53 protein-coding genes, 2 tRNA genes, 2 pseudogenes, 2 riboswitches and 1 other annotated feature (1 of these 60 running past the window's edge) are annotated in these 57,671 nt (G+C 39.2%); of the genes and pseudogenes, 42 read left to right on the plus strand and 15 right to left on the minus strand.

Going from position 1 to position 57,671, the window contains the following annotated elements:
- Position 1 precedes the first annotated feature (1 nt).
- From EUBHAL_RS04655 to EUBHAL_RS04665, 3 genes are all read right to left on the minus strand, one after another.
- The gene (locus EUBHAL_RS04655; protein ID WP_044922025.1) at positions 2-1,333 is read right to left on the minus strand and encodes an MATE family efflux transporter; all 1,332 of its coding nucleotides are present in this window, start codon (positions 1,331-1,333) and stop codon (positions 2-4) included.
- Positions 1,334-1,389: 56 nt separating this feature from the next.
- The gene (locus EUBHAL_RS04660; RefSeq protein ID WP_005345482.1) at positions 1,390-1,845 is read right to left on the minus strand and encodes a MarR family winged helix-turn-helix transcriptional regulator; all 456 of its coding nucleotides are present in this window, start codon (positions 1,843-1,845) and stop codon (positions 1,390-1,392) included.
- Positions 1,846-2,510: 665 nt separating this feature from the next.
- Positions 2,511-2,870 (minus strand): desulfoferrodoxin family protein, encoded by a 360-nt coding sequence (locus tag EUBHAL_RS04665; protein WP_005345487.1) that lies wholly within the window; start codon positions 2,868-2,870, stop codon positions 2,511-2,513.
- A gap of 269 nt (positions 2,871-3,139) precedes the next feature.
- Between EUBHAL_RS04665 and EUBHAL_RS04670 the strand changes: the two genes are divergently transcribed.
- The 5 genes from EUBHAL_RS04670 to EUBHAL_RS15230 all read left to right on the plus strand — a co-directional run bounded on the left by EUBHAL_RS04670 (position 3,140) and on the right by EUBHAL_RS15230 (position 8,577).
- Complete coding sequence (locus tag EUBHAL_RS04670) at positions 3,140-4,312, plus strand: PP-loop family protein (RefSeq protein ID WP_005345488.1); 1,173 nt, start codon at positions 3,140-3,142, stop codon at positions 4,310-4,312.
- 163 nt (positions 4,313-4,475) lie between these two features.
- Complete coding sequence (locus EUBHAL_RS04675) at positions 4,476-5,960, plus strand: AAA family ATPase (RefSeq protein ID WP_005345489.1); 1,485 nt, start codon at positions 4,476-4,478, stop codon at positions 5,958-5,960.
- A 123-nt stretch (positions 5,961-6,083) separates the two neighbouring features.
- On the plus strand, positions 6,084-7,034 hold the full coding sequence (locus EUBHAL_RS04680) for a TAXI family TRAP transporter solute-binding subunit (RefSeq protein ID WP_242648740.1): 951 nt from the start codon (positions 6,084-6,086) through the stop codon (positions 7,032-7,034).
- A 19-nt stretch (positions 7,035-7,053) separates the two neighbouring features.
- Positions 7,054-8,241 carry a sodium/glutamate symporter gene (gene gltS / locus EUBHAL_RS04685; protein WP_005345526.1) on the plus strand — a complete coding sequence of 396 codons (1,188 nt, stop codon included), beginning with the start codon at positions 7,054-7,056 and terminating at the stop codon, positions 8,239-8,241.
- 141 nt (positions 8,242-8,382) lie between these two features.
- Positions 8,383-8,577, plus strand: coding sequence for a hypothetical protein (locus tag EUBHAL_RS15230; protein WP_044922040.1), 195 nt, complete (start codon positions 8,383-8,385; stop codon positions 8,575-8,577).
- A 46-nt stretch (positions 8,578-8,623) separates the two neighbouring features.
- Here EUBHAL_RS15230 and EUBHAL_RS16725 read toward each other — a convergent pair.
- Positions 8,624-8,800: pseudogene (locus EUBHAL_RS16725) on the minus strand (DUF6783 domain-containing protein).
- Between EUBHAL_RS16725 and EUBHAL_RS16730 the strand changes: the two are divergent.
- Positions 8,768-8,851, plus strand: a pseudogene (locus tag EUBHAL_RS16730) (DUF6783 domain-containing protein); the annotation flags it as partial. The pseudogenes EUBHAL_RS16725 and EUBHAL_RS16730 overlap by 33 nt on opposite strands.
- Here EUBHAL_RS16730 and EUBHAL_RS04700 read toward each other — a convergent pair.
- Positions 8,848-9,771 (minus strand): cation diffusion facilitator family transporter, encoded by a 924-nt coding sequence (locus EUBHAL_RS04700; RefSeq protein WP_005345538.1) that lies wholly within the window; start codon positions 9,769-9,771, stop codon positions 8,848-8,850. The pseudogene EUBHAL_RS16730 and the gene EUBHAL_RS04700 overlap by 4 nt on opposite strands.
- 127 nt (positions 9,772-9,898) lie before the next feature.
- Between EUBHAL_RS04700 and EUBHAL_RS04705 the strand changes: the two genes are divergently transcribed.
- Complete coding sequence (locus tag EUBHAL_RS04705) at positions 9,899-11,263, plus strand: MATE family efflux transporter (protein ID WP_005345540.1); 1,365 nt, start codon at positions 9,899-9,901, stop codon at positions 11,261-11,263.
- A gap of 608 nt (positions 11,264-11,871) precedes the next feature.
- Here the strand turns inward: EUBHAL_RS04705 and EUBHAL_RS04710 are convergent.
- Positions 11,872-12,891 carry a bile acid:sodium symporter family protein gene (locus EUBHAL_RS04710; protein WP_005345557.1) on the minus strand — a complete coding sequence of 340 codons (1,020 nt, stop codon included), beginning with the start codon at positions 12,889-12,891 and terminating at the stop codon, positions 11,872-11,874.
- Positions 12,892-12,981: 90 nt separating this feature from the next.
- Positions 12,982-13,238: a binding site (T-box leader), on the minus strand.
- A gap of 418 nt (positions 13,239-13,656) precedes the next feature.
- Between EUBHAL_RS04710 and EUBHAL_RS04715 the strand changes: the two genes are divergently transcribed.
- Together EUBHAL_RS04715 and EUBHAL_RS17185 are read left to right on the plus strand one after the other, a co-directional pair.
- Entirely contained in the window at positions 13,657-13,869 is a 213-nt protein-coding gene (locus tag EUBHAL_RS04715; RefSeq protein ID WP_242648741.1) for a hypothetical protein, read from the plus strand.
- Between the two features lie 321 nt (positions 13,870-14,190).
- A complete protein-coding gene (locus EUBHAL_RS17185) occupies positions 14,191-14,283 on the plus strand; it encodes a DUF6783 domain-containing protein (RefSeq protein WP_353963095.1) in 93 nt (30 codons plus the stop codon).
- A gap of 289 nt (positions 14,284-14,572) precedes the next feature.
- On the opposite strand, the gene EUBHAL_RS04720 is transcribed toward EUBHAL_RS17185, so the two are convergent.
- Positions 14,573-15,583, minus strand: coding sequence for a LacI family DNA-binding transcriptional regulator (locus tag EUBHAL_RS04720; protein ID WP_005345567.1), 1,011 nt, complete (start codon positions 15,581-15,583; stop codon positions 14,573-14,575).
- A 346-nt stretch (positions 15,584-15,929) separates the two neighbouring features.
- Here EUBHAL_RS04720 and EUBHAL_RS04725 point away from each other — a divergent pair, with 346 nt between their 5' ends.
- Positions 15,930-17,204 (plus strand): galactokinase, encoded by a 1,275-nt coding sequence (locus EUBHAL_RS04725; RefSeq protein ID WP_005345569.1) that lies wholly within the window; start codon positions 15,930-15,932, stop codon positions 17,202-17,204.
- 23 nt (positions 17,205-17,227) lie between these two features.
- Positions 17,228-18,724 (plus strand): UDP-glucose--hexose-1-phosphate uridylyltransferase, encoded by a 1,497-nt coding sequence (gene galT / locus EUBHAL_RS04730; RefSeq protein ID WP_005345575.1) that lies wholly within the window; start codon positions 17,228-17,230, stop codon positions 18,722-18,724.
- Positions 18,725-18,978: 254 nt separating this feature from the next.
- Here galT and pduB read toward each other — a convergent pair whose 3' ends face one another.
- Both pduB and EUBHAL_RS04740 read right to left on the minus strand, forming a co-directional pair.
- Complete coding sequence (gene pduB, locus EUBHAL_RS04735) at positions 18,979-19,698, minus strand: propanediol utilization microcompartment protein PduB (protein ID WP_167534388.1); 720 nt, start codon at positions 19,696-19,698, stop codon at positions 18,979-18,981.
- 217 nt (positions 19,699-19,915) lie between these two features.
- Positions 19,916-20,587 carry a GTP pyrophosphokinase gene (locus EUBHAL_RS04740; RefSeq protein ID WP_005345579.1) on the minus strand — a complete coding sequence of 224 codons (672 nt, stop codon included), beginning with the start codon at positions 20,585-20,587 and terminating at the stop codon, positions 19,916-19,918.
- A gap of 813 nt (positions 20,588-21,400) precedes the next feature.
- Between EUBHAL_RS04740 and EUBHAL_RS04745 the strand changes: the two genes are divergently transcribed.
- The 12 genes from EUBHAL_RS04745 (at position 21,401) to EUBHAL_RS04800 (ending at position 34,723) form a co-directional block, all read left to right on the plus strand.
- Entirely contained in the window at positions 21,401-22,282 is an 882-nt protein-coding gene (locus EUBHAL_RS04745) for a substrate-binding domain-containing protein (RefSeq protein ID WP_005345582.1), read from the plus strand.
- Positions 22,283-22,296: 14 nt separating this feature from the next.
- Positions 22,297-23,151, plus strand: a complete 855-nt coding sequence (pstC, locus tag EUBHAL_RS04750; RefSeq protein ID WP_005345586.1) for a phosphate ABC transporter permease subunit PstC — start codon at positions 22,297-22,299, stop codon at positions 23,149-23,151.
- Between the two features lie 74 nt (positions 23,152-23,225).
- Positions 23,226-24,083, plus strand: a complete 858-nt coding sequence (gene pstA / locus EUBHAL_RS04755; protein WP_044922043.1) for a phosphate ABC transporter permease PstA — start codon at positions 23,226-23,228, stop codon at positions 24,081-24,083.
- A gap of 72 nt (positions 24,084-24,155) precedes the next feature.
- Complete coding sequence (gene pstB, locus EUBHAL_RS04760) at positions 24,156-24,896, plus strand: phosphate ABC transporter ATP-binding protein PstB (RefSeq protein WP_005345590.1); 741 nt, start codon at positions 24,156-24,158, stop codon at positions 24,894-24,896.
- 1 nt (position 24,897) lies between these two features.
- Entirely contained in the window at positions 24,898-25,542 is a 645-nt protein-coding gene (gene phoU / locus EUBHAL_RS04765) for a phosphate signaling complex protein PhoU (protein ID WP_005345595.1), read from the plus strand.
- 399 nt (positions 25,543-25,941) lie between these two features.
- Positions 25,942-27,741, plus strand: coding sequence for a Na/Pi cotransporter family protein (locus EUBHAL_RS04770; RefSeq protein WP_005345598.1), 1,800 nt, complete (start codon positions 25,942-25,944; stop codon positions 27,739-27,741).
- Positions 27,742-27,743: 2 nt separating this feature from the next.
- Positions 27,744-28,415, plus strand: coding sequence for a response regulator transcription factor (locus EUBHAL_RS04775; RefSeq protein ID WP_005345601.1), 672 nt, complete (start codon positions 27,744-27,746; stop codon positions 28,413-28,415).
- An 11-nt stretch (positions 28,416-28,426) separates the two neighbouring features.
- The gene (locus EUBHAL_RS04780) at positions 28,427-29,740 is read left to right on the plus strand and encodes a sensor histidine kinase (protein ID WP_005345602.1); all 1,314 of its coding nucleotides are present in this window, start codon (positions 28,427-28,429) and stop codon (positions 29,738-29,740) included.
- Between the two features lie 467 nt (positions 29,741-30,207).
- Positions 30,208-31,092: a pyridoxal 5'-phosphate synthase lyase subunit PdxS gene (pdxS, locus tag EUBHAL_RS04785; RefSeq protein WP_005345616.1), complete on the plus strand. Its 885-nt coding sequence runs from the start codon at positions 30,208-30,210 to the stop codon at positions 31,090-31,092.
- 1 nt (position 31,093) lies between these two features.
- Positions 31,094-31,669, plus strand: coding sequence for a pyridoxal 5'-phosphate synthase glutaminase subunit PdxT (pdxT, locus tag EUBHAL_RS04790; protein ID WP_005345617.1), 576 nt, complete (start codon positions 31,094-31,096; stop codon positions 31,667-31,669).
- 57 nt (positions 31,670-31,726) lie between these two features.
- Positions 31,727-31,902, plus strand: a riboswitch (cobalamin riboswitch).
- 386 nt (positions 31,903-32,288) lie between these two features.
- A complete protein-coding gene (locus EUBHAL_RS04795; RefSeq protein WP_005345620.1) occupies positions 32,289-33,377 on the plus strand; it encodes a M14 family metallopeptidase in 1,089 nt (362 codons plus the stop codon).
- On the plus strand, positions 33,374-34,723 hold the full coding sequence (locus EUBHAL_RS04800) for an MATE family efflux transporter (protein ID WP_005345622.1): 1,350 nt from the start codon (positions 33,374-33,376) through the stop codon (positions 34,721-34,723). Before EUBHAL_RS04795 ends, EUBHAL_RS04800 begins: the two co-directional genes overlap by 4 nt.
- 208 nt (positions 34,724-34,931) lie before the next feature.
- Here EUBHAL_RS04800 and EUBHAL_RS04805 read toward each other — a convergent pair whose 3' ends face one another.
- The 3 genes from EUBHAL_RS04805 to EUBHAL_RS04815 form a co-directional block, all read right to left on the minus strand.
- Entirely contained in the window at positions 34,932-36,263 is a 1,332-nt protein-coding gene (locus EUBHAL_RS04805; protein WP_044922035.1) for a threonine/serine exporter family protein, read from the minus strand.
- Between the two features lie 80 nt (positions 36,264-36,343).
- On the minus strand, positions 36,344-37,147 hold the full coding sequence (locus EUBHAL_RS04810) for a DUF4866 domain-containing protein (RefSeq protein ID WP_005345627.1): 804 nt from the start codon (positions 37,145-37,147) through the stop codon (positions 36,344-36,346).
- Between the two features lie 137 nt (positions 37,148-37,284).
- Positions 37,285-38,364, minus strand: coding sequence for an oxidoreductase (locus EUBHAL_RS04815; RefSeq protein ID WP_005345630.1), 1,080 nt, complete (start codon positions 38,362-38,364; stop codon positions 37,285-37,287).
- 261 nt (positions 38,365-38,625) lie between these two features.
- Positions 38,626-38,847: riboswitch (FMN riboswitch) on the plus strand.
- A 469-nt stretch (positions 38,848-39,316) separates the two neighbouring features.
- Here EUBHAL_RS04815 and EUBHAL_RS04820 point away from each other — a divergent pair.
- The 9 genes from EUBHAL_RS04820 to EUBHAL_RS04860 all read left to right on the plus strand — a co-directional run bounded on the left by EUBHAL_RS04820 (position 39,317) and on the right by EUBHAL_RS04860 (position 48,177).
- On the plus strand, positions 39,317-40,855 hold the full coding sequence (locus EUBHAL_RS04820) for an FGGY-family carbohydrate kinase (RefSeq protein ID WP_242648742.1): 1,539 nt from the start codon (positions 39,317-39,319) through the stop codon (positions 40,853-40,855).
- Between the two features lie 223 nt (positions 40,856-41,078).
- Positions 41,079-41,168: transfer RNA gene (locus EUBHAL_RS04825), tRNA-Ser, on the plus strand.
- 76 nt (positions 41,169-41,244) lie between these two features.
- Entirely contained in the window at positions 41,245-43,959 is a 2,715-nt protein-coding gene (locus EUBHAL_RS04830; protein ID WP_005345641.1) for a translation factor GTPase family protein, read from the plus strand.
- Between the two features lie 144 nt (positions 43,960-44,103).
- Positions 44,104-44,817 (plus strand): ABC transporter ATP-binding protein, encoded by a 714-nt coding sequence (locus EUBHAL_RS04835; RefSeq protein ID WP_005345643.1) that lies wholly within the window; start codon positions 44,104-44,106, stop codon positions 44,815-44,817.
- 12 nt (positions 44,818-44,829) lie between these two features.
- Positions 44,830-45,747, plus strand: a complete 918-nt coding sequence (locus EUBHAL_RS04840; protein ID WP_005345646.1) for a SufB/SufD family protein — start codon at positions 44,830-44,832, stop codon at positions 45,745-45,747.
- A 145-nt stretch (positions 45,748-45,892) separates the two neighbouring features.
- Positions 45,893-46,165, plus strand: a complete 273-nt coding sequence (locus EUBHAL_RS04845) for a metal-sensing transcriptional repressor (RefSeq protein WP_022170526.1) — start codon at positions 45,893-45,895, stop codon at positions 46,163-46,165.
- A gap of 245 nt (positions 46,166-46,410) precedes the next feature.
- Positions 46,411-46,617, plus strand: a complete 207-nt coding sequence (locus EUBHAL_RS04850; protein WP_005345651.1) for a hypothetical protein — start codon at positions 46,411-46,413, stop codon at positions 46,615-46,617.
- Positions 46,618-46,651: 34 nt separating this feature from the next.
- Positions 46,652-47,218 (plus strand): TetR/AcrR family transcriptional regulator C-terminal domain-containing protein, encoded by a 567-nt coding sequence (locus tag EUBHAL_RS14700; RefSeq protein WP_022170527.1) that lies wholly within the window; start codon positions 46,652-46,654, stop codon positions 47,216-47,218.
- Positions 47,219-47,451: 233 nt separating this feature from the next.
- Positions 47,452-48,177: an MIP/aquaporin family protein gene (locus EUBHAL_RS04860; RefSeq protein WP_005345656.1), complete on the plus strand. Its 726-nt coding sequence runs from the start codon at positions 47,452-47,454 to the stop codon at positions 48,175-48,177.
- Positions 48,178-48,411: 234 nt separating this feature from the next.
- Here the strand turns inward: EUBHAL_RS04860 and EUBHAL_RS04865 are convergent, their stop codons facing one another.
- Entirely contained in the window at positions 48,412-48,765 is a 354-nt protein-coding gene (locus tag EUBHAL_RS04865; RefSeq protein WP_005345657.1) for a hypothetical protein, read from the minus strand.
- Between the two features lie 167 nt (positions 48,766-48,932).
- Between EUBHAL_RS04865 and EUBHAL_RS04870 the strand changes: the two genes are divergently transcribed.
- From EUBHAL_RS04870 to EUBHAL_RS04890, 6 genes are all read left to right on the plus strand, one after another.
- The gene (locus tag EUBHAL_RS04870) at positions 48,933-49,124 is read left to right on the plus strand and encodes a hypothetical protein (RefSeq protein WP_005345659.1); all 192 of its coding nucleotides are present in this window, start codon (positions 48,933-48,935) and stop codon (positions 49,122-49,124) included.
- Between the two features lie 65 nt (positions 49,125-49,189).
- Entirely contained in the window at positions 49,190-49,630 is a 441-nt protein-coding gene (locus EUBHAL_RS04875) for an RrF2 family transcriptional regulator (protein ID WP_022170528.1), read from the plus strand.
- Positions 49,631-49,715: 85 nt separating this feature from the next.
- Positions 49,716-50,648 (plus strand): putative ABC transporter permease, encoded by a 933-nt coding sequence (locus EUBHAL_RS04880; protein WP_005345664.1) that lies wholly within the window; start codon positions 49,716-49,718, stop codon positions 50,646-50,648.
- A gap of 132 nt (positions 50,649-50,780) precedes the next feature.
- The gene (locus EUBHAL_RS17190; protein WP_353963097.1) at positions 50,781-50,906 is read left to right on the plus strand and encodes a DUF6783 domain-containing protein; all 126 of its coding nucleotides are present in this window, start codon (positions 50,781-50,783) and stop codon (positions 50,904-50,906) included.
- A 16-nt stretch (positions 50,907-50,922) separates the two neighbouring features.
- Positions 50,923-51,606 carry a phosphatase PAP2 family protein gene (locus EUBHAL_RS04885; protein ID WP_022170529.1) on the plus strand — a complete coding sequence of 228 codons (684 nt, stop codon included), beginning with the start codon at positions 50,923-50,925 and terminating at the stop codon, positions 51,604-51,606.
- A gap of 70 nt (positions 51,607-51,676) precedes the next feature.
- Positions 51,677-52,207, plus strand: coding sequence for a EutP/PduV family microcompartment system protein (locus tag EUBHAL_RS04890; protein WP_005345669.1), 531 nt, complete (start codon positions 51,677-51,679; stop codon positions 52,205-52,207).
- Positions 52,208-52,430: 223 nt separating this feature from the next.
- Here the strand turns inward: EUBHAL_RS04890 and EUBHAL_RS04895 are convergent, their stop codons facing one another.
- Positions 52,431-52,973, minus strand: coding sequence for an NADH peroxidase (locus EUBHAL_RS04895; RefSeq protein ID WP_005345674.1), 543 nt, complete (start codon positions 52,971-52,973; stop codon positions 52,431-52,433).
- 295 nt (positions 52,974-53,268) lie between these two features.
- Between EUBHAL_RS04895 and EUBHAL_RS04900 the strand changes: the two genes are divergently transcribed.
- Positions 53,269-53,341: transfer RNA gene (locus EUBHAL_RS04900), tRNA-Thr, on the plus strand.
- A gap of 65 nt (positions 53,342-53,406) precedes the next feature.
- On the opposite strand, the gene EUBHAL_RS04905 is transcribed toward EUBHAL_RS04900, so the two are convergent.
- Positions 53,407-53,889, minus strand: coding sequence for a Fur family transcriptional regulator (locus EUBHAL_RS04905; protein ID WP_005345676.1), 483 nt, complete (start codon positions 53,887-53,889; stop codon positions 53,407-53,409).
- A 273-nt stretch (positions 53,890-54,162) separates the two neighbouring features.
- Here EUBHAL_RS04905 and acpP point away from each other — a divergent pair, with 273 nt between their 5' ends.
- From acpP to recD2, 3 genes are all read left to right on the plus strand, one after another.
- Positions 54,163-54,396: an acyl carrier protein gene (gene acpP, locus EUBHAL_RS04910; protein WP_005345680.1), complete on the plus strand. Its 234-nt coding sequence runs from the start codon at positions 54,163-54,165 to the stop codon at positions 54,394-54,396.
- A 297-nt stretch (positions 54,397-54,693) separates the two neighbouring features.
- Positions 54,694-55,677, plus strand: coding sequence for a rod shape-determining protein (gene mreB / locus EUBHAL_RS04915; protein ID WP_005345683.1), 984 nt, complete (start codon positions 54,694-54,696; stop codon positions 55,675-55,677).
- A 10-nt stretch (positions 55,678-55,687) separates the two neighbouring features.
- Positions 55,688-57,671, plus strand: partial view of an SF1B family DNA helicase RecD2 gene (gene recD2, locus EUBHAL_RS04920; protein ID WP_005345684.1) — the 5' portion only. It continues 227 nt past the right edge of the window; only the first 1,984 of its 2,211 coding nucleotides appear in the window; its start codon is at positions 55,688-55,690; the stop codon falls past the right edge of the window.

The following is a 57,671-nucleotide window of genomic DNA, read 5'->3' on the forward strand; positions in this document are numbered from 1 at the left end:
ACTAAACATAGTGATATTTTTTTCTTTGCTTGATGAAGAAGGTGATAGTTACGCATAATGTCATTAATTCTGCAATTCCGACAGCGCTCCAGATTCCATTGATTCCCAATAATGTTGGAAGTAAAAGGATCATAATAATCTGGAAGACCAGGGTACGCAGGAAGGAAATTGCGGCGGATATAACACCGTTGTTCAGTGCGGTAAAGAAGGAGGAACCGAATATATTGAAGCCATTAACCAGGTAAGCAAGACAATAAATGCGGAAACCGTGTTCTGTCATGGCAAAAAGTTCTGCATCGTATCCAACAAAAAGTTTGGAGAGAGGAGCGGCGAGTAGCTGTGAGAGTAGTGCAAGCATGATTCCCCATGTACCTATTAAGCAAAGGCTTTTCCTAAATAGATTTTTAAGTTCGTCCTGATTCCCAGCACCATAATGATAACTGATAACCGGCGCACTTCCAATGGAATAACCGAAAAATATTGCAAGGAAAATGAAGTTAATGTACATCATTGTCCCATAAGCTGCGACTCCATTTTCGCCGGCAAATTTCATAAGCTGTATGTTATAAAGTGAGTTCATAATGGAACTGGAAAGATTCGTCATAAGCTCAGAAGAACCGTTAATACAGGTCTGTAAAAGCACATGACCGTTCCAGTGGGTTTTACCAAGACGGAGCAAGCTGGAATTTTTCCTTGTAAAATAAAAAATAGGAAAGAGTCCGCCAATAAATTCGCCGCATACTGTCGCAAGCGCAGCTCCGGCAAGTCCAAATCCTAAAATGCCGACAAATAGAAAATCAAGTACCATATTTGTCACACCAGCTGCAATGACAACGTAAAGACCAAGATGCGGTTTTTCTGCTGTAACAAAAAAGCTCTGGAATACATTTTGCAGCATAAAGGCAGGCATGGAAATAAAAGAAAGTCTGGCGTATAAAATGCAGTTAGAAAGAAGCTGGCCTTTTGCCCCGAGAAAGGAAGCAATTGCCGGGATGAAAATTGTTCCAAGAATGGATAAAAGGATACCGCCGATTGCCGTCACATAGATGAGCATGGAAAAATATTCATTTGCCTTTTCTCTCTTTTTTTCTCCAAGCATCCTGGCAACAATTGCGCTGCCTCCTGTACCAATCATAAATCCAAGAGCGGATAATCCCATTATAATTGGGAGTGTCAGATTAATAGCAGCAAGAGCTGTCTTACCAACGAAATTAGATACAAAAAGTCCATCTACCACACTATAAATCGAAGTGAAGATCATCATGATAATAGAGGGTAGAACAAAACGCAATAATTTTTTATAAGTAAAATGTTCGGATAATTGAATTTTCATAAAAACTCCTTGATACATTGTTATTTAAGGTAAAATGTTTATCTAATTTCTTAAGTTTAAAGTTTTGAAAACTTTTCCCGCAATGCAGTAGTATATTTACTATGTAACTTTAGCAATAAATTACATTCTTCGAAACTTAATTCAGTAAAAGCTTCATTTTCTGCTTCTACGATAGGAAAAATAGTCTCTTTTAATAAAGTATGTCCACTTTCCGTCAAAAGAATGTGCTTGCTGTGGCCTTTTCCATTAGAAAGAGTGAGATAACCTTCTTGTTCTAATTTACGAATAGCGGAGTTAACAGTCTGCTTTGGAATAAAAGTAGCATCGCAGACATCTTTTTGCAGGCAGCCCTCCCCGACTTCGCAGATGGTATATAAAATGTCAAATACGCTGTTGGAAAGCCCGAATTTTGAAGCAGCATCTCGGTAAATATCATTCACTTCTTTATAAATACGATTATATTCCCGTAAATTTGAACTCATATATGGAGTAGTGGAAAAATTATCTTTCATAAAAAATTCCTTTCATAAAAAAAGTATGATTTCGTACTTACGGTATTATAGTACGAAATCATACTTAAGTCAAGAGCGAAAATATAGTACAATAGGAATTTGTCAGTGAAATAATAATTACCGCAGGCAAGAAGACACACTCAAAGAGAGCAGGTATCCTATATTTTGACTCTATCACTTGCGGGTTAAATGTTCGCCTCCGCGCTCACATTCAATCCTCGTTCTAAGGCCACAAATATAGGATACCTGCTCTCTTTGGGTGCTGTGTTTTGGCCGGAGATGGAATTACTATTTCATGTTGGAGTGATTGGGGAATCGCCAGAAGATTATGGCCTTTTAAAAAGTTGAGTCATAAGAGTTCGATACTTATATTATTGTTTTAATGTGTAAAAATAATAATTTTTCTTATGGATTTCTGTGTCAATTCTTTGAAATTTAGTTTCCCAGATAGCTTTATTCTCCTGTCTTCTTCCCCAAATCTTTTAATAAATTTGCCGGATTGAAACAACCAGAACCCCCAGAGAAAATATACCCTATATCTGTGGCCTCGGAGCAAGGTTTGGATACGAGCACTTAAGCGAATATTCAAACCGCCGCGACTAAAGTCACAGATATAGGGTATATTTTCTCTGGGGGTTCGTCTGTTTACTCACCCCGGCAAATTCCTATTTATCCTTCCATAATCCGTGGAGATTGCAGTATTCGTAAGCTGCTACAAATTCATCTCCATCAGCTAATGTAAATGTAGCCTTCGGAGTATCTCCTGGCTGGAATTTATGGAGCTGTCCACCGTTCTTTGTTTCGATATATACGCCCATAATATAATGTTCTGGAAGCATTGGATGTTCTACGGAGGAAACAGCAACGGTAATCTTATTACCTTCCTGTGTTACTACAGGAACGTGTTTCTCTACAGCGGCATCTGTTGTGTTCGCTTTTAAATTCTTAAGGTTCTCTACAGAGGAACCTGCCCCAAATAATTCTAATAATACTGTTCTGTCTTCTGTACGATAAAATTTAGCCATGTGTTCTTCTCCTTTTCTAAAATTTTAATATGGTTATAATACCTCTTGTAAATAAAAATAGTAACTATTACTGTGATTAGATTATAACCCATGAGAAATGAAATGTCAATATAAAAATACCTGTATTATTCTATGATTTTTGATGGAAAATCTTAAAAAAACGTGATAATATCTCTCTGTGAGTTTTTCAGAATGTATTTCAATCTGTTTAATGGTAAAAATAGAAGTTTGAGAATGATAAAAAGTTATAAAAATGAAAGGGTAAATAGATGGATATTACAATAAATGAGTTAGGACAATTAACGCCAGACAGCTATATATTACTTGATATGCGTGGAGATGTAGAAGTAGGACACGGAATCATTCCCGGAGCAATTCATATGAGCAAGGAAGAAATTTTAGAAAAATATTCGGGTGGACTTGTAAAAGCAGATGAGGCAGAGGCGGCAGAAAGAGAAGATTCTGCGGAAAAGAAGCTGATTATTTACTGTGCGCGAGGACGTATTAGTCAGGAACTTGCAGAAGAATTACGCGATAGAGGATATGATGCATATAGTTTAAAAGGCGGATATACTTCCTGGTTGTTAAATGAAATGAAGAATCAGCAGGCAGACGAGGTATGTGCACAGGTAGAGAAGAGTATCCGAAAAAAGTTTCGTAAGAATATCTGGTGTAAGTTTACAAAGGCGATTAATCAGTATGAACTTGTAAAAGAAGGAGATTGTATTGCGGTATGCATTTCTGGCGGAAAGGATTCTATGCTGATGGCGAAGCTTTTTCAGGAGTTAAAACTGCATAATAAGTTTCCATTCGAGGTGAAGTTTGTAGTTATGGATCCAGGATATAGTCCGGAAAACAGAAAGGTTATTGAAGAGAATGCAAGAAAATTAAAGATTCCTATTCATATTTTTGAATCTGATATTTTTGAATCTGTATATCATATTGAAAAGTCTCCATGTTACCTCTGTGCCAGAATGAGAAGAGGGTATCTCTATAATTTTGCAAAGGAATTGGGCTGTAATAAAATAGCTCTGGGACATCATTATGATGATGTTATTGAGACGATTCTTATGGGAATGCTTTACGGCGCGCAGATCCAGACGATGATGCCGAAACTTCATAGTACGAATTTTGAGGGGATGGAATTGATTCGTCCATTATATCTTATCCGTGAGGATGATATTAAGGCATGGAGAGATTATAACGATCTTCGGTTTATTCAGTGTGCATGTAAATTTACAGATACTTGTACAACATGTAATAACGAGGAAAATCAGTCTAAGAGAGTAGAGATAAAGCAGCTTATTGCAGAAATCAAAAAGAAAAATCCATATGTTGAAGCACATATCTTTAAGAGTGTGGAAAATGTAAATATTGAAACTGTTATCGCCTATAAAAAAGATGGAGTGAAACATCATTTTTTAGATAATTATGATTTGTAAGGGAATATGTTACATAGGAATTGCTTATTATTTTAAACAAAAACGGGTTTAAATTGTGTTTGTGTAAAACATAATTTTTCTTTCCTTTCTTTGATATCCTTGCATTTTTATGATAAAATTATCTTCAAATTATACATTTACTATATATAAAAGGAGAACAATCATGCCAGTATTTGATTTTAGTAATATGCAGGCTAAAAAAGAGCCTGTACGCTGCACATACGCGATGGTTTACTCAGATAATGACCATGCTTCACCGGAAAATCCAATTCTTGTGATCGATAATCAAAAAAGAGAATGGAAACATCATTCCTTTGGTATTTTCGCAAATCCAAATAAACAGACAACTTTTGAATTTGAAGAAGAAGATGGCACAATCAGCGCAGATATCTTAAAGGTTGATGCCCGTTTTGTCAGTCTTTTAAAATGGCTTGGCGAACATCATATTCACGTTCAGCTTTCTGGTAAAAATGTTGAAGAGGGATATGCTGTTTACAAAATTCAGGAAATTTCTTTTGGTGGAAGAACAAAGTTATCTGCAGAAGATGGATTTTTACAGTTTATGATTGAACGTTTATTTGCCAGTCCTGCTCCAGCAGAAGAAGTAACAGAAGAAGTGGAGGAGGAAGACAGCGATGAGATGAAACTTACCAGTCTCCAGAGTATCACTGACTTCATGACCTGTGCCGGAAGAACACTTCCTGACAATATCCGTCTGTGGGCCAGAAGAAACCTGGCTGTTGCCCGTTCCCGCGAAGTTTCACCAGAAGAAAGACGTCATGCCCAGCGTGCTTTGTCCATCATGATGAATATTCAGTGGAAAAGTGATTATTTTAAATCAATTGATCCGGAAGAGGCCAGAAAAATTCTCGATGAAGAATTGTATGGAATGGAGCGCGTAAAACAGAGGATCATCGAAACCATTATCCAGATTAACCGTACACATACGCTTCCGGCTTACGGTCTTTTACTTGTAGGCCCTGCCGGTACCGGAAAGTCTCAGATTGCATATGCTGTTGCCCGTATTTTAAAACTTCCATGGACGACTTTAGATATGAGTTCTATCAATGATCCAGAACAGTTAACCGGAAGTTCCCGTATTTATGCCAATGCAAAACCGGGAATCATCATGGATGCCTTTTCTATGGCCGGAGAATCGAATCTTGTATTTATCATTAACGAATTAGATAAAGCCAATTCTGGTAAGGGAACCGGTAATCCAGCAGATGTTCTTCTTACTTTATTAGATAATCTTGGATTTACTGATAATTACATGGAATGTATGATTCCTACCGTTGGTGTTTATCCTATCGCAACAGCAAATGATAAGAGCCAGATCAGCAGTCCGCTGATGTCCCGTTTTGCTGTTATTGATATTCCAGATTACACGCCAGAAGAAAAGAAAGCGATCTTCTCCAAATTTGCGCTTCCAAAAGTTTTGAAACGAATTGGACTTCGTGAGGGAGAATGTATTATGACGGACGATGCGTTAGATGCTGTTATCGACATTTTCTCTGATACAACAGGTATCCGTGATTTAGAGCAGGCCGCAGAGCATATTGTGGCAAATGCGCTGTATCAGATTGAAGTTGATCATTTAGAACAGGTGACATTTACTGGAGAAATGGTAAGAGAGTTATTACTTTAAATTCTGGTTTGCCGCAGGCAAAGGAGGCTTATACAAAGGCAACAAAGGTGATAGTAAAATAATTTGAGATAAAGAGGTGTTTTGGTGAAAAAAAGATGGTTTGCTCTGTGTATGTGTATTGTTATGCTCGCAGGAATACTAACGAGTTGTGGTACAAATACAGGGAAAATTAAATTTGGTGCAGCAGGTCTTGGTGGAACGTATCGTGTATTTGGTGATACGTTTGCAAATCTGGTGACATCAAAAAATAAGAAGTACAAGATGGAAGTGAAGACAACGGCTGGTTCTGCAGCGAATCTTCGTCTGCTTTCGGATGGTTATATCCAAATGGCGGTTGCACAGACAGACTTAACAAATGATGCCTACGAGAGAACGGGTATTTTTGAGAATGAAAAGCAGCATGGAGGTTATAGTGCAGTTGCTGCATTGTATACAGAAGCGTGTCAGATTGTTGTAAAGGCAGATTCCTCTATTAATACGGTAGAAGATCTGCAGGATAAGAGAGTCAGTGTTGGTGAGGAAGAGTCTGGTACAGAGCAGAATGCGAAGCAGATTCTTGCAGCGTATGGTCTTAATGACAGTCTGGTTGATGAGGTGAATCTTGACTATTCCAATGCAGCGGAAGAACTTAGAGAAGGTAAGATTGATGCCTTTTTCTGTACCGCCGGAGCACAGACAACAGTTATTGGAGAACTTGCAAAGAAATGTGATATTCGTCTTCTGAGTATTGATGAGAAGAGTGCGGAAAAGTTAAAGGGAACATATAAGTTTTATACGGACTGTACGATTCCAAAAGAGACGTATAATGGACAGACAGAGGATGTTAAGACGGTTGGTGTGAAGGCTGTGCTTCTTGCAAGTGATAAGCTTTCTGCTGATACAGTAAAAGATATTACAAAGATTTTATTTGAGAATAAGCAGGAATTACAGTATGCTCTTCCAGTAGATATTTCGCTTGATGAGAAGTCTGCGGTGGAGGGAATCACGATTCCGTTTCATAAGGGAGCTGTGGCATATTATGAGGAATGTGGTATGGATGCAGCAGAACTAACAACAGAGAAAGAGAGCAATTAGTGGCCGAAGGTAATAGTTTATGAAGATTCAATTAGATATGTACCAGACAATTGCCGTAGCGGTAGTTGTTCTGATGTTAGGAAAGTTTTTAAAAGAAAGGGTGGAACTTTTAGAGAGGTTCTGTATCCCTGCGCCGGTTATCGGTGGTGTTATATTTGCGATTTTTACCTGTCTTTGCTATGTAACAGGTATCGCAGAATTTTCTTTTGATGATATTTTAAAAGAAGTTTGTATGGTATTTTTCTTTACATCAGTAGGATTCCAGGCAAATTTAAAGGTATTAAAGAGTGGAGGAAGGGCATTGATCGTATTCCTTGGACTCGTAATCACACTTATTTTATGCCAGAATTTCCTTGCAATCGGACTTGCAAAGCTTTTACATATCAGTCCGCTTGTAGGACTTTGTACAGGCTCTATCCCAATGATAGGGGGACATGGAACAGCAGGTGCCTTTGGTCCGGTTCTTGAAGACTTCGGGGTAAAGGGAGCAAGTACGTTATGTACAGCAGCAGCAACATTTGGCCTGATTGCCGGAAGTGTAATGGGCGGACCAGTTGGAAAGCGTCTTATTGAGAAGAAAAATCTTTTAGATACCGTTGTTGTGGAAGATGATAGTCTTTTAATTGAAGATGAGAGAAAGCATGAACGTCATGCAAGTATGTATCCAGCAGCAGTATTTCAGCTTATCATTGCCATTGGTATTGGAACGATCATTTCTAAGCTGTTATCACTTACAGGAATGACTTTTCCGATTTATATCGGAGCCATGATTGCAGCAGCCTGTATGAGAAATATTGGAGAGTATTCAGGAAAGTTCACGATTTACATGGGTGAGATCAATGACATCGGAGGTATCAGTCTTTCCCTTTTCTTAGGAATAGCGATGATTACCTTAAAGTTGTGGCAGCTTGCTGATTTGGCACTTCCACTGATTACGTTGCTTGCTGGACAGACGATTCTTATGTTCCTTTACACATATTTTGTTGTATTTAATGTTATGGGAAGAGATTACGATGCGGCAGTACTCTCATCGGGAGTTTGTGGATTCGGTATGGGAGCCACTCCAAATGCGATGGCAAATATGCAGGCAGTATGTGAGAAATACGCACCATCTGTCAAGGCATTTTTATTAGTTCCACTGGTTGGAAGTTTATTTGCAGACTTTCTTAACAGTTTGGCGATTACGTTTTTTATAAACTTTTTATAATTATTAAGAGCTGTCAAATGAGTAATGAATATGTGGATTGTTCAGAAAATTAAGCGGGAATCTTTGGTGATTCAATTGCCAGATTCTTCACTTACAGAGCTTAATAATTATAATTTTTACAGTATGAAAGAGGGATTTTTTATGTTTGGTAAAAAGAAAAAAGTAAAACACGCAGAGCGTCATGTAGATTATAAAGTATCTAGTGAGAATCTGGCTATGCCAGAACTTCATATTGGAGAAGATAAGGGTGAAGAACAGCCTGAAAAGAAAGACGATGGATTTATTACCTATGAGAATGTAGCAATTCCAGAGGTACATATTAAAAAAAGAAAGTAAGCAGGGCAATATATAAGAGGGAAGAATATTGCAGAATTAATAGATTTCAGAGCGTGGAAAACTTTTTCTGTTTTATGAAATTATCACAATTTTCTTCCGGAGCATTTCTTAAACACGCTCTAGAGCGTGTTTGAAAAATCATTCCTGCAATCTGCACGTCCCAATTTGCGGTATATTTTGTCTTCATTCAGTTGACGTAGCCCGCTACGCCGCCCTCATTCAGGCGAAATCTCCCACAAATTGTAACGCACATCTTACAGAAAGCATTTCTTAAACACGCTCTAGTCCGGTAAACTCAATATCTGGCAGAAGTTCAAAGTAAAAGTCAGGATATTTCTTTGCAAGCGCAAGAATACATTCATCTTGAAGAAATTTGAACTTGGATAGGGAAACAATGTCTTTATCAAAGGTGATATAGACACTGACCCAGAGTTTTCGTCCGGTTCTTACAATATCATAATAAAGATTTTTGTGACCGTAGATACCAATAATAGGTTCTACGGTTGCTTTAATATCCTCAATAGTTTCCTCTTCCGGTGGAATTAGCATCAGATCACGGAATCCGGTAATGATTGTGTGGATTGGTGCAGGAATCATAATAAGGGACAAAACAACTGTAATAATCTGGTCGAGATAAGGGACAAACTTCTGAAACCATGCAAAAGGAATAAACATTGGAAGCAAAAAGGCACAGGCCATACCAAAAGAAACAACACTGTCCATGCGCCAGCCCTGCATTTCCATATTAATAAGAGGGGATTGCATTGTTTTATTTTTTATGTAAAGATAAACTGTAACGATAATTCCAAGAACACAGGCAAAAAGTTCAAAATATGCGACAGTGTTAAATGAAATTATATGCCCGCCATGAATCATAAGGTTAATATTATTAAAAATTAATCCAAAAGTAACGGCTGTCATCGTTATACCCTTTATTACAATAAATAAGGTCTCTATCTGCGTGTATCCAAATGGATGCTGTTCATTTGCCGGCCGATAAAGAAATGGAATCAGAAAAAGTGATGGCAGAAGCATCACAAACTCTACCCCGTCATAGACAGCATCAAGCAAAACAGCCTGGGAACTGGTTACAATTGCCATGATAAGTTCGATTACGACAAAAAGTAAGTTGCCATAAAGTGAGACAGACATCGCTGACTTTTCTCTTTTTTGTGTTTTTCGTCCTACATGCATGATAATCCTCCCAAAGTGTGGTATAGTAGTAACTCTGAATAATTATAAAAGAAATTAAAAGAAAAGGCAAATTAAAAGAAATTTTGAAAGTATTTTTTTAATATGTCCTGAAAAAGGAGAGTAAAAGATGTCAAAAACGACAATTAACGATATGACCATCGGAAGTCCGGCAAAGCTAATCATCAAGTTTATGATACCGATGTGTCTGGGAAACTTATTCCAGCAGTTTTATAATGTAGTAGATTCCATCGTAGCAGGACAGTTTTTAGGAGTACAGGCACTGGCCGCAATTGGAAGTACCGGTTCTTTGATGTTCTTTGTCATTGGCTGGCTTAATGGCCTGACCAGTGGATTTGCGATTATGGTCGCTCAGTCTTTTGGTGCAAAACAATATGATAGAATGAGACATTATGTTGCAATGTCTATTTATTTATCCGTTGCATTTGCCCTTGTAATGACGATAGGTTTTTCTGTCGCAAATGAACAGATTCTTCGCCTGATGAATTATTCGGATGAAATCATGCCCTCTGTAAAAGGCTATATGGGAATTATTTATATGGGATTGCTTGTTACGGTAGCCTATGATGACCTGTCCGCTTTCTTAAGAGCCTTGGGAGATTCCCGTTCTCCATTATACTTTCTTATGATTTCTGCGGGTATCAATGTTGTACTTGATATTGTACTCATCGTAGTGATGGGAATGGGTGTAGAGGGCTGTGCTTATGCAACTGTAATTGCACAGGCAATTTCCGCACTCCTCTGTTTTATTTATATATGCAAAAAGTTCCCAATTCTTCGATTAAAGAAAACAGATTTCCAGATTGCATTAAAATCATTAGGCAAGTTATTAGGCCTTGGTATCCCTATGGCATTACAATTTTCCATTACTGCAATTGGAACAATCATCGTGCAGGGAGCCATCAATATTTATGGAGAAAACTGCATGGCAGGATTCTCTGCTGCCGGAAAATTACAAAATATTTTCATGACTGTCTTTGTAGCCTTTGGTGCAACAATTGCTACCTATGTCGGTCAGAACCGTGGAGCTGGTAAAATGGATCGTGTAAAACAGGGAGTGCGCTGCACACAGTATATGATCTGGGGATGGAGTGTTGTAAACATGATTGCAATGTTCTTCTTTGGAAAATACATGACTTATCTATTTATCAGTCCGTCAGAAACAGAAGTAATTAAAGTAGCGGTTACCTATTTCCATACTGTATTCTGGTTTTATCCGTTCCTAGGAAGTATTTTCCTTTACAGAAATACCTTACAGGGAATGGGCTACGGATTAATTCCTATGATTGGCGGAATCTTTGAACTTGTAGCTAGAACGGCAATAGTAACCTTAGTAGCGGGAAAAACCAGCTTTGCGGGTGTTTGTATGGCAGATCCAGCGGCATGGCTGGCAGCATTGGTACCGTTACTTCCATATTATTTCTACATAATGAGAAAATGGAAAAATTCTGATTTGTTGAATTGGCAAAACTGACGAAACATCGAAATCCCATCGTCCATATTTGTGATTTTAGTCGCGGCGCGTTGAATGTTCGCTTATGCGCTCGCATCCAACACTTGCTCCGAGACCACAAATATGGACGATGGGATTTCGATGTTTCTGACAGTGGTTTCTGAAGTAAAATCAGAAATCATGTTGAAGAGATTTGGGGATTCCCCGAAAGACTGTGATTTTATGAGAAAATATAGTGAATCCATAACAGTATATTAAAAAAAATAGTATTTAAATTCGATTTTTTAAAGTTTTTATAGCGGATGTTTACTCATACAGCAACAAATCGGTGAAAAAATTTGAGAAAGTGAATCAGAGTAATATTTTTTTATACTATGTTACAGAGAAGCTAATTTTTTTGCAAATTCATAATATTCTGGAGAATTCCCAAATCTCTAACGTGAATTCTGATTTTGTGCCAGCATCCACAGTCAGCCCGCAAAGAGAGCCTATCCCCTATATTTGTGGCCTCGGAGCAAGGTTTGGATACGAGCGTGTGTAAGCGAGTATTCAAACCGCCGCGACTAAAGTCACAAATATAGGGGATAGGCTCTCTTTGCGGGCGTCTGTTTCGCTCTACAAATCAGAATTTATTTCGCTGTGGCAGTCTTCTTATGTGTAGCTTTCATTTTATCATACTGGGCAAATAATCCTGCCAGTAATGTTCCTGAAATAGAATGCCATACACAGGAAACAGCACAGATGATAGCAGACTCTGGTGTAGAAGCAAACTGTGCAGTTGTTGTTGCAAGGTTTGTTGCAAGACCGGCATTCTGCATACCAACTTCAATAGAAATGGTTCTTTTCTTTGCTGTATTCATACCTGTAAGGCGGCCTGCACAGTATCCAAGGAAGTATCCAAGACCGTTATGAAGAAGAACAGCAATGAAGATTACGGCGCCGGACTGGAAGAATTTTGAACCCTGAGAGGAGATAACCCCACCAACAACACAGGCAAGTCCGAGAACGGCAACACCCGGCATAACTTTCTGAAGTTCTTTAAATGTCTTATTCTTTCCTAATGCATAATTTAATACAAAACCGATAGCTACTGGTACGATAACGGTTTCAATGATAGAAACAAACATTGGAAGACCGTGGATAGTGATTTTAGCTCCGCTCGCCAGAAGAGAAACCATAAGTGGTGTCATAACTGGGGAGAGGATAGTAGATACTGTAGTCATTCCAACGGAAAATGCAACATCACCACCGCAGAGGTAGGACATGATGTTAGAGGACACACCACCTGGGCAGCAGCCTACAAGAATCAGTCCAAGAGCGATACCTGTTGGAAGATGAAGCAGTTTTGTAATGAAAAATGCTAAAAATGGCATGATTAAATACTGAGCAATAGCACCGATGCAGATATCAAATGGTCTTTGTGCAAGGATCTTGAAATCCTCTGTTGTAAGAGTAAGTCCCATGCTGAACATGATGACACCGATAATGATAGACTGGCTAGTGAATTTATTTGCCACTGGGTCAGTGAATAACTGGAAATTTACCCATCCCATCAGTGATGGAAGGAAAAATGTGATTACTGCGATAGCGATTACAACGATTGATGTGTAATCAGATAAAAATTTGCTGAACTTTTGTAATTGTTTCATACTTGTGTTACCTCCTGATGATCCTCACCGCTTTTCTTTTATTCGTTGTACTTTTTAAGAAAACAAAAAGTCCCTTCTCAGAAAAAACTGAAAAGGGACGAAAAAATCCGCGTTACCACCCAAATTCTGTAATAAAATTACAGCTCTTAACGTACTGTCATACGCTTTCCTTTTAACGGAGGATTCCGGCGAGACCTACTGATTAGAAAAAATAAAAAATGTCAGATAATGTTCAGTCTGCATCTTAGAGAGGATATCTGTTATTGAAAATGCACCTGCTCACACCAACCGCAGGCTCTCTGAACCATTCTGTTCAAAAACAGCGTTGTTCTCTTCAACGAATTTCGGTGAAGTTATGTATTTGACGAACTTCATTATAGTCCGATTTCTAAAAAAGTCAAGAAGAAAATTGTCCTAATTTTCGTACATTGTCAAAATGTTGATTCAAGACATATTTTGAAGGAGGGATAGAGTGTGCTTGAAAAAACTTGCCATAACATTTTATAAATGGTATAATAAAGCAGAAAATTTGCAGGTTTTGATAACTGGGCCTGCAAAAAATAAGAATGGACATTTATGAAAAAATTTACGGAAATTCACGGTAATTCAATGATGAGATTTTGAAGATATCGAAGGCATGAAGAGTATTCTGGATATCGAATTCATGGTAATTCAATCGTGGGAGTCTTTACGAAAAAAGATAGGAAAGAAGGAATTTTAATGTTTAATTTTTTAAATTCAGAAAGCCTCTGGATAGGAACAGATATGAAAAAATTTAATGAAATCCGCACACAATTAGAGAAGGAAGGAATCCCGTATAAATATAAAACAAAAGACCATTTATCACAGACGATGTACCCGGCAGAAGGAACATTAAGAAGCCGAACAGGAAGTTTTGGAAATAAACCAGACCAGATGATAGAATATGAAATCCTCGTACATAAAAAAGACTACGAAAAGGTGAGAGGAAAATTCTGATTTGCGCAGCAAAGGAGACGCTTCCCAAGAAAGCCAATACCCTATATTTGTGACTTTAGTCGCTGCAGATTGAATGTTCGCTTAACCGCTCGCATCCAACCTTTGCTCCGAGGCCACAAATATAGGGTATCGGCTTTCTTTGGAAGCTGTTTGTTGGCTGCCCATGCAAACTCAGAATTTATTTTGAGAAAGATTTGAGGGAGGCTTCAGACAGTTGTGGCCTTTTGAAAAATTGAAATACTGGAGGACTGACACTTATCTTATCATTTTAAATTATTTGATATTATAACTATCTTTGGAAGATTTCCGGGTTTTATTCATTTGCCTTATAACTTTTTTGCTTTTTTTAGCATTTTTACCGCAAATTGGAGCGTGCGGATTGTAGGAATGGTTTTTCAAACACGCTCTAGTTAATAGAAAAAAGTAGTAACCATAAATAACTATACGATTATGGCACTGCTTCAAGTGTCAATCCTATAAAATTTTATTTCCCGGAACTTCTACATCTCCTGTCCTCTTCCCCAAATCCCTCCAACTGGTTTTCTGGGCTGTCAACGCACAGAACTCCTGAAGCGAAATAAAGCATATTTGTGGCCTCGGAGCAAGGTTTGGATGAGAGCGCTTTAAGCGAACATTCAAACCGCCGCGACTAAAGTCACAAATATGCTTTATTTCGCTTCAGGAGTTCGTCTGCTTTGCAGTCTCACAAATCAGAACTTGCTCCGCAAGTATCCCGGATTGTAATTTCACAGGGAAGAGTCATCCTCACCGGCATATTGTAGGAAAGCTTCGTATTACTTTCTGCCAGAAGCTGAATATAATGCGCCGCAAACTGTCCCATAAAATCAGCCGGAGCATGTACCGTTGTCAGTGGCGGATTAGAAAACTTTGCCACGTTAATATCGTCAAATCCCATAACAGAAATATCCTCCGGAATGCGGTAGCCTTTCTGGTAAAGGGCGCGCATCGCCCCAATAGCGATAGGGTCGCTGGCTGCAAAAACGGCACTTGGAAGTGTTCCTGCTTCGATAAGTTCCATCATCATCTGATAACCGGCATCTGCAGAAAACTCTGTTTCTTTTAAGTAAGGTTCATAAGAAATCTGGTGTTCCTTACAATAGCGGATAAAGGTATCTTTCCTCTGTTCAAAATAAACCGTATCATCATTTAAATATTCTTTTCCACCAAGATAAGCAATGGAGGTATGTCCAAGACTGGTAAGGTAGTTGAGGGCATCTACAACTGCCTGTTCAAAATCAAGCGAAATCGTGTTACAGTTGATTTTTGAAGTCTGCATATCAACGAAAATGACGTTAGGAGTGATAGATTCAAATAGTTGAATCTGTTTATCGTTAAACTTGCCAATACAGATTAGTCCCTGCACGCCCCGAAGGGTGTTCATGTAATCAGGGTCACTCTGAAAGGCGCGGCGGATTTCGAGATTCTCTGTCATACAATACCGCTCGATTCCACTTCGAATCGCCTGATAATAAGGGTCTTCTAATTCCTGAAATAAAGTAACCCACTGAAAAATCCCGATAACCGTTTTGGAAGAGGGGGAAGATTTTTTTTTATAATTTAATTCGCGGGCGATTTCCTGTACCCGTTCTCTCGTTTGTGGAGTGACACTTAATGTCTCATCCTGATTAAGAATACGAGATACTGTGGCAGAAGATACACCAGCTCTTTTTGCAATATCTTTAAGTGTTGCCATAATAAGACTGACTCCTTTATTACTTTTGTAATTTTACAATATATTTGTAATATTTTTGATTGCAATTCATCGCATGTAAAGTATTTTAACACATTCTGGAATACTTTTTCTTCTGAATAATCATAGTATACCAAATTTTACAGAATAGTTGAAGAAAAAATTACTAAAAATAAAGTAAAATGTTTAGTAAAAATTTACCCTTGCATAATTTACTAAAATAATTTACTATATAAGCAACACGAAAACAACCACTAAAATATCAGATGGTAAGCGTGATAGCAAAGTATAGTGATAGTAAGAAACAGGAATGAAAACAGGACGGCTTTAAGAAAAGGAGTAGGAAAAGATGAAGACAACAGAATTAAAAAAAGGGTTTCAGGACGGGAAGTACGAGGAGTTATTAAGAGATATTTACATTGATGAATCTGTTTTAGACTACCAGAAAGAACGTTATATCAAAGCAATCGAGAGCTTTGAGGAATTATTTGGGGAAAAAGAAGTAGAGATTTACAGTGCACCGGGAAGAAGTGAGATTGGTGGTAACCATACGGATCATCAGTTAGGAAGAGTTCTTGCTGCATCGATTAACTTAGATGCAATTGCCATTGTAGCGAAAAAAGAGAATGGTGTTGTTTTAAAATCAGAAGGCTATCCAATGATCAATGTTTCTTTAGCAGACCTTCTTCCAAAGAAAGAAGAAGAGGGAACTTCCGAAGGACTCATTCGTGGTGTTGCTGCAAAGTTAAAAGAAGAAGGTTATGAAATCGGCGGTTTTGAAGCATACGTTACAAGCGATGTATTAAACGGAGCGGGAATGTCATCTTCTGCAGCATTTGAAGTGTTAACAGGGAACATTTTATCAGGACTTTATAATGAGGGAAAGGTTTCTCCAGTGCTTATCGCACAGGCAGGACAGTATGCGGAGAACGTATTCTTTGGAAAACCTTGTGGGCTGATGGACCAGATGGCATCTTCTGTCGGTAACCTTATTTTTATTGATTTTGCAGACGTGAAGAATCCTGTAATCAAAAAAGTAAATGTGAATTTTGAGGACTTCGACCACAGTTTATGTATCATTGATACAAAGGGCTCTCATGCGGATTTGACAGATGAGTATGCAGCAATTCCAGAAGAGATGAAAAAGGTAGCTGCTTATTTTGGTAAAGAAGTATTACATCAGATTGATAAAAATGAATTTTATATTCATATCCCAGAAATCAGAAAAGTAGCAGGTGATAGAGCAGTCCTTCGTGCAATGCATTGGTTTGAAGAGACAGACCGTGTTATTGACCAGGTAAATGCATTGGAAAAAGAAGATTTTGAAGGATTTAAGAGCCTGATTAAAGCATCTGGCGATTCTTCTTTCAAATATCTTCAGAATGTATATTCTGTAAAGAATCTTTCCAGACAGGAGATGGCAGTAGGCCTCGCATTTAGTGATGTAATCCTGAAAGGAAGAGGAGTGAGCCGTGTGCATGGGGGTGGATTTGCTGGAACAATTCAGGCATTTGTCCCAAATGACATTGTAGACATTTACAAGAAAAACATGGAAGATATTTTTGGACAGGATGCCTGCCACGTATTAAAAATTAGAAAATATGGTGGAATGAAGGTATTATAGGATAATATTAGGAGGACAGAAAAATGGGACTGACAAAGAATATCAAGAAGCTTGTCCATTATGGTATCGGAGCGAAGCTGATTCAGCCAGAAGACGAGATTTTCATGATTAACCAGTATCTTGATTTATTCGGTTTGGATGAATATGATAATCCGGATATTTTCGGAGAAAAAATGGTGCTTGCGGATATTTTAAATGAATTGACAGATATTGCATTTGAAAAGGGAATCATTCAGAGTGATGATATTGTCACAAGGGATTTGTTTGATACAAAGCTGATGGGAATTATGACTCCAAGACCAGGTACAGTAAAAAAGATTTTTGATGCCTATTATGAAAAAAATCCGAAATATGCAACAGATTATTTTTATGAACTTAGCCAGAACAGCAATTACATAAGAAAAGATCGTATCCAGAAAGATATGAAATGGACAGTGGACAGTCCCTATGGCGTTATTGATATCACGATTAATTTGTCAAAACCAGAGAAAGACCCGAAGGCAATCGCAGCAGCCAAGAATGCAAAGCAGAGTGCATATCCAAAGTGCCAGCTTTGCATAGAAAATGAAGGTTATGCGGGAAGAATGAATCATCCGGCAAGACAGAATCACCGTATTATCCCGATAACCATTCACGGAAGCCGTTGGGGATTTCAGTACTCTCCATATGTTTATTATAATGAGCATTGTATTGTCTTAAATGGACAGCATACTCCGATGAAAATAGACAGGGATACCTTTGCCAAATTATTTGACTTTATCCGTCAGTTCCCACATTATTTTGTCGGTTCCAATGCGGATTTACCAATCGTAGGAGGTTCTATCCTCACACATGACCATTTTCAGGGGGGACATTATACCTTTGCAATGGAACGGGCCGAAATGGAAAAAGAATTTAAAGTGCCCGGCTATGAAGATGTAACCGCAGGAATCGTACACTGGCCATTATCTGTTATACGAATCCGTCATAAAGACCCGGAACGCCTGATAGACCTTGCTGACCATATTCTTAAAAAATGGCGCAACTACACTGATCCAGATGCATTTATCTTTGAGCAGACAAACGGAGAACCACATAATACAATCACACCAATCGCAAGAAGAAGAGGGGAAGAATACGAACTCGACCTCACATTAAGAAATAACATCACCACAGAAGAAAGACCACTCGGAGTCTATCATCCAAGACCAGAATATCATCACATCAAGAAGGAAAATATCGGTCTTATCGAGGTTATGGGACTTGCCGTACTTCCTTCACGCCTTAAAAAAGAGATGGAAAGCCTCGCTGACTGCCTTGTAAGTGGAAAAGACGTTTCCTCTGTCGGAGGACTGGAAAAACATGCTGACTGGGTAAAAGACTTCCTTCCAAAATACGCGGAAATCACACAGGAAAATGTGTGGGATATCCTCAAAGAAGAAATTGGGGAAGTGTTTGTAAAAGTACTCGAAGATGCGGGAGTGTACAAATGTACTGAAGAAGGAAGAAAAGCCTTTGAACGCTTCATCAATACTTTATAAATTGTGATTTGCCGCAGGCAAAGAGACGTTCTCAGAGAATAAAATAACCTATATTTGTGACTTTAGTCGCAGCGGTTTGAATACTCGCTTATACACGCTCGTATCCAAACCTTGCTCCAAGGCCACAAATATAGGTTATTTTATTCTCTGAGAGCTGTCTTTGGCTGCCCATGCAAATTCAGAATTTATTTTGAGAAAGATTTGAGGGAGGCTTCAGACAATTGTGACCTTACGGGGAGTTGGTCTGTTTCGCTCTACAAATCAGGATTTTGTGTAAAATGCAGAATAGAAGCCGGTTTTTGCCCAAATATCTCAATAAGTGCGCTGGCCTTTTCATAAGCAATATCAACAGCCTTTTTCACAGCACCATAATCTCCGCTCACTCCAATGATTACTTCGTTAGTATGAGACAGATTAATGGAAGGTGTTCCGTACCACACGATATCGACTGGCGAAGACTTTACAGCAGTGTCTGCAGCAACGATAGCAATTCCGGCGGGACCGGCACAGATGAAACCGAAAGCTTTGCCAAGTGGTGCATCAAAAATCTGGTGAAGTACTGGGCCGGCATTGGCAGTTACATGCATTTCCATGTGACCAACTTCATTGATGTAAATTCGTTCCGCTTTTTCATCAATTAGTGTAAGAGCAACTTCTACGGCACGTCGGGCATCGCTCACATAATAAGCTCCAAGTACGATTAAGTTCCCGTGACCAGAGTAGCCTTCCGTATCTCTTGGCAATTCAAAGATAAGAAGTTCTACATTACAGGCTTTTGCAGCTTCATCTACAGAAAATGCCTGTGCGGCAGCCCCGGTTCTTGAAGTAAGAATTCCCAGGGAAGAATATTGCTCTGGAATCTTTAAAAGAGTCCGCACTTCTGGGTCAATATTAGGGATAACCATGCCAATGGTGTGCCCTGCGGCCGTTCCGATAAATTCATTTGTTGTGGGGGTAAATTCTGCGTGACTCATAAAATAAGTGCCTTTCTCCATAGTAATAAAATGATAACGTTCTGTAATAAGTGAGGTTCAAAAAAACCCACATTCTGTAAATATTGTATCGCAGAATATGGGAGAGATAAATGGAAACCTTTGCACTGAAAGGATATCTTTTTATAATGATTTTTTATAGCACTGCAGATATCTTTTCTCTTTTACTCTCTTACAGAAAGTATTTTTCAAGCACGCTTTAAATTTTTTCAATCTCTTTTCGCAACTTCAGCATTTTTTTATCAATCTTTGCAATGTCAATTGCACATTCCTTTAATTCTTTTCGAATTCGTTCAGCACCTTTTTTCTCATTTTTATAGCAAAGCTGATATTCAAGAATCGCCCAGTAGTTCATGGCGGCAGAACGAACCTGAATCTCAATATAGTTAATGTCATATGCGGTATTTGCTGGTCTTAAAATAAGATGAATACTGCGGTAACCGCTGGCTTTTGGTTTGTTAATATAATTTTTTTCTTTTACAAGCTCATAACCGGGAAGATTTTTAATTGCTCCAGCCACACGGTATACATCATCCTGAAAAGAGCAGATTACACGAATACCGGCAAGATCACGCAGAGTCGCTACAGCTTTATCAAGAGAAACCTCTCTGTTCTTGCGGTGTAATTTTTCCACAATACTTTCCGGGCTTTTAATCCGGCTTGTCGTATATTCAATAATATTTCGATGATAAGTGCCGGAAAGCGAGCGTCCAAGCCTTTTAATCTGCGGCATCATCTCATCAATAAGCAGTTGGCATTGTTCCTCTATATGATGCTGCTTCATAGCCTCTTCCATAGCAGCTACTTCTTTTTGCAACTTCGTCCCCGTAGACCCCATCTGTTTTACTGGTTTAACCTTCTTCTTTTTCACTTACGTTCATTCCCTCTTTCTTCTTAAAAAAATATGGCAGATATTCCAAAATAATTTGCAGAAATGTTTCTTAGCTCTTTTTATGTATATAGTATTTTTATAATGTAAATGCAAATTATGTAGAATTCATACTAAATGTGCTATTCACACATACAGTTTTAGTATACGCCACCTGCCGACATTTCTCTAGCAGATATTTGAGAAAACGGTGTAAAATAGGAGTAAAAAAACAAGAGAGTACATAACAGATGCACAAAATGCATTAAAACGAATTAATGAGATTCGATATGAGGCCTGTGAAGAAGGCGTGTGGAAAATGGACAGCTATGGCAATCCTACTACGGAAAAATTAACTGTATCTGATTATAACCTCATTAAATTTAATTTCCCTTTATAACTTCCATTTAAATACAAAATATCTATTCACAATAATTTCAGAGCAAGCAGAAAACTTCTGCCCTCTCCCCCAAATCCCCACAACCACTATTTAATTCAAACAAAATCCAGCCAAAGACAGCCCGAGAAGAGAGAAGATATCCTATATTTGTGGCCTCGGAGCAAGGTTTAGATGCGAGCGCTTTAAGCGAGCATTTAAACCGCCGCGACTAAAGCCACAAATATAGGGTATCTTCTCTCTTCTTGGGCGTCTGTCTAATGAATTAAATAGTAATCACACTTTTTACTTTCATTTTACAAAACTTTGGTTTTGAACTTTACATTTGCCCAGTATTCTTTAGAGGAAGCTTGAGGAAAGCAAGCTTAAGAAAGAAGAAAAAGAAAAGAAAAAGAAAGTAAGAAAGAAGGATTACAATCATGAAGAAATTTATCAGCTTCGCATTAATTGCAGCTATGGCAGTAACAACTCTTGTAGGCTGTGGAAACAAAGGAGCAAAAGCAGATGGCGGAAGTTCCGATGCAGCAATCACTGTAATGTCAAGAGAAGACGGTTCCGGAACAAGAGGAGCTTTCATCGAACTGTTTGGTATCGAAGAAGAAGAAAACGGAGAAAAAGTAGATAAGACAACAGACGAGGCAAGTATCACAAACAGTACTTCCGTAATGATGTCTTCCGTAGCAAATGATGCCAATGCAATCGGTTACATTTCCCTCGGTTCTTTAAATGATACAGTAAAAGCTGTAAAGATTGATGGTGCAGAAGCTTCTGTAGATAATGTAAAGAATGGCAGCTACAAAGTAGTAAGACCTTTTAACATTGTATTAGGAAAGAAAACAAGTGATGCAGCAAATGACTTCGTAAATTACATCATGAGTGCAGACGGACAGAAGATTATTGAAGATAACGGATATATTCCAGTTGACGAAGGTGCAGCAGCTTACCAGGCAAGCAATGCAAAAGGTAAAGTAGTTGTTGGTGGTTCTTCCTCCGTATCTCCTGTAATGGAAAAATTAGTAGAAGCTTATAGTAAGGCAAATACAAATATACAGGTAGACGTTCAGACAACAGATAGTACAACAGGTGTTTCTTCTACAGTAGAAGGTTCTTATGACATTGGTATGGCATCCAGAGACTTAAAAGATGATGAGACAGCTCAGGGTGTAGAGGGTAAGACAATTGCCAAAGATGGTATCGCAGTTATCGTAAATAATGAAAGCTCTGTAGATGAATTATCCACAGATCAGGTAAAATCAATCTTCACTGGTGAAACAACATCATGGAGTGATATCACAAAATAAAGGAGTGGGCAGACATGGCAAAATCTAAAGAAAAAATCATGGAAATCGTTTTCCTCCTCGCTGCCTGTGTCTCCATTCTCGCTGTAGCATTAATATGTGTATTCCTTTTCGCAAACGGAATACCGGCGATGAAGAAAATCGGCTTTGCCGATTTTCTTCTTGGTACTACATGGAAACCGGGAAATGATATTTATGGTATTTTCCCGATGATTCTTGGAAGTATCTATGTTACAGTAGGAGCCATTATCATTGGTGTTCCGATTGGATTACTTACCGCTGTTTTTCTGGCATGGTATTGCCCGGAAAAAATATATAAGGTTGTAAAACCGGCAGTAGAGCTTTTAGCAGGTATTCCATCTGTAGTATATGGTTTCTTTGGTATGGTAATGATCGTGCCAGCAATCCGTTACAACTTTGGTGGAACAGGAAGCAGTATTTTAGCAGCTTCGATTCTTTTAGGGATTATGATTCTCCCAACAATTATCGGTGTATCTGAGAGTGCGATTCGTGCCGTACCAGGAAGTTATTATGAAGGTTCTCTGGCACTTGGCGCAACACATGAGAGAAGTGTTTTCAGAGCTGTTTTACCAGCAGCAAAGTCTGGTATCTTTGCAGGAATTATTCTTGGTGTAGGCCGTGCGATCGGTGAAACAATGGCGGTTATCATGGTAGCTGGTAATCAGGCGAGAGTACCAAAAGGTATTTTAAAAGGGGTTCGTACACTGACGGCAAATATCGTAATGGAGATGGGATATGCAGAAGGTCTTCACAGAGAAGCGTTAATTGCAACCGGTGTTGTGTTATTCGTGTTTATCCTTATTATCAACCTTGCATTTTCTATTATAAAAATGCGTTCAGAAAAAGAGTAGATAGGAGATGAGTAAATAAAATGGAAAATATTCAGCAGGCAGCAAAACCAAGCGCTATGATGAACGAAGCTCCTATGAACCATCTGACATTAAGTGACAGATTAAAGTCATATAAAAGGACACCAGGTTCTTTTCTTGTTATGTTGCTCGTCGTTTTATCCGCAGTCGCAACAATCGCAGCACTTGTATTTTTAATTTTGTATATTTTAGTAAATGGTATCCCGTATATTAATGCAGATTTATTTTCCTGGACATATACTTCAGAAAACTGTTCGGTAATCCCGGCAGCGATCAATACCGTAATTATGGCAGGAATATCCCTGTTACTGGCTGTTCCTGTTGGAATCGGCTCCGCGATCTATCTTGTAGAGTATGCAAAAAAAGGTAACAAATTAGTAAAGGTTATCCGTGTAACAGCAGAAACGTTAACAGGTATTCCCTCTATCGTATATGGATTATTCGGTATGTTATTTTTCGTAACTGCATTAAAATGGAAGTTCTCCATTCTTGCAGGTGCATTTACTTTAGCAATTATGATTCTTCCAGTTATTTTAAGAACAACAGAAGAAGCATTATTATCCGTACCGGATTCTTACCGTGAAGGTAGTTTTGGACTTGGTGCAGGGAAACTTAGAACTATCTTTAAAATCGTTCTTCCGGCAGCCGTACCAGGAATCCTTTCTGGTGTTATTCTTGCAACAGGAAGAATCGTGGGAGAGACAGCAGCATTAATTTACACAGCAGGTACCGTAGCAAAGATTCCAAACAGTGCATTTTCATCAGGAAGAACATTAGCAGTACACATGTACTTACTTGCAAATGAGGGACTTCATGTAAATCAGGCTTACGCAACGGCAGTAATCTTACTGATACTTGTTATCGGAATCAATGCATTATCTTCCTTTATTGCAAAGAAAATTTCTAAAGCATAATAAAAAAGGCAAAACACAAAACGATATTTATGATATTTTTCAGAAAGGCAGGACAATATCTTGGCAAATAAAATGATGATTGATGACCTGAATCTGTATTACGGGCAGTTTCATGCATTAAAAGATATCTCTTTAAATATACAGGAAAAAGAGATTACCGCATTCATCGGACCATCTGGCTGTGGTAAATCTACTTTATTAAAATCTTTAAACCGTATGAATGACTTAGTAGAGGGATGTAAGATTACCGGTCAGGTAACATTGGACGGAACAGACATTTACAGAGATTTAGATGTCAATCTTTTAAGAAAAAGAGTTGGTATGGTATTCCAGAAACCGAATCCATTCCCAATGAGCATTTATGATAACGTAGCTTACGGGCCAAGAACACACGGAATCCGAAGCAAAGCAAAACTTGACCAGATTGTAGAAGAAGCATTAAGGGGAGCTGCTATCTGGGATGAGTTAAAAGACCGTTTGAAAAAGAGTGCGTTAGGTTTATCTGGCGGACAGCAGCAGAGACTTTGTATCGCAAGAGCATTAGCCGTAAAACCAGAAGTATTATTGATGGATGAACCAACATCCGCACTTGATCCGATATCCACCATTAAAATCGAAGAGCTGGCACAGGAATTAAAGAAAGATTACACAATTGTAATGGTAACTCATAACATGCAGCAGGCAACACGAATTTCCGACAAAACTGTTTTCTTCCTGTTAGGGGAAATTATTGAGGCAGGAAAGACAGACGAATTATTTTCTATGCCAAAGGACAAACGTACAGAGGATTACATCACAGGGAGGTTTGGTTGATATGCGTATTCGTTTTGATGAACAGCTGAAACAGCTTAACAAAGAAATGATCAACATGGGAACAATGATCGAGAAATCCATTGGAGATGCTGTAAAAGCATTAATGAAACAGGATGTAGAACTTGCCCAAAAGGTAATGGCAGGTGATGAAGAAATCGATCGTACAGAAAGAAAAATTGAAGATTTATGCTTACGTCTTTTATTACAGCAGCAGCCAGTAGCAAGAGATCTTCGAAATATTTCTGCAGCACTTAAGATGGTAACAGACATGGAGAGAATCGGAGATCATGCAACAGATATTTCCGAACTGGCGATTGTTCTTTCAGAGAAAACATACGTTAAAAAGTTAGACCACATCGAAGAGATGGCAAGGGAGACAATGGTCATGCTTATCCAGAGCCTGGAGGCTTATGTAGAAAAAGATTTGGATAAGGCACAGAAAGTCATTGCACACGATGATGTGATTGATGATCTTTTCGAGGAAGTAAAACAGGAATTGATTGAACTTATCAGAAATCATGCTGATGAAGGGGAACAGGCAGTAGACCTTCTGATGGTTACAAAATATTTTGAAAGAATCGGGGACCATGCGACAAATATCGCAGAATGGGTTATCTTTTCCATTACAGGACAGATTGCGGGCTAAGGAAAAGATTAGCATAAATAAATATGAAAAAGCAACGATACGAAAACAGATTTCGTGACATGGAGTCATCGTTGCTCTTTTTTTTGTATATTTAGAAATATTTGATAGTGCATGTCGAAAAAAGAAATAATTTTACATAAACTTTACATAGTACTCTCTTCGGATTTTACATAGGTATGTTAACGTAAAAACTAGATATTAGAAAGGTAAATTTTATTTTGCTAACGTAAAAATGAGGTGTGAAAAAAGTAAAATCTCTTTCTAGTATGAAACTGACCCGCGAATCCGATAGGTGGTTCGTGGTTATACTATAGCAATTCTGTAAAATAATACAAAAGAATTGTGCGGCAAAAATGAGAATTGCTCTACATATGTAAAATATAAAATGGAGGAGAGAGTATGGATATTTTTGGTATTTTATCAATGATAGGAGGATTGGCGTTATTCCTTTATGGTATGGAGGCGATGGGCGCAGGGCTTTCGAAGCTGTCCGGCGGCCGTATGGAACGTCTTCTTGAAAAACTGACTTCAAAACGAATTATGGCGGTATTATTAGGAGCTGGTGTTACGGCAGTAATCCAGTCTTCCTCTGCAACAACAGTAATGGTTGTTGGTTTTGTAAACTCAGGGATTATGAAGCTGAATCAGGCTGTCGGCATTATTATGGGTGCGAATATTGGTACAACCATCACATCCTGGCTGTTAAGTCTTACCGGGATTCAGGGAAGCAGCTTTATATTAAAAATGTTAAAGCCATCTTCATTTTCCCCTATTCTTGCTATAGTAGGCATAATATTTATTATGTTTACAAAAGATGAGAAAAAGAAAGATATTGGTGGTATTTTTCTGGGATTTGCGATTCTGATGTACGGAATGGAAGCGATGAGTGGTGCGGTAGCGCCTCTTGCAGATAATGAGAAGTTTACAGGAATTCTCACGATGTTTTCTAACCCAATTCTTGGATTGTTAGCAGGTACGATTCTTACCGCAGTAATTCAGAGTTCCTCTGCATCTGTCGGTATTTTACAGGCACTTTGTGCGACTGGAGCGGTTAATTTCAGTACAGCATTACCGATCATTATGGGACAGAACATCGGTACTTGTGTAACAGCAATCATTTCCAGTATCGGAACAAGCAAAAATGCAAAAAGAGCAGCAGCAGTACACCTTTTCTTCAATATTAGTGGTACGGTTATTTTCATGGTCGTATTCTATACATTGAATACGTTTGTTCATTTTTCATTTTTAAATACAGCAGCAAGTCCGGCAGGCATCGCTGTTATCCACAGTTTGTTTAATATTGGCGCAACGATCCTGTTATTCCCATTTGCAAATCTTCTTGAGAAAATGGCAATTCTTGCAATTCCAGATAAAGGATCTGAAGTAGAAGAGATGGAAGAAGAGAAAATCAATCCAGATCTTGCAAGATTAGACGAGCGTTTCTTAGACAAGCCAGGTTTTGCGATGGAAGAATGTCGTGGCGTAGCCATCAATATGGCAAGAAAGTCCAAAAAGGCAATGAATCTTGCGATTGATCTGTTAAAAGAATACGATGAAAAAACATCTGCGAGAGTAGAGAAGTTAGAAAATCAGATTGACCAGTATGAAGATGCCCTCGGTACTTATCTTGTTAAACTGAGTGAACGAGACCTCTCTGTAAAGGACAGTCGTATTTTATCGGTACTTCTTCATTGTATCGGTGACTTTGAGCGTATTTCTGATCATGCGGTAAACATTCGTGATGCCGCTGTGGAAATGAACAAAAAGAATCTGCAGTTCTCAGACAAGGCAAAGCAGGAACTTCTTGTATTTTCCAATGCGATTCGTGACATTATCGACAGGGCGGTACTTGCCTTTGAGACAGGAGATACTGGCCTTGCCAAAGAAGTAGAACCGTTAGAGCAGGTTGTAGATGCACTGAACAAAGAGGAAAAGCAGAGACATATTAACCGTCTTAGAACAGGAACGTGTACCATCGAACTTGGATTTGTTCTTTCAGACATTTCCACAAACTTTGAGCGTGCCGCAGACCACTGTTCCAACATCGCAGTATGTCTGTTACAAGTTGATGAGGGAGGGTTTGACACCCATGAATATCTTGATATACTAAAAGAAGAAAACAGTGAAGAATTTCGACATGAATATATGGAGCTTAGTGAGAAATACACTTTGCCGGAGAGTAAACATGGAGGAAAATAATTATGGCAAATATTTATATAGTGGAGGACGACACAAATATTCAGGAGATTGAGGCAATCGCATTAAAGAACAGCGGGCATAGCGTAGAACAGTTTGACGATGCGGCACATTTCTACAAAAAGTTAGAAGAAAAACTGCCAGACCTTGCGATTCTTGACCTCATGCTTCCAGATGAAGATGGTTATGAAATTGTGAAGAAGCTTCGCCAGAATCCTGCCACAAAGAAGCTGCCGGTTATCATGGTAACTGCAAAAACTTCCGAGATTGACATGGTAAGGGGACTCGATATCGGAGCGGACGATTATATTAAGAAACCATTTTCCATTATCGAATTTATTACAAGAGTAAAAGCGATTCTGCGCCGTACTTTAGAGCAGCCGGACGATAAATATATGACAATCGGAGACATTTTCTTAGATAATGAGCGTCATGTCGTTTATGTTGATAATAAGGGAATTGAGCTGACTTACAAGGAATACGAACTTTTAAAACTTCTTATGCACAACGCTGGAATTGTTCTTACCAGAGAAAAAATCATGGAGCGTGTGTGGGATACTGAATTTGAAGGCGAATCCCGAACCGTTGATATGCATATCAAGACACTCCGTAAGAAGCTGGGAGACAGCAGCAGACATATTAAGACGGTGCGAAATGTTGGGTATGTTATGGAATAGGGGACTTTTTTATGAGAAGAAAGATTAATGTGCAATTAATCAGTATCTCGATTATTGCGATTATTTCTACGATGCTGGTCATGCTATTTGTATTTTATGATTTATTTCAAACACAGGTACAGGATGATCTTAGCGCCAATGCTATTGTATTAAAAAATACAGGAATTTTTCATTCAGGGAACGAAAAGGCAATACATATGGATTACCGGGAACTGCGTGTGACGTGGATTTCATCAGATGGAACGGTTCTTTATGATAACGATGCCGATGTCGGAACTATGGATAACCATATGAGTCGTCCAGAAGTAAAGAATGCATTTAAAAGAGGAGATGGAAGTGCTGTTCGTCAATCTGCAACAATGGGAACGAATACATTTTATTATGCCATAAAATTAAATGATGGCTCTGTCCTCCGAGTTGCCAGAGAAGCAAGCAATATATGGACAGTTGGAGGAAAAATTTTTCCGATTATAGCGGCGACGATACTTGTGATGATGATTCTGTGCATTATACTGGCACACTTTATGACAAAGAATCTGGTAAAGCCGATCGAGCAGATGGCAGTGGATATTAATGATTTTTCCATTACACCGGCATATAAAGAACTTGCTCCATTTGCAGCAACTATTCGAGCGCAGCATGCGGACATTTTAAAAAGTGCGAGAATGCGCCAGGACTTTACCGCCAATGTTTCGCATGAACTAAAAACACCGCTTACCGCCATATCCGGCTATGCCGAACTTATGGAAAATGGAATGGTACCGCCAGAAGAAATCGGCAGCTTTGCACAGAAAATAGAGAAAAATGCCCGACGCCTGCTTTCTCTCATTAATGATATCATCCGTCTTTCGGAGCTTGATAGTTCCAATACACAGCTTCTTGTAGAGAAATTTGATCTTTTCGAAGAAGCACAGATTTGCGTAGAAAATATGCAAATCTATGCCGAGAAAAACGATGTTACCATAACTTATGAGGGAGGCCATCAGGAAATCACCGCAAATCGCGAGATGATTAACGAACTGATCAATAATCTTTGTGCCAATGCCATTCGTTACAATAAAAAGAACGGAAGCGTAAAGGTCAGAGTGGACAGCTCACAAGGCCACCCATATATCAGTGTGGCAGATACCGGAATCGGAATTTCCAAAGAACACCAGAAGCGAGTGTTCGAGCGCTTCTACCGAGTAGACAAAAGCCGTTCCAAACAGACTGGGGGAACAGGATTGGGTCTTGCTATCGTAAAGCATATCGTTGCGCTGCACGATGCACAGCTAAACTTAGAGAGCGAAGTTGGCAAGGGAACAACGATTACTGTGACCTTCTAAACTGACCATAGTAAACTACTAGGAAAACTCAGAAAAACAAAATATTAATACCAAACTGACCATATTGACTATATCTAAATTGGATATTTCAATATGGTCATTTTTGCTGTACTATACGGACAGATGCAAAATTTAACACAGCAAAATTTAACACAGTTAATACAGACGCTAATTTATGAAAAGGAATCAAAAGCTAATTTTATTCCGTTACGCTGGACATTCCGTTTTGCCCAATAAAACAAAATTCTTCTCGATAAGTCCCTCGAAGAATTTATGGTCAAAACTCCATAGCGTAAAGTTATAAAATTAGCTTTTGATTCCTTTTCATAAATTAGCTGTGCGTAGCAGCCAGAAGGGATTGAAATTTTTAGTTTTGTTAAAATTTGCTGTATTTAGCAGCCGGAAATAAAGTATAAAATTTCCGTCTGTTTCCTCTACTATACCTTCAAGCTGAAAGGAGTTTTATCATGAATAATAATGCAGAAAAACAGTATGAATTAAACAAGGAACTTGCCCAGATGTTAAAAGGCGGCGTAATCATGGACGTTACGACTCCGGAGCAGGCAAAGATTGCTGAAGAAGCTGGAGCTTGTGCCGTTATGGCATTAGAGAGAATCCCAGCTGACATTCGTGCAGCCGGTGGTGTTTCCAGAATGAGCGACCCTAAGATGATTCGTGGAATACAGGAAGCGGTTTCTATTCCGGTTATGGCAAAATGCCGTATCGGTCATTTCGCAGAAGCACAGATTCTTGAGGCAATTGAGATTGACTACATCGATGAGAGTGAAGTACTTTCCCCAGCAGACGATGTATATCATATTGATAAAAAACAGTTCAAAGTTCCATTTGTATGTGGAGCAAAAGATTTAGGTGAGGCTCTTAGAAGAATCAACGAAGGTGCTTCTATGATTCGTACAAAAGGGGAACCAGGAACAGGTGATGTTGTACAGGCTGTACGTCATATGCGTATGATGAATCGTGAAATCGCACGTATCACATCTATGAGACAGGATGAGCTTTTTGAAGTAGCAAAAGAATTAAGAGTTCCTTATGAACTGGTATTAAAAGTACACGATACAGGAAGACTTCCAGTTGTTAACTTTGCAGCCGGCGGTGTTGCAACTCCTGCCGATGCAGCCTTAATGATGCAGCTTGGTGCAGAAGGTGTATTCGTTGGTTCTGGTATCTTTAAGTCCGGTAATCCAAAGAAGAGAGCTGATGCTATTGTAAAGGCAGTTACAAACTACAAAGACGCAAAGATGCTCGCAGAACTTTCCTCAGACTTAGGAGAGGCTATGGTTGGTATCAACGAGAGCGAGATTCAGTTATTAATGGCAGAGAGAGGAAAATAAAATGAAGATTGCGGTACTTGCGGTCCAGGGGGCCTTTATAGAACATGAAAAAGCATTACAGAGACTTGGAGCAGAGACAGTAGAGCTTAGAAAGGCTGAAGATTTAGAGCAGGATTTTGATGGCCTTGTTCTGCCGGGCGGCGAAAGTACCGTACAGAGCAGACTTTTAAAAGAACTCTCCATGTTCGAACCTTTAAAGGAAAAAATAGAAGAAGGACTTCCAGTTTTAGCGACCTGTGCGGGATTAATCTTACTGGCACAGAATGTCTCTAATGATGAGAAACGTGGTTTTGCGACCTTACCTGTTACTGTAAAGAGAAATGCTTACGGAAGACAGCTTGGAAGTTTCTATTACGAAGGCGGGATTAAAGGAATCGGAACATATCCGATGGAATTTATTCGTGCTCCATATATTGAATCTGTCGGGGATGATGTGGAAATACTTGCTGAAGTAGAGGAAAAAATTGTAGGTGTTGCCTACAAAAATCAGCTGGCATTCTCCTTTCATCCGGAATTGACTGGAAATGATAAGATTCATGAGAAATTTCTTGAACTAATCAAAGTAAGTAATGACTAACTTTTGCACTAAAATACGCTTGTCAGCGAAAAAAGCCTATGCTACAATAGATGAGGAATTGAATAACAGTGTATAAGTTCTGAAAGGATGAAAAGAGAATCCGGTTAGAGTCCGGAGCGAATCCGTCACTGTAAGGGGAGTCTGTACAATTATCCACTGAGGCGATATTGTTTTGGGAAGGGTGTACCGACAGAGAACTAAGCCAGGAGAACTGCTTATATACTTAGTCAACTCATCTTACGGAATTTTAAGAGAGCTGTACATAGAATAAAGAGAATTTTTATACATACTTTGGCTGGCTGGTGGTAAGATTAGTATATCAGATGTGAGATGACTTCCACATCTGCAGGTGGCGAGCAACAAATCAGTATCAGTGGAGGAGTCAATCCCCCATCTGATATAGCCTCTAGCAAGAATGCCGGGGCATTCTTGAAAAATTCAGGTAGTATAGTGAATTAGTACATCAGATTTAGAGTACGATAGATGAAAAGACTTATAGCAATATAGGTCTTTTTTTCGTATAGTTTATAACTTGTATTATTTTAGAAGATTAAGTGGGAATCCTCAGTAATTCAATTGCTGAGGAATTCATAATATTATTTTTAGAAGGAGAGTATGCATGGGATTTCAGTTAGGCAATCTTTATGTGGAAAAAGGACAAAAAACATGTGGATTTTTGAAGCTGCCTTTTACAGAGGATGAGCTTCCGGTAACATTAATCTATGGAAGGGAAGAAGGACCGACCGTCTTAGTAGATGGCGGTATCCATAATGCAGAATATGTAGGAATTGAGTGCGTCACAGGTCTTGCAAAGCAGCTTCAGCCAGAGGATATCAAGGGAATTCTTATCATGATACATATCGTAAACGTGAATGGATTTCAGGCAAGAACCGTCAGTGTCTCGGCAGAAGACGGCAAGAATTTAAACCGTGTTTTTCCAGGAAATGAAAATGGCACTTATACCGATAAGCTTGCTTACTTTATGGAAAAAGAGATTTTTTCTAAGGTAGATTATTATATTGATGTTCATAATGGGGACTGGTTTGAAGATCTGACTCCGTTTATTTACTGTGTGGGAAATGCACCAGCAGAAACGGTAGCAGAGGCAGAGCGTATGGCACAGGCGGCAGATATGCCATTTTATGTGAAGTCTCAGAGTGGTAAAGGCGGGGCTTACAATTATGCCGGCTCTCTCGGAATTCCATCTGTATTAATCGAGCGAGGCTGTAATGGTATGTGGTCAGAAGAGGAAGTAGCAGCGTCACAAAAAGATGTAAAGAATATTTTGCGTCGTATCGATGTATTAAAAACGAAACCAACCTTATCGGAGATGCAGATGCGTGTGCCAAGACATATGCACCATGCACATTATATTGATTCAGAAAAGGCAGGCTGCTGGTTCCCGAAAAAGAAAGCGGGACAGGTTGCCAGGGCAGGAGAACTTCTTGGAGAATTAAAGGATTACTTTGGCAATGTCATTGAAGAAATTCGTTTAAAAGAAGATGCGATTATCCTGTATCAGACAATTTCATACTCTGTTCCGGAAAATTCACCGCTTATTGCCTATGGCCATTACGATACCTGTATTGATGATCTCGGTGATATGAATCATGAACATACCCATGAGGAACTGCATAAGCATCATAAAGAACATTACGATGACCATGCCGGAATTCATTCCCGTGAGATGTGGGAGGACATGATTTGAGAAATTTAAAAAAGAATACACATACTTTGACAGAAGGAAGTATTTGGAAGGGCATCCTGTTATTTGCCCTTCCTCTTTTAGGTTCCAGTCTTATTCAGCAGCTTTACAGTACGGTTGACCTTATTTTTGTCGGACAGCTTCTTGGAACAAAAGCCTCTGCAGCAATCGGGGCAAGTGGACTGATCGTTACCTGCCTGATTGGATTCTTCAATGGAATGGCAGTCGGAACCAATGTATTTGCAGCCAGACATTACGGAGCAAAACGTTTTAACGAACTGAAAAAGTTAATCCAGACAATTTTCTGGACAGGAATCATCGGCGGTTTATTATTGATGGTGATTGGATTGATATTTTCTCCAATCTTTTTAACATGGATGGGAACGCCGAAAAGTATTTTTCCGCTGGCGGTACGTTATCTGCGAATCTATATGGTGAGCATGATATCCATAGTCAGCTACAACCTGTTAAGCGGAGTATTGAGAGCGTTAGGTGACTCGAGAACACCGTTACTGTATCAGTTCTTTGGTGGAATCATCAATGTATTTGCTGACTTTATCTTTTTAGCAGTGTTCCATATGGGCGTGGAAGGAACTGCACTGGCAACCCTTTTTTCCCAGACAGTTGCGGCAATCGGAATTATGCTACATTTATATCGGTTAAAAGAACCATATGCCCTGCGTTTCAGTATAAAAGAATGTAGTCTGCGTGAGTTTACGGATATATTAAAAGTCGGTGTACCCGCTGGTGTACAGTCGATTATCATTACCTTATCAAACATTATCATCCAGTCACAGATTAATACACTTGGCGTTACAGCGGTTGCATCTTTTACAGTCTACTTCCGTGTGGAACTCATCGTATATCTGCCGATTATCGCACTCGGTCAGGCTGTCGTATCCTTTGTCGGGCAAAATTACGGAGCCGGAAACTGGAACCGAATTAAAAAAGGAAATAAATTCAGCATCCTTGGCGGTTCTTTTGCAACATTTATTGCCTGTATACTGCTTATTATCGCAATGCCAGTTATCCTAAAAGCATTTACAAAAGATACTGCCGTAGCAGCACAGACATTAGAAATCATAAAAGTAACCTTTCCATTCTACTTTTTCTATACCGTACTGGAATGTTTCAGCAGTAATTTAAGAGGATTTGGAAAGGCGTTCTTACCGATGGTCGTAACAGTCGTAAGTTTCTGTGGATTCCGCATTGCTGCGCTGTTTGTACTTATGGCACAGAATCCTTCCTCGGATAAAGTGGCGCTTTCCTATCCGATATCTTGGGGAATTGCGGCAATAGCAATGGCAGTGCTGTATGTGAGGAATAGGAGCGGAGAGAAAACTCTGTAGTTTAATAAAGATAGATGAAACAGAGGAAAGCATAGTATCGTAGATGTAAAGAAGGAGCGGCAAGAAGTCATCTATAAAAAGAGCCTCCTTATAACGCTTGATTTTGTGACTTTGTGTTTTTTACAACTGAGCAAAATCAAGCGTTATAAGGAGGCTCTTTTGCTAATAGCGTAACTTTGCTGCTCCGCTATTATATCTGTGTTTTCTATTAAGTACAATACCGAAATGTTTTATCTGTAAGGATTCTTGCAAAAATCAACCCAAGTGGTAAAGCAAGAATGATTAAAAGGGCAGAGGCAAACCAAGTGGCGGAGGTGGCGAGGGACATAATTCCCAAGTTGTAGAATCCGCGGTAGAGGTAGAGGCCTGGAACCATAATAACGATGGAAGGGACGGTTACGGAAATTCTTGGGTAGCCGACTCTGTCTTTCATGAGGGAGGCAAGGATTCCTGCGGTTAAGGCTCCGATAAAAGCTGCGGCAGCAGGGGGAGCATTTACAAGGTCAACGAGTTCTAATCGAAGTGTATTTGCGATAGCGCCAATACTTGCGGCGGCGACTGCCAGTGGGATTGGGCTGTTAAACATGATGGAGAATCCGAATACACCGCAGAAACTTGCCAGAAACCGGAAAATAATCCAACCAGCTAAAGGCAGAGAAATCTTTATAAAATCAACAGGCTGTAAATGTAAAATTAATGCCATAATCCATGCAGACATTGTTGCGACTAAAATGATGATTAATGCATAACCGAGCCGTTCGATACCGGAACGCATATCAAGTTTTGCAAGGTCAATGCCGCTTGTGATAAATGGAAATCCTGGAATGATGAACAGCATCGCGCAGATATATCCTGCTTCATGTTTGACGGAAAGTCCCAGAAAGATTTCGCCCAATTTTAAAAGTCCGGCATAGGAAAGGCAGGCGAGGGAAACGGATAAGACAATTCCCAGAAACAAGGTATAATGGTGCTTGGTAAGTTTACATCTTAAAAAGTTTCCGAGACCAGCTCCGACAAAAGCACAAAACATTTCAATCGGTCCGCCGCCAAGCAAAAAGGTAAATCCTCCGCAGGCAAGAGCGGCAGCGATACCAAGGGCAATCGGTGAATAAAGTCCATGAATCTCTTCAATATTATCAAGAAGATTATGTAACTGCTCACCGGACATATCTTTTCCTTCTGTTTCAAAATCCTGAATAAAATGCTCCAGACGATTCAGTTTTGAAGTGTTTACACCAGTATTGGTCAGACAGAGTGACTGCGTAAAGCCGTCCTGACCATCAAAACAGGTATATTCAATAGACATCAGACCGATATCTGCGGTACAGGTCACGCCCATCACTTCAGCGAGAGTATTCATAGAACTGCGCACACGCCACGCACCAGTTCCGCAGGATAAAAGCATAATGCCAGCACGGCCGATAATTGAGGCTTTTTCCGTAAGGCTTGCTTGTACAATAGGGAGATTTTGCCCCTCTTTATCGGTATATTCATGCCAGAGCACATCCATATGATTTTTTCTTATCATAGTTTCACTCATTTTAACATTCCTTCTTACTAGTTTATAGAAACAGCTATTGTTTAATTTTTCCTGTATTTTTATAGAAATAGCTGATATTCTCACAGTTCCAGACTTTCCATTCCAGCCTTTTTCATCATTTTTTCACGGCAGGCTAAAACAAGCCCATCGATTTCGCTTAAATGATGAAGCATTTTCTTTTCAAATTCCCGAATAGGGAGAAGAATACCAATCTCGTCAAAGGTCTGTTCCTTTTTTAATCCGGTTTCCTGACCATAATAAACGATGGCATGAGGTGCTTCTTTTTGAATATTATGGAACGTATCCCACACAACCGCATAAGCCTGTGCTTCGGTAAGACCTATCTTTTTCGTATCGGGAAGTGCATAAAGAATCATAATGCCACGCCGTTTATTTTCTCTTTTTTCCGTAATTTCCATATCAGTGTCATTAACATAAGAACGGACAATGTCATAACCATCTGCGAGATATAATTTTGAACGGGGAGCACAAATATGATTTTTATACGTTTCCTTAAACTTGCTATACTCTCTGCCAGAAACTATTTTTTGTGCTTCTGGAAGAAGTTCACCTTCTGGATTTGTTAAAAGTACAGGGTTCTTCCCTGCTTTTCCGTGAAATCGTTTCGGAATAAGATACGCCTCTCTTAAAAGGTCAAACATACTCTTTCCACAAAGCTTTAATAAAAGAGCACTGATATCCCCATTTTGATAGGCATAAAATAAGACTTTAGAAAAATGTTTTGGATTATCCGCTTCTAATAAATGATTATCGTCCATTACATCATAGAAAATATCCATTAATTTTTTGCAGGAATCAGGGGAAGCAAGAATCTGTGAAAAGATGGCTTCAACTTCTTCCTCTCTTGGTAAAACGCTGTTCATAAATACACCGGCTTTCTATACTTATTCTTGGCTTAAGTATAGGAAGCTGGTGGATTAACATCAAATGTTTTATTTACATAATAGATATGTGGATGGTGTATCTTGCTAAAATGAAATATTTTTGTATTGGTGGAGAATTATTTTTTTCCGCACAGGCAGGTGATTACGTCTGTGCAGTTAAAGCAGCGATTGCAGGAGATACAGGCTGCTTTTTCGTTTGAGGTTCTCCATTTGTTTGGCAGATCGGCTTCTCTTACTAATGGTCTGCCAAGAGAAATGGCGGTAAGAGAGGTTGATGATAGTATATGCTCTATGAAATCTGGGGAGCGGTAGCAGCCAACGCTGGATACTGGGATTTCCAGAGTATCAGATACGAGGAGGGCACTTTCTAAAAATTTGCCCTCTCGGTCGCCGTTTCTTAAAACAGGAGAGCAGGAAGCGCCGCTGTTGTCAGCACTGATTCCAGAAGAAACTTCAATGAAATCAATTCCTTTCTTTTCTAGTTCTTTACATACCCACAACATTTCTTCTGGTGTACTGGAATCAGAGACAAGATCACTGAAAGAAAGTTTTAAGGCAATTGGATAATCTACACCGACGGCATTACGAACGGAATCGTAAATCTCAAATAGCAGGCGGGAACGGTTCTCGATCGGGCCACCATATTCATCCGCTCTTTTATTAAAATGTGGAGAAAGAAAGGTTGTTAATAAAAAGCCGTGTGCGGCGTGAATCTGCACACCGTCACATCCGGCTAATTTACATTTGCGGGCAGCCACACCAAAATCATGAACAACTTTTGCTAATTCGTCTTTGGTAGCCGCATGATAAATAATGCCATCAGCCACTTTAATAGGTGATGAGGCAAAACGGTCGTAGCCATTCTTCCAGTCTGTGCGCGGGCCGGCATGCTGAAGCTGTACAAAAATACGGCTGCTATACCGATGGACTTTTGACACAATACTTCTCATATCCTCGAGATAGCCATCATATTCCGTATGTATCATTCCTGGGCCGTTACCGGCAGTCGAAGAAATCGCTTCCATACCAGTGATAATCAGCCCGCATCCTCCACGGGCAGCATCTTCATAAATCTGCCTGTGCTGGTCTGTGATCCTTCCCTGATTCGCGCAGTATTCAAACATTGCACTCTTCACAATACGGTTCGAAATCACAATATTTCCTATACGATATGGTGTATGCATTAATTTACTCATAAAAGTTCCTCCTCCAAAACAATTGCCAGAGTATTTTCAAATGCACTCCAGCCAGAGTAATTCTTTATAAATATCCGCAATAAACAAATATTTTTAATGTTATAGTTGATTTATAAAACTACAAAAACACTATCCTAATATATAGTTTAGCATTTTATCAGTCATCATCTATGGAGAAAAAAATACAAAATCTGGTATAAAAAATATGCACAATAATCTTGAATACATATCCATAATGCGTTATAATAAAAAATGTAAATACAGAATCTTCGGGGATGGGTGTAATTCCCTACCGGCGGTGATTGTTACTGACTATTTAGCAGGCGGGTGAGTTATAGAACTAGAGCAATTTTCAAATATGCTCTAGGTTATAGAAACTGCTTACATAGCTATAGATAAATCAGAGCATAAGCCCGCGAGCCATTGGCATGATTCGGTGCGAATCCGAAGCCGACAGTACAGTCTGGATGAGAGAAGAATGAGAAGAAAGCGGTTTTTGCAGACGTATTGTTAGGTATAGATTTCTGGATGCCAGGCAGTATTTGATGTAACAGACAGCCTCAATAAAAGCGTAACTTCGTCCCGATATCTTATTATCGGGGCTTTTTTATTTGTAAGAGCGATTCCCGTTCTTAGTAAAATGAAGAACCCTCTGGGAAATTTCATTTAAGTTAACTAAGCAGGCTTTTAATCAACTTCCCTATTCACACTTCATAATTTGGAGATAATGTATTTTGGATAGATAGAGTGTATTTGCAAATATTTTTACGAACACATTCTATTATTCTGAATTTTTTAGAAGACAGGAGAAATTATTATATCAGATGTGAGATGACTCCACCTCTGTAGGTGGCGAGCAACAAATCAGTATCAGTGGGAGAGTTAATCCCCATCTGATATAATGATTTCTCCGTCTCCTATCACTTTTACCAAAAGAATGGAGGAAAACAAAATGAATTATTATCTTGGATTTGATGCAGGCACACAGAGCGTAAAGGTCGCAGTCTATGATGAGGATATGAATTGCATCGTATCATCTTCCGCACCGACAACATTAACCTATCCAGAACCAGGCTGGGTAAGCATGGACGTTGACGAATATCTCGCCCTCACCATCAAAGGGATGAAAGAATGTGCATCCCAGATGAAAGAAAAAGGGCTTGATGTCACAAAGATTAAGTCCATCATGGGCGATGGTGTCATTTGTGGAATCTGCGGTGTAGATAAAGATGGTAATGCGATTACACCATACATTAACTATCTGGACTCCCGTACAAAGGAAGATGTAGAACTCGTAAATAGCTGGGAGTTGGAGATTTTCGGAAAAGAGACAGGTAACCCGGAGGCAAACTGTATGTTTCCTGCAATGTTTGCCCGCTGGTTCCTGAAAAATATAGAAGGCTTTAAAGAAAATGGTGCGAAGTTTATCCACGATGCTCCATATGTATTAGCACATCTTGCCGGACTTTCTGCAAAAGATATGTTTGTTGACTGGGGAACTATGTCCGGGTGGGGGCTTGGATATAAAGTAGAAGAAAAATGCTGGTCAAAAGAACAGCTTGACATTCTCGGTATCCCAGAAGAAATGATGCCTCGTATCGTAAAACCGTGGGATATTATCGGACATTTAACAGAAGAAATTGCACAGGAAACCGGACTCCCGGCAGGAATCCCAATCTGTGGCGGAGCAGGAGACACGATGCAGTCCATGATTGGAAGCGGCAATATGGAACCAGGACAGGCAGTAGACGTAGCGGGAACCTGTTCTATGTTCTGTGTATCCACAAAAGGAATCATCCCAGAACTAAGCAAAAAAGGAGCCGGACTTGTATTTAACAGTGGGTCCCTTCCAGACACTTACTTCTACTGGGGATATATCCGTACCGGCGGACTTGCCCTGCGCTGGTTTAAAGATAATATCTGTAAAAAAGCAGAAGACGGCAGCTACTATCAGGTATTAGAAAAAGATGCCAGGAAAGTTCCGGCAGGCTCTAATGGTGTACTTTTCCTCCCGTATTTAACAGGTGGAATCAACGATATTCCAGATGCCGTAGGCTGTTTCTTAAACATGACAATGGATACCGATCAGGCAACCTTATGGCACGCTGTATTAGAAGCCATCGGTTATGATTACATGGAAATTACAGACTTATACCGCTCCGCAGGCATTGACTTAAGCCGGATCACCATCACGGAAGGCGGAAGCCGTGATAATATGTGGAATCAGATGAAAGCCGATATGTTAGACAGCCGCACAGTAACACTGGAGAATGCAGCAGGAGCGGTTATGACAAACTGTATGTTTGGGGCATATGCCGTTGGCGATGTGGATAATATTGCAGAGGCATTAACTGGGAATATTCATTTGAAGAATGAATTTGAACCGAATGAGGAGAATGTGACATTTTATCGCGGACAGTATGAGAAGAAAACACATCTGGTGAAGGATACAATGAAAGAGGCATTTAGCATCTTGGCAGAATTAAGATAAAGTAACAATCAGCCGCACCTAAAGAGAGAAGCTCCCTATATCTGTGACTCTATCACTGTGGGTTGGATGCGAGCGCATAAGCGAGCATTCAACCTGCCGCTATGAAAGAAACAAATAGGAAGCAGGGGCTTCTTTAGTTTCGTCTGTCATCCGATTGAATTATTTTTCCACCATCCGCCCTTGATAAATAGCAAAACTTTTGATATAATAATCGCTGACCTTTGGAGATGTACCCAAGTGGCTGAAGGGTCCGCACTCGAAATGCGGTAGGTCGGCTATAACCGGCGCGAGGGTTCAAATCCCTCCATCTCCGTTAAGATATTAGAGCATTCTTCGAACATGCTCTGCAAATATGAATTACAAGAGCGGCAAGGCTTTAAAGATAAGTCATGTCGCTTTTCTTCTTATTGAAACGAGGTGAAATAGTGGAAAATATCGTAATGGGAATTCTGGCACATGTAGATGCAGGAAAGACAACTTTATCGGAAGGAATGCTCTATCTGTCAGGAACGGTGCGTAAGCTTGGACGCGTAGATCACAAGGATGCATTTCTTGACACTTATTCTTTAGAGCGAGACAGAGGAATCACCATCTTTTCGAAGCAGGCAGTTTTTTCATTGGGAAATAGACGAATCAATCTTTTAGATACGCCGGGACATGTTGATTTTTCTGCCGAGATGGAGAGAACACTACAGGTACTTGATTATGCGGTACTTGTTATCAGTGGAGCAGATGGTGTACAGGGACATACGGAAACGCTGTGGAAGCTTTTAAAACTTTATGAGATTCCTACATTTATTTTTATCAATAAGATGGATCAGCCAGGAACAGACAGGGAAAGTCTGCTTACGGAATTAAAGGAACGTCTGGACGAAGGATGTATTGTTTTCGGTAAGGGAAAAAATGTAGAATCCCTAGAAGAAATAGCAATGACAGATGAAGTAGTGCTTGATTATTTTATGGAGCATGAAACCGTAAGAAATGAGGACATTTGCCGTCTTATAAGGGAACGCAAGATTTTTCCATGCTATTTTGGCTCCGCATTAAAGCTTGACGGCGTACAGGAATTACTTGCAGGATTTGAAGAGTACATGAAGCCATTTGATGGGAAAAAAGGATTTGGTGCGCGGGTATTTAAGATTTCGAGGGATGATAAAGGAGAGCGTCTGACATTTTTAAAGGTGACAGGCGGTAAGCTTGTTGTAAAAATGCCGATAAATAAAGAGGAAAAAATCAATCAGATTCGTATTTACTCTGGTGCAAAATATGAGGCAGTAAATGAAGTCGAAGCGGGAGGGGTCTGTGCGGTGACGGGGCTTTCTTCTTCCTATATCGGTCAGGGGCTTGGTGTGGAAAAAGGAACAGCAGCTCCATTTTTAGAGCCGGTTCTCACTTATCAGATGATTCTGCCGGAGGGAGCGGATACGACAAAGGTTCTTAGGGAGTTGAAGCAATTAGAGGAAGAAGAACCGCTGCTCAATATTGTCTGGAATCCGGCACTGGAAGAAATTCATGTGCAGCTTATGGGAGAGGTGCAGACGGAAATTTTGAAAACAATGATTGCCGAACGTTTTCATCTTGATGTGGAATTTGGCACAGGTAAAATTGTATACAAAGAAACGATTAAAAGTCCGGTTGTGGGAGTGGGACATTATGAGCCACTTCGTCATTATGCGGAAGTACATCTTAAAATGGAGCCGTTAGAGGCAGGAAGTGGTCTTGTTTTTGATACGGATTGCAGCGAGGATGTATTGGATAGAAACTGGCAGAGACTAATTCTCACCCATTTGCAGGAAAGAGAGCATCCGGGTGTTCTTACGGGGGCTCCGATTACAGATATGAAGATAACGATTGTGGCAGGAAGAGCGCATTTGAAGCATACAGAGGGCGGAGATTTTAGACAGGCAACATACCGGGCAGTTCGTCAAGGATTAAAATCAGCGGAAAGTGTGCTGTTAGAGCCGTGGTATTCGTTTGTGTTAGAAGTTCCATCGGAACAGGTCGGCAGGGCAATGTCTGATATCGGGCAGATGAACGGAAGTTTTGAAGGACCGGAAGCAGAAGATAAACAGGGCATGGTACGTCTTACCGGAACAGCTCCGGCATCAGAAATGCGGGATTACCAGCGGGAAGTCTGGGCATATACGAAAGGCCGTGGACGAATTACCCTCACATTAAAAGGTTATGAGCCTTGCCATAATGCGGAAGAAGTTATCGAAGAAATTGGATATGACAGTGAGAGAGATGTGGATAATCCTACCGGTTCTGTATTTTGCGCACATGGTGCGGGTTTCCTTGTCAAATGGGATGAAGTTCCGGAATATATGCATATCAAGGAGGACTTTTTGGCAGAAAAACCGGGTATAGAACAAGATGAGGTGATGGCAGTACAGATGGGGAATCATTGTAATTATTCTGGCGGTTATTCCTCCAGCTACGATGATGACCCAGAACTTCTCACCATAATGGAACGAGAATTTGGCTCAAAGCAAAAAGAAAGAGACCGCTATAGCAGTTACCGCAAACAGACTGTTTCAACACCAGTCCGCCACACAACTGTAATAAAAGAAAACGAACCGAAAAAGGAATATTTACTAGTAGACGGGTACAATATTATTTTTGCATGGGAAGAATTGAACGAGCTGGCAAAGGCAAGTATAGATGCAGCGAGAAATAAACTGATGGACATTTTAAGTAATTATCAGGGCTTTATTGGCTGTACATTAATCCTTGTTTTTGATGCGTATAAGGTCAAAGGCAATCAGGGAGAAGTGCAGAAGTATCACAATATTTATGTCGTGTATACCAAAGAGGCGGAGACTGCAGACCAGTATATTGAAAAGACGACTCACGAAATCGGCCGAAAGTATAAGGTGACGGTAGCGACTTCCGATGCCTTAGAGCAGGTCATTGTTATGGGACAGGGAGCTTATCGAATCTCTGCGAGAGATTTCTATGAGGAAGTAGAGCGGACAGAAAAACAGATTCGGGAAATCAACGAGAGGGAACGAGGAGAAAAAAGAAATTATCTTTTAGATTATGCCAAGGAAGAAGATGCCAGAGAGATGGAGAAAGTCCGACTTGGAAAGACAACAGAGAAATAGTTGAAAAACGAGCATAATTCCTACCGAAATGGTATAGTATGTGCAAAAAAACAATAGAAAAAGCCCTCATATTTGTTGACTTTTTAAAGTCCCTATGATATATATGGGATTTAGGCGTTACATAAGAATTTAGAGGAGGATACTATGCTCGAATTACAAAATATCAGCTATTTAGTTGATGACGATAATAAAGAAATTTTAAGAGATATTAATCTTGCATTTGATGAGAAGTTTGTTGCGATTACCGGACCGAATGGAAGTGGAAAGTCCACCCTGGCTAAGATTATTGCTGGAATTTTAAAGCCAACCTCCGGTAAGATTTTATTAGATGGAGAAGATATTACAGATTTAAGCATTACAGAGAGAGCAAATAAAGGTATCAGTTATGCCTTTCAGCAGCCTGTAAAGTTTAAGGGATTAAAGGTAAAGGATTTAATGAGCGTTGCTTCAGGAAAGACCTTAGATATTAAGGGAATCTGCGATATTCTTTCAGAAGTAGGCTTATGTGCGAGAGACTACATTAACAGAGAATTAAATGGCAGTCTTTCCGGTGGAGAGCTTAAGCGTATTGAGATTGCGATGATTAAGGCGAGAGCGACAAAGCTTTCTGTATTTGACGAGCCAGAGGCAGGAATTGACCTGTGGAGTTTTAACAGTCTGATTCATGTATTTGAGGACCTTCATGAAAAGACAGACGGTACGATTCTGATTATTTCCCATCAGGAGAGAATCCTTGAGATTGCAGACAGAATCATTGTAATTAATGATGGACTTGTGGAAAAGAGTGGAAAGGGAGAAGATGTTATTCCTGAACTCCTTTATAAATCAAGTATGTGCCAGAAGTTAAGCAGAGATTAGGGAGGAAAAATCATGGATTTAATACAGAAAGAATTGTTAGAAGAGATTGCCGGACTTCATGAAGTGCCAGCAGGTGCCTATAATATTCGTGCGAATGGAAAGGCAGCCGCAAGAAATACAACTGCTAATATTGATATTGTTTCTAAAGAAGATAAGCCGGGAATTGATATTATCATCAAACCGGGAACAAAAAAAGAAAGTGTGCACATTCCCGTTGTAATCAGTCAGACTGGATTAAATGACCTTGTTTATAATGATTTTCATATTGGTGAGGATTGTGATGTAACAATCGTAGCAGGCTGCGGTATTCATAACAGCGGTGACGGGCTTTCTCAGCATGACGGTATTCATGAATTTTTTGTTGGAAAGAATTCAAAAATCCGTTACATTGAGAAGCATTACGGACAGGGTGACGGCAAGGGCGGAAAGGTAATGAATCCTAAAACCATTATCCATCTTGATGAAAATGCTTATTTTTACATGGATACGGTACAGATTAAAGGTATTGACAGTACCATGCGTGAGACAGATGCTGACTTAAAGGCTGGGGCAAAGCTTGAAATCTCCGAGAAACTTATGACACATGGCGAACAGACAGCGCAGACACAGTTTTCCGTTGATTTAAATGGAGAGGGAAGTAGTGCGAACGTTGTATCCCGTTCTGTTGCCCGCGATGATTCTGCACAGTTATTCCGCGCAAAAATCGCAGGAAATAATGCCTGTGCCGGTCATAGTGAGTGTGATGCGATTATTATGGATAATGCAAAAGTCCGTGCAATTCCGGAGTTAGAGGCAAATGACCTTGATGCAGAGCTGATTCATGAAGCAGCTATCGGAAAGATTGCAGGCGAGCAGCTTATCAAGCTTATGACACTTGGTCTTAGTGAAGAAGAAGCGGAGGAAATGATTATTTCCGGATTCCTGAAATAGGGAAAATTTTATTTTCAGGTTCTTAAAATCGTGTTATAATATGTTCCGCAACTATTTTGCAGGACAAATGTAGTTTGCAAGTTATAGAGGAATCGTTTAGAATATAAAGAATAACAGCGAATAAGAATAATAGGGGGCTTCTTTTATGAGACAATGTATGGATATGGATAACTTACACAACAGATTAAAAAGAGTAGATGGACAGATTAAAGCGATTGACCGTATGATTGAGCAGGATGTTCCCTGTGAAGACATTATTATTCAGATTAATGCTGCCAAGACTGCCTTACATAAAATTGGCCAGGTTGTGTTAGAAGGACATCTGAATCACTGTGTGAAGGATGGAATTGAACACGGAGATGCAGAGAAGACAATCGCTGATTTTGCAAAGGCGCTAGAATATTTTTCAAGACTGTAATCGTTAAATGTTTTTCCAGTATAGTAATCGTATGTGAGCGTAAATGCATTTCCCCGATAAAATAAAATAAAATAAAGAAGAGGACATAGGATTTTTTAGAATTTTATGTCCTTTTTTGCTATGAAAAGTGCAAAACAAAATAGATAGAAGATGGATAATTTTATTGCTACAGAAATAAAATCCAATTATAATATATATCAAGGGGAGGTACAGCCGAACCATATGAGAAAATGTGAGGTATATATATGAGCAGAACAGACGAAGAAATCAAGAGATTTGAGACAAAGATGAAGTCTTGCACAACGATGACAGACTTGCTTGTAGCTATGTCATCCTGGCAGAGTTATGCACAGAGTCATAATCTTGAGCCAGAACAAAAAAGGACAGTAGATGAGGCGTACTTAAAAGCAGAGGAAGGGCTGATTACTGCTGTAAAACCAAGTTTATGGTAATAAATTTAACAGACGGCTAGTGGAGGGAGACAAAATGAACGGAACGAAAGGGAAAATGGCGGAGGCATTTAAAGAGCTTGTATGTAAGAAGTCTTTTCAGAAGATTACAATAAGCGACATCGCAAAAGAGAGCGCCATGACCAGAGAGAATTTTTATTACCATTTCCGGGATAAATATGATATTATGCACTGGATTTTTGAACAGCAGGTGGCCGCACAGCTTCCAGAGGATGAGGAGCCATTTGAAATGTGGTTTAATGCCTTGTTTTGTAATACCTGTGAAGATTACAAATATTACAGGAAGCTGATAAAAAGTCTTAGTGCGGAGGAGATACGGTCAGATTTATATCCTTTATTTGAAAGGAGGGTACGGCTGTTAGTTCAAGATTGTCTTGACGATTCTGTATGGAATCTCAGGAAAGAGAAAGAGGATTTCAGTACAGCATTTTTCACGGATGCTTTTCTTGGATTTTATATAAATTACATAAGAGATCATGAGGAAATAGACTATAATATGCTTCAGATTGGTCTGGAATTTCTCTTTGATAAATTTCTTTCAACCGTAAGAATTACGAAAGAGGAATCTAGCGAGCAAAAATAATAAAAATTAGATAAACTATATAAATTAAATATAGGAATGATTACTATAATAGTGCAAAATAACCCATGAAAATGGAATTGTATGGTAAAAAAATGAAAAAATATCGTAAGAAATATGACAGATTCTCACACAATTCTTACAATGTAAAAAGACAAATACCCCTATAAGTGTTATATTTAAATCAGCACTAGTGTACTTAATTGGAAACATTAATTGAATAGGAGGAATTAATAATGACTAACGTAATTATTGGTGAATTTGTCGGAACCATTTTACTTGTATTATTAGGTGATGGTGTTTGTGCCAACGTTACACTGAACAATTCTGGATTTAAGGCAGCAGGTCCTTTATTTATAGCTATTGGCTGGGGTCTTGCAGTAGCACTTCCAGCAGCAGCATTCAGTGGAATTTGTCCAGCATCTTATAACCCTGCACTTACAATCGCTCTGTTCGCAGACGGAACATTAGCAGCAGCAGATGGCTACACAATCGCAGTTATTATCGAAATGATTATCGCTGAGATGGCTGGTGGTTTCATTGGTGCAGTATTAGTATGGGTAGCATTTAAACCTCAGTTTGATGCATCTTCAGATTTAGGTGATAGCCTTAGAGGTGTATTTTGTACAGCTCCTGGCGTAAGAAATCTCCCTTACAACATTCTTCAGGAAGCAATCGCAACATTCTGGTTAGTATTCGCTATTAAAGCAGCTTGTGGCGCATTTGATCTTGGAACATTTGGTGTATTCTTAACAATCGTTTCTTGTGGTACTACATTTGGTGGTCTTACAGGATACGCTATGAACGCAGCCAGAGATACAGCTCCTCGTTTAGCATTTGCTATCTTACCTATTAAAGGTAAAGGAGATGCTGACTGGGCTTATGGTTTAACAGCTCCATTAATCGGACCTGTAATCGGTGCATTAGTAGCTGTAGCTGTTTACGCTGCATTACCATTATAGAATATAATAGTAATCTAATTTGCTACATAATATAACAAATTAAGAGACTATCGTTTTTACGATAGTCTCTTTTATTTTACTCAACAAACGGACGTCAACTGAAAGTGTCTAAGATTAAATCCTCAAACCTTTCCTCAACTGTTTTTGACTATTATTTGTAAACATCTTTTGATAATTTCTGACTAGGCAGAAGTTCAGGAGCATCAGCCTCTTGATGAATAAAAAGTGATTATTTTAAGCCAGATACTTAGCCAGAAATACCGCTACCACAAAAATAACCGTCAAAAACAACATCGTATTCATTGGAATATTCACACGGGGAAGTCCTCCCTGGTCAGGGCGGATTTCGAATTTGTTTCTATTTTCCCAGGCATCTTGCAAACGTTCTTCTCTCGTTTGGGTCTTCCAGCGTTCCATATTTTCTTTTCCTAACTCTTCAAAGAGAGCAGAGTCACTTTTAAGCCCAAGAGCAACTCTGTCACGAGGAGATAAGGTTTCATCTTTTCGAATATCATATCCACAATCAGGACATATTTTTTCATTAAATGGGTAAACTTTTCCGCACTTGCGGCATTTAATCGTAGTCATAAAAATACCACCCCTTCTTTTACATTATTAGAATTATAACACGCTTATTATAACTTGACAAGAACACAGAGAATAGCTTATCATATAAAGATAAAGTGGCTGTGACATCTTAGAGCGTGTATGAAAAAACATTCTAGTTTAAACAGTCAGAATCAGGAGGAAGAACAATGACAGTTGAGATGTGGATGGGGCTTGGAATTGTTGTCGCAATTATCGGCTTTATTATGTGGCGTGCAGGATTAAGTATGCAGGCAAAAAGAAACCGAAACGCAGGTATGGTTACTATGATAGCGTGGTTACTTCTCATGGTTGGAGTAATGACCGCATTTTCATTTTTCAGAGTAAAGTATTTAAGCTGATATTTAAGTTCCAACGTAAATAATTTAATAGTGAAAATTTAATAATAATGAGAGAGGAGAGCGTTATGAGAATTTCTACGAAAGGTAGATACGCTCTTCGTTTAATGCTTGATATTGCTATGAATGATGCAGAAGGAAAACCGGTGAGAGTGAAGGATATTGCCAAACGGCAGGAAGTGTCTGGGAAGTATCTGGAACAGATTGTTTCGGTGCTGACCAAGGCAGGATATTTAAGAAGTATTCGTGGCCCCCAGGGTGGATATCTTCTCACAAAGCGTCCGGATGAGTATACGGTAGGCATGATTCTTAGAATCACAGAGGGGAGTATGGAGCCGGTTCCTTGTCTGGAAGAGGGAAGCGAAGTTTGCGAGAGAATGGAAGAATGCATAACGATTCCTCTCTGGAGAAAACTGAGCGAGGCAATCAGCGGAGTGCTTGATCATACGACATTAGATGATTTGATTGAATGGCATTATGCGAAGAATGGTAATGATTATGTAATTTAAAAAGGCTTCTGAAATTGTAGGAGAATATGATTTCAGAAGCTATTTTTCTATTGGGTGGCATATTTATAGAGAAAGGAGAGAAGGAATGATAGGACAGTATACATTGCAGCAGTGGATTTTATATTTTTATGTATATTGCTTTTTAGGATGGATTTTCGAATCTTGTTATGTTTCTTTTAGGAAAAAAGAATGGGTAAACAGAGGCTTCCTTCATGGCCCTTTTCTCCCTATTTATGGCAGTGGGGCAGTCATGATGCTTTTTGTATCAGAGCCGTTTAAAAATAATCTGATTTTGACATATTTTGCCGGAGTAGTAGGAGCGACATTGCTGGAGCTTGTGACAGGGGCGGCGATGGAGGCATTATTAAAGGTGCGGTACTGGGATTATTCAAATCAGAAGTTTAATTATAAAGGATATATCTGTCTGTCCTCTTCGGTTGCCTGGGGATTTTTGACGATATTGATGAACGAAGTATTACATCCGGCAATCTTACACGTGCTTGCTGTTATACCAAAGATGGCAGATGGAGTCTTTGTGTGGATAGTAAGTGCAGGCCTTGCAGTCGATCTGTGCATTTCTGTACGTGATGCGATTAATCTTAGAAATATTCTTGTCGGAATGGAAAATGTACGAAGAGAAGTGGTTATACTTAGAAAGCGGGCAGACATAGTTATTGCAGTTCTTGATCAGGAGTGGAGAGAGTATGTAAAGAATCATCCGGCAGCAGAGCGTATGGATGAAATCAGTAAAGAAATCGAGATGCGTCTTGCTAAGATGAAAGAAATGGCAGAACTTCCGAAGCTTCCTGAACCTCAGAAGTTAGAAATGCTTGAAGTAAAAGAAAAAATCGGTAAGTTAAAAGAACGAGGCTTCATACTGAAAAGAAAAGGAACAGGCAGCGTCAGAACGCTTATTAAAGGTAATCCAACGATGGTATCTCCAAAATATGCAGAGTCTTTTAAACAGTTAAAGGGATATTTGAAAGAGTTTGAAGAAAAAAGAAAAGGAAAAGACTGACAATTTTTTTAAGATATTGTGAAGTCCTTGGAAAATGCATTGACTTATTAAAAAAGATGCGTTACATTTTTTAAATGATAAAAAGTGCTGAACAAGACAGCGGTCTGTATACTTTTGCTATGCTTGGCTTTGGTGTATATCGTTTTCATTCGTTTGACACAGCTATGCGTTTTTTATTCGAACGAAAGAGTCTGCGATTGTGACGCACATCTTGCAGAAAGCATTTTTCAAACACGCTCTAGAATAGTGATTGGGTAAAGAAAAAGGTGATGTTATGGCAGAAAGATTAAAAAAATATAGACATGGATTGCTCCTTTTGTACTTTCCATTTTATTTAGCAGCATTTGCATATTTAGAGAAGAAAGTACCGGATAAAGTACATATTATCAATTGTGCGATTGATCAGTATATTCCTTTTGTGGAAGTATTTATCATACCGTATCTCTTGTGGTTTGCCTACGTTGCGGTTGCAGGCATCTACTTTTTCTTTAAGGAAAAGGAATCTTTTTGTAAGTGGATGTATTTTGGAATGATTGGAATGACAATATTTATTATTGTGTCCTACTTATATCCGAATGGACTTGAATTAAGGCCGGAGACATTTACCAGAGATAATATTTTCGTACAATTAACGAAGATGATTTATTCCATGGATACCCCGACAAATGTGCTTCCAAGCATTCATGTATTTAATTCGATGGCAGTATATTTTGCAGTAAAGAACAGCCCAAAGCTTAAAAATAATAAAGCGGCGAGAACAGGAGCCTTTGTTATGACATCGTTAATTATCCTTTCAACAATGTTTTTAAAACAGCATTCTGTAGTGGATGTTCTTACTGCACTGATACTATCTTGTTTAAGTTATGACTTTATTTACAATGAAAGAACAGAAAAGATTCGGGACGGTTTAGAAGAACTAAAATTTCGCAGAAAACGCAAAGAATTTTCCAAATATTAACCTTTTCCTGCATAGTTCAATGTGATAGAATACATATAACAGAGAACAAAGCAGACGAGGAAGTGTAAAAATGCGAAAGATAATATTTATCGGAAGAAGTGAAGCTGGCAAGACAACCCTGACACAGGCAATGAAGGGGAAGAAGATTGTCTACCATAAAACACAATATATCAATCATTATGATGTCATTATTGATACGCCAGGTGAATATGCAGAGACGAAGGAATTAGCGGGTTCTCTGGCAGTATATAGTGCAGAGGCAGATGTAGTAGGACTTTTGATTAGTGCAACAGAACCATTTTCTCTGTATCCGCCTAATGTAACAGCCCAGGCCAATCGAGAAGTAGTAGGTATTGTTACAAAGTGTGACCATTGGGCAGGTAATCCAGAACAGGCAGCAGAATGGTTAAGACTCGCTGGCTGTAAGAAGATATTTATGACAAGTTCTTTTACTGGAGAGGGAATCGCAGATATCATTTCTTATCTGAAAGAAGAACATGAAACACTTCCGTGGGAAGAGGTAAAAGCACAGTATGATAATCTTGGCTACGGTGAGGGAGAATCTGATAAAAAAATGAATATCAATGGGGTGTTGATATAATTTTTGCGCCGACCGAAACGGAGTGCAGAATTGCAGAGATGTGCAGAAGAAGTATGTCATGCATTGCATGACGCGCATCTCGCAGCAAGAATGCCCGGTATTCTTGAACTTAATAGATTTTTTTAATAGTAAAAGCAAAAGAGAATGCTCCTACAAGTGATTGCAGGAGCATTCTCTTTTGCTTTTACTATTTATTTTACATATCTTATAGTTTGGATATATTTTAACCAAAGTATCTCTTAAGTAATCCTTCGAATGCTTTTCCGTGTCGAGCCTCATCTCGAGCCATCTCATGAACTGTATCATGGATTGCATCAAGGTCTAAAGCTTTAGCACGTTTAGCAAGGTCAAACTTACCAGCAGTAGCACCGTTCTCAGCTTCTACGCGAACTCTGAGGTTCTCTTCTGTGCTTGCGGAAACTACTTCACCAAGTAATTCAGCAAATTTAGCTGCATGTTCTGCCTCTTCATAAGCAGCTTTCTCCCAGTATAAACCGATTTCAGGATAACCTTCACGATGAGCAACACGAGCCATAGCAAGGTACATACCAACTTCACTACATTCTCCTTCAAAGTTTGCTCTTAAGTCAGCCTTGATATCTTCTGGAACATCACTTGCAACACCTACAACGTGCTCAGCAGCCCATGTCTTTTCCTCAGACTGTTCAATAAACTTAGAAGCAGGTGCCTTACAAAGTGGGCAGAATTCTGGAGCAGCTTCACCTTCATAAACATATCCACATACACTACATACAAACTTTTTCATAATAAATAATCTCCTTTTCTAAAATAAATGTCTGATAACTTTTAAGATGGCGTCTTAGCGGTTATCGAAAGCATATAAGTAACATTGCATAGTAATGAATACTTCTTATAAAATTTATTTGCAAGAAGTAATGATAATCATTACTGTTTTATAATAACCTAAGAAACGAAGTTTGTCAACAACTAAATGAAATTTTTTTTCAAGTTCTTTTATTCATGCAGCTTCGGTAAATCAGAAATTTTTTGTTGCTTTTTTTGTAAGAGTATAGTAAAATAATTAAGTCAGTTTTTGACAAGCTTCCTTGGCTCAGTTGGTAGAGCAACGCATTCGTAATGCGTAGGTCGCCGGTTCAAGTCCGGCAGGGAGCTTTTTTATTTTTATAAACAAAAATCGCTGCACGTAGCTTTCGCAAGCCATCGCGCAGCAATTTTGTTTAATCAGAATTCTTAGCACATTTAGCACAATAACCTCGGAAGGTTATTGTATAATCAGAGATAATTCCATCAAATCCCGCTCCGATTTCTTCCTGTGGATGAATCGATGGTTTAAAAGGAATATCCTGCAGGCAGCCGCAGGACTTACATTCAAAATGAGCATGAGGTTTTGTCTGTCCGTCAAAACGGTCAGCGTGGTTCTCACAGGTAATCTTCATAATTTTTCCAAGAGAAGTTAATAGTGAAAGATTACGATATACTGTTCCCAGGCTAATATTAGGAAAGCTTTCCCGCAGCTCCTGATAAATAATGTCGGCGGTAGGATGGTCATGATGACGCATCACACATTCTAATATGGCGTTTCGCTGGCGGCTGTTCTTCATTGGCGCACCCATTGGCAAATCCCCTTTCATAATTAAAATATTAATAAATAAAATAATAAATATAAAACATGCAATAACGATAAAAGTTACTATTTTCATAATAAAAGAAAATAGCAATGCTGTCAAGAGTTATTAAGAAAATAAGATTTTCAATAAGGAAAAAATATTGACAAAGAAATGTGGGAATAGTATGATACTAGAGTCAAAGGGTCACATTTTCATGATTAGATAGAATACAAGAAGAGAGTCTTGCCAAAACAGCAGGAAGTATTGTATTCGTGATAGTTATGTAAAGTGTCAAGACCTCGGATTTTTATTTTACATTAATTTTGAACATGAATAACACATTTTATAAAAAGGAGATTTTTTCTTATGTTAGAAAAGATGAAAGAGATTATTGCAGAACAGTTAGGCGTTGAAGAGGATGAGATTACACCGGATACTTCTTTTAAGGAAGATTTAGGAGCGGATTCTCTTGATTTATTTGAGCTGACTATGGCGTTAGAAGAAGAGTACGATACAGAGATTCCTGCAGAAGAACTTGAAGATATCGAAACAGTTGGAGATGTTATTGAGTATTTAAGAGAAAAAGGAATTGACGAATAGGCAGTAGATAACAAAAGAACTGACCCTGATAAGTAAGATTCTGATGAATAGGTATTGAGGAATGGCAGAGTCCTCAGTACCTTTTTTCACGTCAGAATAGTCGTAAATCTTACGAAAGTGCGTCATTCTCAGGTTAGTTATAAAAAACTATTGGAAATTTGAGAGGTTTCGTTTATAATGGTAACGAGTGTGTCAGTATTTGACATAGAGATACGATTTTGATATTGATTTTCAATTAAAGTTGGAATCAATATTTGGGATAAAAGTTGTGGAGTTTGTAAGGAAAGGAGATTCCTAATGGCTACGGATATTGGAATTGATTTAGGTACTGCGAGTATTTTGGTATATGTAAAGGGTAAGGGGGTCGTGTTAAAAGAGCCTTCAGTAGTTGCTTTTGATGTCGATACAAGAAAGATTAAGGCAATCGGTGAGGAAGCGCGTCTGATGATTGGACGTACACCTGGTAATATTGTAGCGGTTCGTCCTTTAAGACAGGGTGTAATCAGTGATTATTCTGTTACAGAGAAGATGCTGAAGTATTTTGTTCACAAGTCAGTGGGCAAGAGTTTATTTGGAAGAAAGCCAAGAATTTCTGTCTGTGTTCCAAGTGGAGTAACAGAAGTTGAGAAGAAGGCTGTAGAAGATGCTACTTACGCGGCAGGAGCAAGAGATGTAAAGATTATCGAGGAACCGGTAGCAGCAGCGATCGGTGCTGGTATTGATATTGCAAAACCATGTGGTAACATGATTGTTGATATCGGTGGCGGTACTTCTGATATTGCGGTTATTTCTCTGGGAGGTACAGTAGTAAGCACATCTATTAAGGTTGCTGGAGATGACTTTGATGAAGCGATTGTTCGTTATATGAGAAAGAAACATAATCTGTTAATTGGTGACCGTACAGCAGAAGATATCAAAATTCAGGTGGGAAGTGCATACACTCGTGCAGAAGAGTCTTCTATTGAAGTAAGAGGACGTAACTTAGTAACCGGCCTTCCTAAGACAGTTACGGTAACTTCTGAAGAGACAAGAGAGGCTCTTCGTGAAGCGACAGCACAGATTGTAGAGGCAGTTCACAGTGTATTAGAGAGAACTCCGCCAGAATTAGCAGCAGATATTTCTGATAGAGGAATTGTACTTACCGGTGGTGGAAGTATGTTACAGGGATTAGAGCAGTTAATTGAGGAAAAGACAGGAATTACAACAATGACAGCCGATGACCCAATGACAGCAGTTGCGATTGGTACAGGCCAGTACATTGAGTATCTTGGTACAAAGTAGGAGATTTTAAATGGCTCATCTGGAAGGATATGTTAGTCATATTCGCTTTCATAATGAGGAAAATGGATATACCGTAATGGAAATTGAAACGACCCACGGGGACGAAGTCCTCGTGGGAAATTTTCATTATATCAACGAAGGCGAGTATATTTGTGCGGAAGGCGAATATGTAGATCATCCGGCCCATGGTCCGCAGTATCGGATGACATCTTATACTGTAAAGGAGCCGGAAGATAAAGCGGCAATGGAACGCTATCTTGCATCTGGTGCTATTAAGGGAATGGGCCCGGCATTGGCGGCAAGAGTAATCAAAAAGTTTAAAGGTAATACCTTTGACATTATAGAGAGTGAGCCGGAACGTCTGGCAGAAGTGAAGGGGATTTCTCTGAAAAAAGCGATGGATATTGCGGTACAGTTTCAGGAAAAACAGGAGATGCGCCATGCGATGATGTTCCTGTCAGAGTATGGGATTACCAGCCGCTTTGCTGTCCGTATTTTTGAAGAATACGGGAATAAAATGTATGATATTTTGAAGACGAATCCATATAAGCTGGCAGAAGATATTACAGGAATCGGATTTCGTGCGGCGGATGCAATCGCGGCAAAGGCAGGAATTGCCCCTGATTCTGATTTTCGTGTCTGTGCGGCAATTTTGTATTCTTTGCAACAGGCGGCACTTTCCGGTCATGTTTATCTGCCAAAGGATGTATTATGCCGGAGCGCGGGACAGCTTCTTTCAATGGCTCCAGAGTTTATAGAGGATCATTTGATGGAATTGGTTCTTGATAAAAAGCTGATGATTCGTACAATAGGGGAGGAAGAACATGTGTATTTAAGTTCCTATTATTTTATGGAATTGAATACATCCCGTATGCTTCTGAATCTTGACTTACATTTCCCGATGGAAAAAGGGAAATATGGACGACGAATCAGCGAATTAGAGGAATCAATGGATTTTCAGCTTGATTTGTTACAAAAACAGGCTGTGGAAGAGGCCCTTACCAAAGGTGTAGTAGTTGTTACCGGCGGTCCTGGTACAGGAAAGACAACAACCATTAATCTTATGATACGCTGCTTTGAGATGGAGAAGATGGATATTGTTCTGGCGGCCCCTACAGGAAGGGCAGCAAAGCGGATGACGGAAGCGACCGGCTATGAAGCGAAAACGATCCATCGTCTTTTAGAAGTATCTGGTGGTATTGAAGATGGGGACAGTTCTCATTTTGAAAAGAATGAGGATAATCCGATAGAAGCCGATGCGGTCATTCTTGATGAGATGTCTATGGTAGATATTCATCTGATGTATTCACTTTTGAAGGCTATTGTTCCAGGAACAAGACTCATTCTTGTAGGTGATTCCAATCAGCTTCCTAGTGTTGGTCCGGGAAATGTGTTAAAAGATATCATTGATTCTAAGGCATTCAGTGTAGTTCGTCTTTCTAAAATATATCGTCAGGCAGAGAGCAGCCATATCGTTCTTAATGCACATAAAATTAATGCAGGCGAGCTTATAACACTGGACAACAAAAATAAAGACTTCTTTTTCTTTGAGAAGAAAGATGTCCGCTCGGTAATGGGGGCATTGGTATACCTTGTGAAAACAAGACTTCCAGAGTATATTGGGGCATCTCCATTTGAAATACAGGTACTTACTCCGATGCGAAAGGGAGAACTTGGAGTAGAACATTTAAATGAAGTTCTTCAATACTATTTAAATCCTGCTTCTGAATCTAAAAAAGAAAAAGAAGGTCGTACCGGTGTTTTCCGTGAAGGCGATAAAGTAATGCAGGTAAAGAACAATTACAAGCTTGAATGGAAAATCACAAACGCAAAGGGCTTCTCCATCGAAGAGGGACTGGGTGTTTTCAATGGAGATATGGGTATCATTAAGCAGATTAATACATATTCTGAACGCATTACGGTTGTTTTTGATGAGAATAGAGAGGCAGAATACCCATTCTCAAGTTTAGATGAATTAGAACTTGCCTATGCGA

This window comes from Anaerobutyricum hallii DSM 3353, assembly GCF_000173975.1.
Taxonomy (GTDB): Bacteria; Bacillota; Clostridia; order Lachnospirales; family Lachnospiraceae; genus Anaerobutyricum; species Anaerobutyricum hallii.

Excerpts from the sequence above, each read along its gene's own strand:
- EUBHAL_RS04715 (WP_242648741.1), top strand. The coding sequence starts at position 13,657 with ATGAAAAAATTTAATGAAATCCGCACACAATTAGAGAAGGAAGGAATC.
- EUBHAL_RS04905 (WP_005345676.1), bottom strand. The coding sequence starts at position 53,889 with ATGAAAATAGTAACTTTTATCGTTATTGCATGTTTTATATTTATTATT.
- EUBHAL_RS04700 (WP_005345538.1), bottom strand. The coding sequence starts at position 9,771 with ATGCATGTAGGACGAAAAACACAAAAAAGAGAAAAGTCAGCGATGTCT.
- EUBHAL_RS04805 (WP_044922035.1), bottom strand. The coding sequence starts at position 36,263 with ATGAGTGAAACTATGATAAGAAAAAATCATATGGATGTGCTCTGGCAT.
- EUBHAL_RS04675 (WP_005345489.1), top strand. The coding sequence starts at position 4,476 with ATGCCAGTATTTGATTTTAGTAATATGCAGGCTAAAAAAGAGCCTGTA.
- EUBHAL_RS04670 (WP_005345488.1), top strand. The coding sequence starts at position 3,140 with ATGGATATTACAATAAATGAGTTAGGACAATTAACGCCAGACAGCTAT.
- pduB (WP_167534388.1), bottom strand. The coding sequence starts at position 19,698 with ATGAGTCACGCAGAATTTACCCCCACAACAAATGAATTTATCGGAACG.
- EUBHAL_RS14700 (WP_022170527.1), top strand. The coding sequence starts at position 46,652 with ATGAACGGAACGAAAGGGAAAATGGCGGAGGCATTTAAAGAGCTTGTA.
- EUBHAL_RS04875 (WP_022170528.1), top strand. The coding sequence starts at position 49,190 with ATGAGAATTTCTACGAAAGGTAGATACGCTCTTCGTTTAATGCTTGAT.
- EUBHAL_RS04660 (WP_005345482.1), bottom strand. The coding sequence starts at position 1,845 with ATGAAAGATAATTTTTCCACTACTCCATATATGAGTTCAAATTTACGG.
- acpP (WP_005345680.1), top strand. The coding sequence starts at position 54,163 with ATGTTAGAAAAGATGAAAGAGATTATTGCAGAACAGTTAGGCGTTGAA.
- pdxT (WP_005345617.1), top strand. The coding sequence starts at position 31,094 with ATGAAGATTGCGGTACTTGCGGTCCAGGGGGCCTTTATAGAACATGAA.
- EUBHAL_RS04665 (WP_005345487.1), bottom strand. The coding sequence starts at position 2,870 with ATGGCTAAATTTTATCGTACAGAAGACAGAACAGTATTATTAGAATTA.
- EUBHAL_RS04895 (WP_005345674.1), bottom strand. The coding sequence starts at position 52,973 with ATGAAAAAGTTTGTATGTAGTGTATGTGGATATGTTTATGAAGGTGAA.
- EUBHAL_RS04830 (WP_005345641.1), top strand. The coding sequence starts at position 41,245 with ATGTCGCTTTTCTTCTTATTGAAACGAGGTGAAATAGTGGAAAATATC.
- EUBHAL_RS04770 (WP_005345598.1), top strand. The coding sequence starts at position 25,942 with ATGGATATTTTTGGTATTTTATCAATGATAGGAGGATTGGCGTTATTC.
- EUBHAL_RS04705 (WP_005345540.1), top strand. The coding sequence starts at position 9,899 with ATGTCAAAAACGACAATTAACGATATGACCATCGGAAGTCCGGCAAAG.
- EUBHAL_RS04885 (WP_022170529.1), top strand. The coding sequence starts at position 50,923 with ATGGCAGAAAGATTAAAAAAATATAGACATGGATTGCTCCTTTTGTAC.
- galT (WP_005345575.1), top strand. The coding sequence starts at position 17,228 with ATGGGACTGACAAAGAATATCAAGAAGCTTGTCCATTATGGTATCGGA.
- EUBHAL_RS04745 (WP_005345582.1), top strand. The coding sequence starts at position 21,401 with ATGAAGAAATTTATCAGCTTCGCATTAATTGCAGCTATGGCAGTAACA.
- EUBHAL_RS04775 (WP_005345601.1), top strand. The coding sequence starts at position 27,744 with ATGGCAAATATTTATATAGTGGAGGACGACACAAATATTCAGGAGATT.
- EUBHAL_RS04795 (WP_005345620.1), top strand. The coding sequence starts at position 32,289 with ATGGGATTTCAGTTAGGCAATCTTTATGTGGAAAAAGGACAAAAAACA.
- EUBHAL_RS04850 (WP_005345651.1), top strand. The coding sequence starts at position 46,411 with ATGAGCAGAACAGACGAAGAAATCAAGAGATTTGAGACAAAGATGAAG.
- gltS (WP_005345526.1), top strand. The coding sequence starts at position 7,054 with ATGAAGATTCAATTAGATATGTACCAGACAATTGCCGTAGCGGTAGTT.
- pdxS (WP_005345616.1), top strand. The coding sequence starts at position 30,208 with ATGAATAATAATGCAGAAAAACAGTATGAATTAAACAAGGAACTTGCC.
- EUBHAL_RS15230 (WP_044922040.1), top strand. The coding sequence starts at position 8,383 with ATGTTTGGTAAAAAGAAAAAAGTAAAACACGCAGAGCGTCATGTAGAT.
- pstB (WP_005345590.1), top strand. The coding sequence starts at position 24,156 with ATGATGATTGATGACCTGAATCTGTATTACGGGCAGTTTCATGCATTA.
- EUBHAL_RS04840 (WP_005345646.1), top strand. The coding sequence starts at position 44,830 with ATGGATTTAATACAGAAAGAATTGTTAGAAGAGATTGCCGGACTTCAT.
- EUBHAL_RS04780 (WP_005345602.1), top strand. The coding sequence starts at position 28,427 with ATGAGAAGAAAGATTAATGTGCAATTAATCAGTATCTCGATTATTGCG.
- EUBHAL_RS04845 (WP_022170526.1), top strand. The coding sequence starts at position 45,893 with ATGAGACAATGTATGGATATGGATAACTTACACAACAGATTAAAAAGA.
- EUBHAL_RS04835 (WP_005345643.1), top strand. The coding sequence starts at position 44,104 with ATGCTCGAATTACAAAATATCAGCTATTTAGTTGATGACGATAATAAA.
- EUBHAL_RS04865 (WP_005345657.1), bottom strand. The coding sequence starts at position 48,765 with ATGACTACGATTAAATGCCGCAAGTGCGGAAAAGTTTACCCATTTAAT.
- EUBHAL_RS04810 (WP_005345627.1), bottom strand. The coding sequence starts at position 37,147 with ATGAACAGCGTTTTACCAAGAGAGGAAGAAGTTGAAGCCATCTTTTCA.
- mreB (WP_005345683.1), top strand. The coding sequence starts at position 54,694 with ATGGCTACGGATATTGGAATTGATTTAGGTACTGCGAGTATTTTGGTA.
- pstC (WP_005345586.1), top strand. The coding sequence starts at position 22,297 with ATGGCAAAATCTAAAGAAAAAATCATGGAAATCGTTTTCCTCCTCGCT.
- EUBHAL_RS04880 (WP_005345664.1), top strand. The coding sequence starts at position 49,716 with ATGATAGGACAGTATACATTGCAGCAGTGGATTTTATATTTTTATGTA.
- EUBHAL_RS04680 (WP_242648740.1), top strand. The coding sequence starts at position 6,084 with ATGCTCGCAGGAATACTAACGAGTTGTGGTACAAATACAGGGAAAATT.
- EUBHAL_RS04720 (WP_005345567.1), bottom strand. The coding sequence starts at position 15,583 with ATGGCAACACTTAAAGATATTGCAAAAAGAGCTGGTGTATCTTCTGCC.
- EUBHAL_RS04860 (WP_005345656.1), top strand. The coding sequence starts at position 47,452 with ATGACTAACGTAATTATTGGTGAATTTGTCGGAACCATTTTACTTGTA.
- EUBHAL_RS04815 (WP_005345630.1), bottom strand. The coding sequence starts at position 38,364 with ATGAGTAAATTAATGCATACACCATATCGTATAGGAAATATTGTGATT.
- EUBHAL_RS04655 (WP_044922025.1), bottom strand. The coding sequence starts at position 1,333 with ATGAAAATTCAATTATCCGAACATTTTACTTATAAAAAATTATTGCGT.
- EUBHAL_RS04820 (WP_242648742.1), top strand. The coding sequence starts at position 39,317 with ATGAATTATTATCTTGGATTTGATGCAGGCACACAGAGCGTAAAGGTC.
- EUBHAL_RS04710 (WP_005345557.1), bottom strand. The coding sequence starts at position 12,891 with ATGAAACAATTACAAAAGTTCAGCAAATTTTTATCTGATTACACATCA.
- EUBHAL_RS04870 (WP_005345659.1), top strand. The coding sequence starts at position 48,933 with ATGACAGTTGAGATGTGGATGGGGCTTGGAATTGTTGTCGCAATTATC.
- EUBHAL_RS04890 (WP_005345669.1), top strand. The coding sequence starts at position 51,677 with ATGCGAAAGATAATATTTATCGGAAGAAGTGAAGCTGGCAAGACAACC.
- EUBHAL_RS04725 (WP_005345569.1), top strand. The coding sequence starts at position 15,930 with ATGAAGACAACAGAATTAAAAAAAGGGTTTCAGGACGGGAAGTACGAG.
- pstA (WP_044922043.1), top strand. The coding sequence starts at position 23,226 with ATGAACCATCTGACATTAAGTGACAGATTAAAGTCATATAAAAGGACA.
- phoU (WP_005345595.1), top strand. The coding sequence starts at position 24,898 with ATGCGTATTCGTTTTGATGAACAGCTGAAACAGCTTAACAAAGAAATG.